The sequence below is a fragment of the Vibrio sp. V04_P4A5T148 genome (assembly GCF_963875605.1).
Taxonomy (GTDB): Bacteria; Pseudomonadota; Gammaproteobacteria; order Enterobacterales; family Vibrionaceae; genus Vibrio; species Vibrio anguillarum.
In genome coordinates this window covers 1-57671 of record NZ_CAWNMS010000047.1, presented here as the reverse complement: position 1 = coordinate 57671, position 57671 = coordinate 1, and the positions used below count along the sequence as shown (strand labels likewise).

The window sequence follows — 57671 nt, the reverse complement described above, 5'->3', positions numbered from 1 at the left end:
TTTTCCGCGTTGGCAAGGTCAATGTAGTGCTTGTGGTGCATGGAATACTATCACCGAAGTACGCTTGGCAGCATCGCCGCAGGTTGCACGTAATGAGCGACTAGGTGGTTACGCTGGGGCAGTAACGGAATCACAAGTCCAAGTACTGTCGGATATTAATCTGCAGGAAGTCCCACGGTTTTCTAGCGGCTTTAAAGAGTTGGACCGTGTATTGGGTGGTGGTGTCGTACCCGGCGCGGCGATTTTAATCGGTGGTAACCCTGGCGCTGGGAAATCGACTTTATTGCTGCAAACCATGTGTCAGCTCGCGGCGTCAATGCCTGCTTTGTATGTCACGGGTGAAGAATCGCTTCAGCAAGTCGCGATGCGAGCCTCACGTCTTGGTTTACCTAAAGATAAGCTTAAAATGCTGTCGGAAACCAATGTAGATCGCATTTGCCAAATCGCTGAAAAAGAGCAGCCCCGCATCATGGTCATAGACTCAATTCAAGTGATGCATGTGGCCGACGTCCAATCCTCTCCCGGTACGGTGGCACAAGTGCGCGAGTCTGCGACAACGCTCACACGCTACGCTAAGCAAAACAACGTTGCCGTATTTTTAGTCGGACACGTTACTAAAGACGGTTCTTTGGCTGGCCCAAAAGTGCTAGAGCATATTATTGACTGCTCGGTATTGCTCGACGGAGGGACTGATAGTCGTTTTCGTACATTGCGCAGTCACAAGAACCGATTTGGTGCGGTCAATGAACTCGGCGTTTTTGCCATGACGGGACAGGGCTTGCGTGAAGTGAGTAATCCTTCTGCCATTTTCCTTTCGCGAGGCGAAGAAGATACTTCGGGCAGTTCGGTGATGGTCGTATGGGAAGGAACGCGTCCACTACTAGTGGAGATCCAAGCACTGGTTGACTATTCACAATTAGCGAACCCAAGGCGGGTCGCCGTTGGGCTTGAGCAAAATCGCTTATCTTTATTGTTAGCAGTGCTTCACAAGCACGGTGGCTTACAAATGTCCGATCAAGATGTGTTTGTTAATGTGGTTGGTGGCGTTAAAGTGACGGAAACAAGCGCCGATTTAGCTCTTCTGATGGCACTGCTTTCAAGCTTCAGAGATAAACCACTTGCTAAAGATGTTGTGGTGTTTGGCGAAGTCGGTTTGGCCGGAGAAATTCGCCCAGTACCTAGTGGTCAAGAGCGATTAAATGAAGCATTTAAACATGGTTTTAAGAAAGCAATTATTCCGATGGCGAATATGCCTAAAGGTGGAATACCTGGCATGCAATTGCACGGTGTGAAGAAATTATCTGAAGCAATTGAAGCATTTGATGAGTTATAAATCTTAATTAAACTCGCCTCTTTTACGGTTATGACCTATATTTCACCGACAGTTCGTAACCGTACTATATTTTTTTTCAAGCAAGCGTATGCAAGGGTATCAGTCTTGACAGATTGTGATATACTCTGCGCGCACTTTATACCTTATTAACAGAGTAAGACAATGGCAGATTTATCAAAATACAGAAACATTGGTATTTTCGCGCACGTTGATGCCGGTAAAACCACTACCACTGAGCGTATTCTTAAGCTTACTGGTAAAATCCACCGTACAGGTGAAGTACACGATGGCGCTTCTACCATGGATTTCATGGATCAAGAAGCTGAACGCGGTATCACAATTCAATCAGCAGCGACGACTTGTTTCTGGAAAGATCACCGTTTTAACGTTATCGATACTCCTGGGCACGTTGACTTCACAGTTGAAGTTTACCGTTCTCTGAAAGTTCTTGATGGCGGTGTTGGTGTATTCTGTGGTTCTGGCGGTGTTGAACCTCAGTCAGAAACTAACTGGCGTTACGCGAACGATTCAGAAGTTGCTCGTCTGATCTTCGTAAACAAACTAGACCGTATGGGTGCAGACTTCTTCCGCGTTGTAGGACAAGTGAAGAAAGTTCTTGGCGCAAACCCACTTGTTATGACTCTTCCAATTGGTCGTGAAGACGAATTCGTTGGCGTTGTTGACGTATTAAACCGTCAAGCTTACGTTTGGGATGATTCAGGTCAGCCAGAAAACTACGAAATCAAAGAAATTCCAGCAGACATGGTAGAGCAAGTTGAAGAATACCGTGAAATGCTAATCGAAACTGCAGTAGAGCAAGACGACGAGCTAATGATGGCTTATATGGAAGGCGAAGAGCCAACTATTGAGCAACTAAAAGCTTGTATCCGTAAGGGTACTCGTGAATTAGCGTTCTTCCCTACATTCTGTGGTTCAGCATTCAAAAACAAAGGCATGCAACTTCTACTAGATGCCGTTGTTGATTATCTTCCAGCTCCAGCTGAAGTTGTACCTCAAGATCTGACTGATCCTGAAACAGGTGAGCCTACTGGTAAAGTTGCAACAGTTTCTGTTGACGAACCATTCCGTGCACTTGCGTTCAAGATCATGGATGACCGTTTTGGTGCCCTAACGTTTATCCGTATTTATTCTGGTAAACTGAAGAAAGGTGACACCATTCTTAACAGTGCTACTGGTAAGACTGAGCGTATTGGCCGTATGGTTGAGATGCACGCGAACGATCGTAACGAACTTGATTCCGCTCAAGCGGGTGATATCATCGCTATCGTTGGTATGAAAAACGTGAAAACTGGTCACACTCTATGTGATCCTAAACACGAATGTACTCTTGAGCCAATGATTTTCCCAACGCCTGTAATCTCTATCGCTGTTGCTCCTAAAGACAAAGGCGGTTCTGAGAAGTTAGGTATTGCGCTAGGTAAAATGGTTTCAGAAGATCCATCATTCCAAGTTGAGTCTGATGAAGAAACTGGCGAAACCATCCTAAAAGGTATGGGTGAACTTCACCTAGATATCAAAGTTGATATCCTTAAGCGTACACACGGCATTGATCTTATCGTTGGTGCTCCTCAAGTTGCTTACCGTGAAACTATCACTAAAGCAATTGAAGACAGCTATACGCATAAGAAACAGTCTGGTGGTTCTGGTCAGTTCGGTAAGATCGACTACCGTATCAAACCAGGTGAGCCAAATTCAGGTTTCACGTTCAAATCAGTAGTTGTTGGTGGTAACGTACCTAAAGAATTCTGGCCTGCGGTAGAGAAAGGCTTTAAGTCTATGATGGACCAAGGTGTTCTTGCTGGGTTCCCTGTACTAGACGTTGAAGTTGAACTGTTCGACGGTGGCTTCCACGCAGTTGACTCATCTGCAATCGCATTTGAAATCGCAGCGAAAGGTGCATTCCGTCAATCTATGCCTAAAGCTGGCGCTCAACTTCTAGAGCCAATTATGCACGTTGACGTGTTTACTCCAGAAGATCACGTTGGTGATGTTATCGGTGACCTTAACCGTCGTCGTGGCATGATTAAAGATCAAGAAGCTGGCGTAACAGGTGTACGTATTAAAGCGAACGTTCCTCTATCTGAAATGTTTGGTTATATCGGTCACCTACGTACAATGACATCTGGTCGTGGTCAGTTCTCTATGGAGTTCTCACACTACGCTGCATGTCCTGCAAACGTTGCAGAGCAAGTTATTGCTGACGTTAAAGCACGTAAAGAAGCAGATAAGAAGTAATTCTTAAAAGCTAAGCTGAACGTAAAAAGCCCCACCAGTGAAAGCTGGTGGGGCTTTTTTATGTAACAACGAAATAGAAAAGGGCATAAAAACCGATAAAAGCAGAACCGATAACAGTGGAAACTGCCGGGAGAAGGTAGTTTATGCCACTCAATTCATATCATTTAGTTAGCCCTTAAGGTTGATATAGATTTCTTCAACTTTAATACGTGCCCATTCAGTTTTACGTAAAAACTTCAAGCTTGATTTAATACTCGGATCCTTTTTAAAGCAGTTAATATTGACCATATAGCTGAGCTCTTCCCAGCCATAGTATTCAACGAGCTCCGTGAGTAGTTTTTCTAAAGTGACCCCATGCAGCGGGTTATTATCTTGTGTCATGATCCAATTATTCAATAGCGTTATTTAAGCTAAGTATAGCAGGCACAGGAGTTAAATTAGGACAAAATATTAGGCAATATAGGAGGTTGTTAGTGTGAAAACTTGGTGTATTGGCAGGTTAGAGGCTAAGTCCAACCTGCTCAATTAGAATGGATTACTCTTCCCAAACAACCAGTTGTCCTTTTGGCCAATTGTGCCCCATTTCATGATATTTCTGTTCTAATACATGCCGCTTGATTTTTAAGGTAGGAGTGAGCACGCCATTTTCGATTGACCATGGCTCCTTTATCATTAGCACGCCTTTGATTTGCTCATGCGATTCCAATTCCTCATTCATCCGCTTAATGACTTTTTGAGTAGTACGCTCATAACGAACGCGATCAAAATGAGGGAAATTATGTGGAACAACCAGCAAAATAGGGGCGGGAAGCCCTAAGCCAATCAGACACATCATCTCGACTCGAGTGTATTCGAACAGTTTATTTTCGATAGGTACGGGAGCTACAAACTTGCCTTTGGCTGTTTTAAAGGTATCCTTTTTGCGCCCTTGAATGGTGAGATAACCTTCAGCATCAATAAAACCGATATCGCCAGTATGTAGCCATCCTTCTTTATCAAATGACTCTTGAGTTGCAATGTCATTTTTATAATAGCCAGAAAATAGTCCTTGGCCACGCACCATAATCTCATGATCATTATTAGCGATTTTAAGTTCGATTCCTGGGCCTGCTCGTCCAACCGACCCCAATTTGTCGGCTCTAAACGGGTAGTTCAGGGTGCTATAAGCAAAAGATTCTGTCATGCCCCAAGCTTCGGTAATGTTCAACCCAATTTGGTGATACCACTCTAATAACGCCGGTGATACGGGAGCCGAGCCACAACCAAGCACACGTGCTTGATCAAGCCCTAAGCCATCAGCAAGTTTCTTCTTAATCAGCGTGCTTACAAAAGGGATCTTTAGCAGAAAATTGAGCTTTTTCTGCGGTAATTTGTCTTGAATGCGTTGCTGAAATAGAGTCCATAACCTTGGTACTGAGATAAAGAGTGTCGGGCGCTGCATTTTGACATCTTCAATAAAGGTGTCTAATGATTCAGGGAAAGCCGTTTGTACCCCACCCATGATGGAAGAGCCAAAAATATAAACACGTTCAGTAATATGAGCCAAAGGGAGGTAGGAAAATAAACGGTCGTTTTCTTGAATGCCAATGTGGTTTATAAGCTGCTGAGCTGACCAGCTAAATGCACCGTAGGTCAGCATAGCCCCTTTCGGCAAGCCCGACGTACCCGATGTATACACTAAAGACATCAACTTATTGTCATGATGTACTGGGCGTTCTGTGCTTGGCGGATAGTGCTCAATCAATTTTGTAAACAGGTGATCGCAAGTGGGAGCTGAATCATAGGGTAGCGCAATACTGATGATATCTGGTAAATGGCTCAATACTTGTTGGGTGGCTTGGCCGTTATCGAGTTTACCCACAATGACTATTTTTGTTTCGCTATGGGTGAGGCAGTATTCGATGGTATCGGCGCCAGCCGTTGGAAAAATGGGAACACTGACAAAGTCGCCGAGCATCATTGCGAGATCACACACAAACCATTCAGCGCAGTTTTTGGAAATGAGTGCAATTTTATCTTGGGGTTTTGCCCCTAGCGCTTGTAGCGCCGAGGCGAGCCTGAGTGCTTTGTCGGCCACTTCAGCATAGGTGTATTCAACAAATTTTCGGTTAATAATTTGTCTTAAATAAACTTGGTTGGGGCGTTCCGCTGCCCATTTCAAGATCATTTCATTCGGTGGTGGGAGAGCACAAGTTGCTTTGCTTAACTCGTTAGGCTGAATCATTCTCTAACTCCATGTTATTGGCAAAAATATTATTATTCTTATGTTAATGTTTTGTTAACTTTAGCATGGTGGAATGGTTAGGTAAAAGAAGATTGTAGCTACTAAACGTTAAAGTTGCGCGCTGGATTCACTTTCTTATTTTGACACTATTAACTCAGAGTGACGTTTATTTCTGTTCAGTTGAATCTATCCTTCGGGTCGATTTCTGGGTGAATATCAATCACATGTTTTAAGTAATCTTGATGATAGCGAAGGGCATTGACACAGTGTTTATCAAGCTTGCCGCTCACGACCATTTTTTCCAGTTCGAGAAGGGCAAAAGGAACAGACCAAGCTTGTTTGTATGGACGATGGCTTGTTAAGGCATCAAAGACGTTGGCAACAGCAATAATGCGTGCCGATATCGGGATATTGTCTTGCATTAGGCCGTAAGGATAGCCACTGCCATCCAAAAACTCATGATGATAAGCGACGATCTCTTTTAATATGGATATGCAAGGGTGATCAGGTGTACCTATGTCATCAATAATTTGATTAATGATTTCAATACCTTTTTCTATGTGGCTATACAGTTGAGCACGCTCTGGTTTATCTAATGAATTTGGGTTAAGTAATAAGCTTGTCGGTAGGGCAAGTTTGCCTATGTCGTGATAGCGCGAAAACTGGATGATGTTATCAATGGTTTCATCATCTAGTTGATAAATGTCAGCAACCTCAGTAGCGATGACTTTGGCATAACAGCTAATACGTTCTTTATGCTCTTTCGATTCCAGTTGATGCTCTGGGGAGCGCGCTTGAGTCAAATTTACAGTCTCTAAAATAGTGTGGACTAAATCGTATTCAGAGCAAACTGCAAAGCGAATCATCTCAATAAAAGGTTCTACATTCTGCCTTACCTGTTCGGTAAACAAATGGCTTTGACACGAGTTGAGGAAAATAAAGCCAATAAATGCTTGCTGGTGGTAAGTCGGAATCGCCAGTGATGAACAATAACCTTGCTCAATTAGCCAGCGAGTATGAGGATAGTCTGGCTTCAATTGGATTGGGATATTTTCAACGCTACGACTCTGGCCGTTTTGTGCACATTGCTTAAGGACTGGAAGCTCAGCAAGTGGAAACTCGTAATGTATAAGCTCGCCCCCGTGAAAGGTGCTGTCGGCGTAGGTTTTCAAATTATCATGGTGATGGTCGTATAGCGCAAAAGAGATACGGTCAATCTCTGGGACTTTGACTTGCATTCGTTGGTGTATGTTAGCCAGTTGCTTATTGAGTGGGCCAACATGTGGAAAATAGGCGTGCTCGCAACCTTTGCTATGCGTATCCATCGCGTGTTCCTCTGCGCTACAGGGTCTCCAAGGTTGAAATGGAGAGGCTCTTCTAATTGATAAGTTTAGAACAGATAAGCGATGCGTGCGTGAAATTTAACTAAAAAAGGGGTTATATAACCAAGCAATATGAGGTGGTACTGGAAAGCCGTTGGGTGACGCTGGGTCACTAGATAAATACGGCTATTTGACGTCATTTTTAGTCACAAGGCGTATGGCCAATTTCAGTTTAATCCAAGTGCAATACCACTGAGCATAAAGAATATAACCAGCCAGACAATAGGCAGTTTGAGCTGTTTTAGTAGGTAAAAACCGGTCAGAACGATCGCCATATCTAGATGATTGCTGACCGAGCTTGTAAATACAGGGTGATATAAGGCTGAGAGCAGCAAACCAACGACGGCGGCGTTAACACCGTTGATTGCTCCTGATACTGATCGATAGTTTGCTAAGGCTTGCCAATTTTTAAGCACGCCGAGCAGTAACAGAAAACCCGGCAAAAAGACGGCAATGGTCGCCAGCGTTGCGCCTAAGATTGGCGCTTGTGGTAGTAGAGCGTAACCAATGTAAGTGGCGAAGGTAAACATTGGACCAGGAACCGCTTGTGCTGCGGCATATCCTGTTAAAAACAGATCCGGGTCAAGTGCGTCGCCAACTAAATTTTGCAGCAATGGAAGCACGACATGCCCACCGCCAAACACTAAGCTACCTGCTTGATAAAAGTGGTTAAATAGAGCGATTTCAGGCATTAAGTGGGCGGCAAAAGGTAAACCGACCAGTAAGCCAATAAAGAGAGCGAAAGGGACGAAAGCGGGCACAAATGAACGTTCAGTGGCTAAATCTTGACTAGGGAGCCATTTCACTCCGATCAGCGCTGCCCCAATGATAACTCCGATTTGCGTTCCAATACTGGGTGTAACAATCAGCATCACAGCGGTGGTCACACACAACCCAACGGTTAAGCGATTCTTACAGAAGTTTTTATACATTCCCCATGTGGCATCCGCGACAACCACAACGGCTAGCAGTTTTAAGCCGTGAATCACGTTTTGAAATAAGGGGGTTTGTAGTAATTGGCTGCTGGCGATGGCAAGGGCAACCATGATCAAAACCGAAGGGAGTGTAAAACCAGCAAAAGCGGCGCATCCACCCAGTAAGCCACCACGATGGTACCCTAGTGCAAACCCAACTTGGCTTGAACCTGGCCCTGGCAAAAACTGACTTAAGGCAACGATCTGTGCGTATTCTTTATCTTCAATCCATTTTAATTTTTCAACGAATGTATTGCGGAAATAACCAATGTGAGCGGCTGGCCCACCAAAGCTTATCCACCCAAGCAGAAAAAAAGTTTTGAAAATAGTAAACATGTGCATAAGCACTCTTAAATAGACGTTGTTTCGCTACTTTAAAAGGATGTTTGAGCAGATTCAAATTTAATCATTAACCATTTGTAAACCGCAGGAAAATGATAGACAGATTGGCATGGGTTAACTGAGTTTAAACTTAGTCCAAACCTTAGATCGCCAACGCCTAAACATGATGATGCCTCTGAACCATTCATCCACCGAAATGGCCACCCATGCACCCATAACTCCCCATCCCCAATGTAGGCCAAATAAGTAAGTTAAACCTGCGCCAAAAGTCCACATGCTTAATATGCCCATCTGCACTGGAAAGCGAATGTCTCCTGCGCCTTTGAGTGCGGCAATAAAAATTAGGTTAAACGTGCGCCCGGCTTCCATTGCAATGGAGCCAGCAATTAACCCTGCGACCAAGGCCGTTATCTCAGGATCAGAAGTGAAGAGGGCGATGATGTCAGCGCGCAGTAGATAAATTGAGATCGTCAATGTGCTGGAGACGAGAAAGCCAACCACAAAATATTGTTGAACTTTAGTCAGAATCTCATCCACCCAACCTTTACCAATGTAGTAGCTAGTTTGAATTTGCCCGGCTTGCCCAAGAGCCACTGAGAATGCAAAGGCGAGACGGGCAATATTTTGCGCATAAGTAAACGCGGCCAGTGAAGCCGTGCCCATTTTTACAACGAAAAAAATCACCGTCAGTTGCATCATGTTATAGGAAAGAATCTCTCCCGCATTCATCATGCCGATCTTGATGATCTTCTGGTATAGCGGCTTCGGGATGATTTTCCACTCTTTCACCGGTAGTGATATGTGGTAGTACTTAACGGTGTAGTACAGCAAAATAGTGCTGACAATTTGGCTGAACACTGTTGATATCGCAACCCCTTGTACACCGTAGACGGGCAGTCCAAAGGGTTGAAAAATAGCAATATAGTTACCGATGATATTCAATAATCCGGCAAATAAATTAATGAACATCGGCGCTTTGGAGTAGCCGTTACTGCGCAAAATCGTCGCCAGTACAATGCCGATGGTAACGTTTACTGTAAAGCTGCCACTGATAACCAGATATTCATAGCCATATTGTGCAACCTGCGCTTCTAGGCCGTAGGCATTCATGACTGAATTAGCGCTCAAATAAGCGGCTAAACTGAGCGATGAGCCAATGATTAATCCAAGCAGTAAACTGGCCACCCCAACATGTGCCGATTCACTTTGGCGGCCAGAGCCATTGTATTGCCCAATTAGGATCCCTGTACCACTGCTGACCATCATTGAGACAATCAGCAAGAAAAAATTGATTTGAGTGATAACCCCAACCGCTGATACAGCCTTGTCTGAATAACTACTCAGCATAAACACATCACTGGTGTTAATCGCCGTCCGTAATAAAATCTCAATAAAGATCGGCCAAGTCAAAGTGACGATATTCATTCGGTTATTCAGTTCTACACGGCTTTGGGTCATGGGCTAAAACTCAGCAAGGTAAGTCGAACTAGAGAAGATGATGGTGCAAGGTGGTGGGCTGCAAAATATCTCACTAGAGCCTACCTGTGCGTATTGTATACGTAATTTAAATAAAATCAGTTAAGTGAAGGGAATTGTTTTAGAGTTTTTGTGGAAACGTTTACATTGTGGTGTTTTGATCACAGATTAAAAGCGAGTAAGGCTGTTAGACTTTTTCAAAAGCGAAAATCAACCTCTATCGGTATCCCAATAGGAGAGTATGGTGAAAGTATTAGTGACGGGCGGTCTGGGCTATATCGGAAGTCATACCTGTGTACAAATGATACAAGCGGGTATCGACCCCATTATCGTTGACAACTTATCTAACGCGAAGATTGAAGTATTAAGCCGTATCCATGCACTGACAGATAAAACGCCCGTGTTTTATCATGGTGATATCCGTGATGAGGCCTTTCTCGATAAGGTATTTGCTGAACATAATATTGATGCTGTGATTCATTTCGCAGGTTTAAAAGCCGTCGGTGAATCCGTGATAAAACCGCTCGAATATTATGACAATAACGTCAATGGTTCGTTGGTGCTAGCGCGCAGTATGCGTAAAGCTGGAGTGAAAAGTATTGTATTCAGTTCATCGGCGACAGTGTATGGCGATCCTGAAATCGTGCCGATAACTGAAGATTCTCCAACCGGTTCAACCACCAATCCTTACGGTCGTAGCAAATATATGGTTGAGCAGTGCCTGTCGGATTTAGTGGTTGCTGAGCCAGATTGGAGTGTGACCTTACTGCGTTACTTCAACCCTGTGGGAGCTCACCCTTCTGGCACTATGGGCGAAGACCCGCAAGGTGTGCCGAATAATCTGATGCCGTTTATTGCCCAAGTTGCGGTAGGTCGCCGCGAGAAGTTATCCATATTTGGTAGCGACTACCCCACACCGGATGGTACGGGTGTGCGTGATTACATTCATGTTATGGATCTAGCCGATGGCCATTTGGCCGCTTTAAATACGGTTGCGATGAAAGCGGGAAGGCATATTTACAACCTTGGATCGGGTAACGGATCGAGTGTGTTAGAGATAGTTTCAGCCTTTGCTCAAGCAAGTGGTGTTCCTATTGCTTATGAGATTTGCTCACGACGCTCGGGTGATATTGCCGAGTGTTGGGCTAGTACCACAAAAGCGGAGCGAGATCTGGCTTGGAAGGCGACGCGCAGTATCAATGAAATGGCTGCTGATACATGGCATTGGCAATCCAATAACCCGCAAGGGTACTAGTTTTTATCCGGCGTGACGCGCCGGACTATCAAATAGCATAATTGAGTAAGCAATATGTCGAATGTTGAATTTAACCCAGTGGATCATCCACATCGTCGCTACAACCCACTCACGGGGCAGTGGATTTTAGTCTCACCACATCGCGCCAAACGCCCTTGGAGCGGGGCTGATGAAAAGCCAGCGGTAGATGAACTGCCAAGTTATGATCAGAAGTGTTTTCTTTGTCCGACAAACGAGCGTATTTCTGGTGATGTCAACCCAGACTACCGAGGTACGTACGTATTCAACAACGACTTCGCAGCACTGATGGTAGATTCGCCAGATGCACCGAAGTCCGATAGCCCTCTATTCAAAACTCAAGGTGTACGTGGTTTGAGCCGAGTGATTTGTTTCTCTCCAGATCACAGCAAAACTTTGCCAGAGTTACCCGTGGGCAACATTCGCAGCGTGATTGATACGTGGAACGATCAAATCGAAGAGTTGGGTAAAGAGTACGTTTGGGTGCAAGCATTTGAGAACAAAGGCGAAACCATGGGTTGTTCCCAACCTCACCCACACGGCCAAATCTGGGCTAATAGCTTCTTACCCAATGAAATTGAACGCAAGGAGCACAACCTAAAAGCGTATTACCAACAACAGGGTAGTAACCTGCTGGTGGATTATGTGCAAACTGAGCTGAAAGATGGCTCACGCATTGTGCTGAAAACAGAGCATTGGGTGGCTGTTGTGCCTTACTGGGCTGCATGGCCATTTGAAACCATGTTGCTGCCAAAAACGCATATCCGTCGCATGAGTGAGTTGAGTGATGCGCAACGTGACGATCTCGCCGTTGCGATCAAAAAACTGACCAGCCGTTACGACAACCTGTTCCAATGTTCTTTCCCTTATTCTATGGGCTGGCATTACGCGCCTTTCTTTGAAGAGGGTACGAACATTGACCATTGGCAACTGCATGCACTGTTCTACCCACCACTGCTGCGCAGTGCCTCGATTCGTAAGTTTATGGTGGGTTATGAAATGTTGGCTGAAAGCCAACGAGATTTAACCGCAGAACAAGCGGCGCAGCGTCTGCGCGAGCTAAGTGATGTTCACTACAAAGAGCAGTAACGTCATCTGTGCAGTTGTAGCCTTGTTGCTGCGTAAACGCACCCTAAGAACATAGGTAATCTATGTTCATTGGCTGAATTTACTTATCACCTCGCTGCACCTCCAACGACTTGGGCTTAACAAAGTTTTTTTCATAGCGCTAAGTGGTTAATGAGAAATGAAAACCAGTTTATGAGTTTAGGAATGCAAATGTTTGATTTAATCCAAAATGTGAAAGCGTCTTTTGAGCAAGTGTTGGGCTACGCGCCTAGTTATATCATCCAAGCACCAGGCCGTGTAAATTTGATTGGTGAGCACACCGACTATAACGACGGTTTTGTGCTCCCCTGCGCAATTAACTATCAAACCGTGGTAGCGGCTGCCAAGCGTGAAGATAATTTAGTCCGCATCGTATCTGTTGATTATGGCAATGCACTTGATGAGTTTGACCTCACCCAAGAGATTACTTTCCAACAAGACAAAATGTGGGCGAATTACATTCGCGGCGTGGTGAAATGTTTGCTTGCGCGTGGGTACTCGTTTACCGGGGCGGATATTACTGTCAGCGGTAATGTTCCACAGGGAGCGGGGCTTAGCTCTTCGGCTGCGCTTGAGGTCGTGATCGGTCAAACTTTTAAAGAACTTTATCAACTGGATATTTCTCAAGCGGAAATTGCACTAAATGGTCAACAGGCCGAGAACGAATTTGTCGGCTGTAATTGCGGCATTATGGATCAAATGATTTCGGCGCAAGGTCGTGAAAACCACGCGCTACTTTTAGATTGCCGTAGCCTAGAAACACAAGCGGTCTCAATGCCAGAAGAGATGGCCGTCGTGATCGTCAACTCCAATAAAAAACGCGGCTTGGTGGATAGCGAATACAACACCCGCCGTCAGCAGTGTGAAGAGGCTGCGCGTATTTTTGGCGTCAAAGCGCTGCGTGATGTAAGCATTGAACAGTTTAACCAAAAAGTTTCTGAGCTTGATGAGTTGGTGGCTAAACGTGCTCGTCACATCATTACTGAAAATGACCGTACTGTTGAAGCGGCCCAAGCGCTGCGAGCCCACGACATGAAGCGCATGGGCGAGCTGATGGCTCAATCACACGCATCGATGCGTGATGATTTTGAAATTACGGTCAAAGAGATTGATACCTTGGTTGATATCATCAAAGAGGTGATTGGTGACCAAGGCGGTGTGCGTATGACTGGGGGCGGCTTTGGTGGCTGTATTGTGGCACTTGTCCCACCGACATTGGTTGATGCAGTGAAAGCGGCTGTCGATGAGAAATATGAAGTGGCGACTGGCCTCAAAGCGTCGATTTACGTCTGCCAAGCAAAAGAGGGCGCTGGTCTAGTGGAGGCTTGCTGCACATCTTCACTGGTTCACACTATGACTCAGCAAGTAGCTTATGATGGCCGCCCGGCACAACTTGTCAGTTTGACTAACCGCATTGGTAGCCGCGTAGTATTAATGGATATTGGCGCAACATGGCTCAGTTGTGAGTTGGCGTTTAAGGATGGGGAACGCAGAGAAGTTCTGCTGGGTGTTTCCACCATGAGCGACTTCCAGCAGCAACAAAGCTATATGGGCGTCACTGTGGGACGTTATGCCAACCGGATCGCTAAAGGGCAATTTGAATTAAATGATCAACGCTATCAAGTGACGACCAACCAAGCTGGAAATAGTTTGCATGGCGGTCTTGAAGGGTTAGATCAGCGTCGTTGGACTATTGCTCACAAAAGTGCTCAACAGGTGACGTTTTCAATCCATTCATCGGATGGTGACCAAGGTTTTCCCGGTAATGTTGACATTGCCGTGAGCTATGAACTGAACGATCATAATCAATTAATCCTCCGCTATTTAGCGACCACAGATAAACCAACGCCGCTTAATTTAACCAACCACGCCTATTTTAATTTGCTAGGCGCAGAGAGTGATCATACGATTTTAGATCATTCACTCTTTATAAAAGCCGATCAATTTTTACCCACAGATCCACATGGAATCCCATTGTCAGGGCCAAAATCTGTCATTGACACGGGCTTTGATTTTCGCGTTGCAAAATCAATAGGTCGTGACTTACTCAAAGATGAGCAGCAACAAGCAAGCAAAGGGTATGATCACAGTTATTTATTGCCCGACAAAACTGATTTAACCGTGTGCGCCGCGCAACTGAAATCACCAGATGCAAAGGTAACCATGAGCGTATTTACGACTAAGCCAGCCATACAACTTTATAGTGGAAACTGGTTATCGGGGACGCCCAATCGGCGCGGTGGGGTTTATCAAGGCTATGCAGGGGTCGCATTAGAAACTCAATACTTGCCGGATGCTCCCAATCATGCCGAATGGCAGCAACCCAGCTGTATTACTCTGCCAGGGCAAGAATATACTCATACCACAATTTACCAATTTGACGTTTAAGGTGGGTGCGTCGCTTAGATGTTGAGTATTGATGCCCAAAGTGGCGAGTGAAAGTGTAACCTGAGTGCGTCAGATTTTTTCTACCGAATCTCGACGCACCAAAGTCGGTGAGAAAATCATCGGTTCTTTTTCTATCGTTTCGCCACGGGCTAATTGGAGTGCCAGTTTAGCGGCTTTTTCAGCCATCATCTCGATTGGGTAGCGGATGGTGGTCAGCCTTGGGCGAATGTAGCGTGCGATCAACGCATCATCAAAGCCGATCACTGAAATTTGCTCAGGGCTTTTTACACCATTCTCCTCAAGCACATTTAACGCGCCCGCTGCCATATTGTCGTTGTAGGCGACCACGGCAGTCATGTCGATCGAACGGATCAGCAAGTGAGTCATCGCTTGCTCGCCACCTTCGCTGTGTGGTTCGGCCAACTCGATGTAATTAGGAGCGATCTCAATACCGTGATCTTTCAACGCGGCTTGATAACCAGCTACGCGATCTGTAGCGTCTTCAATCGAATGAGAAGAGCCAATACAAGCAATTTTTTTATGACCGTGGCGGATCAAAAATTCAGTCGCCAAATAAGCACCTTTGTAGTTATCCAATGAGATGCAGCGGTTAGCCAGTTGCGGGATATGACGGTTGATCAATACCATCGATTTCACTTCGGCGGCGTAGTCGATCAATTCTTGATCCGATAAACCTTTCGAGTGAATCACCAAAGCGTCACAACGGCTGTTGATCAACAGTTCAATCGCTTGGCGCTCTTCTTCAGCACGGTGATAACCATTGCCAATCAATAGATGCTTGCCATTGTCATGAGCCACATTATCGACCGCTTTCACGAGCATGCCAAAAAAAGGATCGGAAACGTCACTGACTAGCACGCCTATGGTGTCGGTACTTTGGCTGACTAAAGCTCGTGCGGCGGCGTTAGGCCGATAGCCAAGTAAACTCATTGCGGCGGTGACCGCTTCAATCGATGTTTTACTCGCTTTAGGGGATTTATTGATGACTCGTGAAACCGTTGCCACTGACACACCGGCTTCGCGAGCTACATCTTTTATGGTAGCCATATTACACCTCTTGCTATTGCTCGCTGTATTTAACAATGGTGGTGTAAATAAGGCAAACGAACAATGCAATCAATGTGATAATTACGACTTTCTATACAGGTAAATCAAGGCTTCTAATTAATGTAAACGTTTAAAATTGGAATAAAAGCTAAGGCGCTAACGGACCGTAGCAATCAGCTCATCAATGATCGCATGATGACAGGGTTCTACCCCTGCTAAATTACCGTATTTCGGCGCGAGGCGATCGTTAATCAGCGGATGTTGCCAGCCAACCGTGTGCTCAACAAAATGGCGCGCAAAGGTTTCTGAAAACTCTAAACAACCAGCCAGCACGGTATCGACATAGGTTTGTACGATAGGGCTTCGCTCGCAGGGAGGCTCTGGTGCCTCTTTGACATAAACCCAAATCGGCCATTGGAGGTTAAAAGCGTCATCACTCTCGATTTGATTGGTGTTGAGGGGGACTCGCTCATAACCACGTTCTCGACGGTCAAATTCTGCCAAAGCGGTTTCATCGATCTCCAGTAGTACACCGTTGACTTGCCCTTGTCCTTCATTCACCACCAAAGGTGACAATATGTAGCTCTCATCAATTTTTCCCCAGTAACGAACTAAACCATGCGCGACCACGGGAATAGCTCTTCCTGTTTGCCCTGTTAACTGGCGAGAAGCGGAGTTGATCAAGCTGCCATAACCAAAAATATACATCATCAGTGAATTACGACTCCTTATTGAAAAAACGTAACCGATGCAAAATCCAAAACTCTAAACCAAAAATACCAACCAGTGCGATGCAAAAGAGAGCAAAAGCAACGGGGGATTCAGTGCCGGGAATACCGCCGACATTAACCCCAAGTAAGCCAGTTAAAAAGCTGGTTGGTAGAAAGATCGCCGCAATCACCGAGAATAAATAGGTGTTTTGGTTCATCTTCTCTGCATGATATTGACGTAATTCCCCTTTGATCAGTTCGAGCTCACCAAGGTAAAAATCGAGGGTTTCATTAATGCGCGTGATGGTGTTAACGCTGTGGCGCAGACGCAAGTTTTTATCATTTGCCAGCGAGACTTTGGAATCACTGAAATCATCGATGGCGTATTGCTGAGGTTTGATAAAACGTTTGATTTTGAGCAGCGCTTTATGCGTCTGCATCAGCTCGTCACTGAGTTCAATCTCGTTATCGTATTGGGTGATTTTCGCTTCAATGCTGTTTAAGTAGTTATCGATGTTTTTGTTTAAACCATCAATGATCTGCACGAGTACATCTGAAAGGGTTTGCGGGCCTTGCCCGGCCTGCAGTAGGTCACGGATTACATTGACGGCTTTTGACGGGATTTTTCGGGTTGAAAACAGCGCGCCATTGAAATAGAGAATGCGCACGCTCAACATATCTTCTGGGTTGGCGTTGTCGTTCATGTTGACGCCACGCAAAATCAGTAAAAAGTTATCATCATCGTATTGCTCAAACAGTGGGCGAGTGTCCTCTGCTAAGAGGCTGTCGACAATTGAAATGGGGATCTGATACTGCAGCAACCACTCTTTTAAACCGTGAATATCGCGTTGGCAGTGATACCAATTCCCTGCTTCAATCAGTGAAGCGCTATTGAGTTTTTGCTGCGGAGCGGATGCAGAAAAATGCCACTGGTCGATCAAAAATTCCATGAATATCCTTATAACTTGCTCCTCAATGACTCAGCATTGAGGAGCAGTAGATTATACCAATTGAGATCAGAAGCCGCGCATTTGAATACGGCGCAGAAACTCAGTCATGATCCTATCGTAAAGAAGATCGCCTAAAAACGCATCCTCAACTTGGTGATCAATACTAGGGTTATCATTCACTTCAATTACATAAACTTGGCCATCAATCTCTTTCAAGTCAACGCCGTACAGGCCACTGCCGATAAGGTTTGACGCTTTTAAGGCAACATCAACCACGTTTTTAGGTACTTGTTTTAAATCCAAGGTTTCAAAGCCGCCAGAAGAGACTCGGCCACTGTTGTGGTGTTGATAAATTTGCCAGTGGCCGCGGCTCATCATGTATTTGCAGGCGAAGATGGCTTGGCGGTTCATTACACCGATGCGCCAGTCAAAGTCAGTTGGCATGAAGGCTTGTGCCAAAATCAGAGCACTTTTTTCAAACAGTGCGCCGGCTTCGCGTTCCAGCTCTTGCTCGTCGCGTACTTTGACCACGCCACGTGAAAATGCGCCATCTGGAATTTTTAATACCATGGGAAAGCTCAACTCCTGCATGACATTGCTTTTCCATTGCTCATCAAAACTTTGCAAAATCACGCCTTTTGGCGCAGGCACTTTGTTGCGTTGCAACAACTCAGTTAAGAACACTTTATTGGTGCATTTCATGATCGATTCAGAATCATCCATCACCACCAAGCCCATTTTCTCAGCCGTTTTTGCAAAGCGGTAAGTGTAATTACTGATGTTCGTGGTGGCGCGAATAAACAAGCCATCAAATTCACCCAAACGCGATAAGTCATCCGGTGAAATGGTTTCTAGGTTAACCCCTAAACGGTTTGCGGCGCGGCGAAAACGTTTTAATGCTGAGGGATCAGAAGGTGGCATTTTCTCTTCTTCGTCCACCAGCATGGCAATATCGTAACGGTATTTTTTCTCTTGCTTCGGTTTACGCCAAACTTTGGTTGAAAACAGCTCTAATGATTCGACGAAGAAATCTTGCTCTTGGTCGTTCAAATCTTGGAATGGGAAAGGGCCAATTTTGCTGATTTGCCACTGCCCTTGAACGCGGTTCATTTCCAACTCAATAACGGGCACCATAAACTGTTCAAACAGACGGCGAGCCAGTTTATCCAAGCCTTTTTCTGCGGTGCGGCCAAAATAAATTTTGCACTGTATAAAATCGGTTTGGGCGCACAGTTTATTGAGTTTCAATAAGCCAGAAGAGAGTAAAAAGGGTTGATTGATGTCGTTGATTGCCATCACTCGAGGGATAACGCGGTGGCCGCGTGCCTCTGCCATCAGCGAGCAGTAATAGCCGCTGCTCATGTAGCCATAATCGCGACACAGGTTGACCACTTGCAGGCTGCGATGAGTATGGGTGCCATTACTGTTGAGGTATTGGTCTACACTTACCACTTGCTCTGAGGGGAAATATTGTTGCCAGTCACTGGACTGGTCGGTCACGATCAAAAGGTTTGCCATTGCTATTCTTTTCCTTAATCAATAGGAATAATATTGAGCCGCAATCTTGCCAACCACTTAAGGACGTCGTATGGACTTTCGTCTTGCGAAAAGTGCTGATCTCACTGCTCTTAATGCGTTAGAACAACAGCTGTTTGACGGAGATAAAATCTCTCCACGTCAAATGAAGCGTTTTTTACATTCCAACCAAGCGGTGTTGTTTGTGGCCGATGCCGGCACAGAGCTGGCTGGATATGCATTGCTACTATTTCATCAAGGTACACAGCTATCAAGGTTGTATTCGATTGCCGTAAAACCTGATTTCAGAGGCCGGAGGATTGCTCAAAATTTGGTCGAGCAATGCGAGCGTGCTGCTCTTGATCAAGGTGCCACTACATTACGATTAGAAGTGCGTGAAGACAATACGGCAGCGATAAATTTATATGAAAAAATGGGCTATAAAACCCTGAAATTTCTTATCCATTATTACGATGATTTGTGTAATGGACGCCGGATGCAAAAACGCTTGTCGCCACAAGGGCCTAAGGTGCAATTACCGATGCCACTTTATGTTCAGACTACGCCATTTACTTGCGGTGCGGCATGCTTGCTGATGAGCTTTTCTTGCTTGTCTAAATCGTTTGAGCCGAGTCGCACCGCTGAGCTGCAACTGTGGCGAGAAGCGACAACGATTTTTATGGCGGCAGGGCACGGTGGGTGCAGCGGCCAAGGGTTGGCATTGGCTGCTAGTCGACGCGGTTATCATGTGGAGCTGTGGAGCCAATCCAAAAGCACGCCTTTTATTGATAGCGTGCGAGATGCCAATAAAAAACAAGTTATCGAATTGGTTCATCTTGATTTTTGTGAGCAGCTTAGTCATCAAGATGTGGCGATGATTGATGCACCACCGAGTCAAGAGCAACTAGAAGCGTGGGTGACGGAAGGGGCATGTGTGCTGCTACTCATCAGCACTTATCGTTTCGATGGTAAGAAAGAGCCGCATTGGATCGTACTCAGTGGTATGAGCGATAAATTCTTCTTCATTCACGATCCACATGCAGAAACAGAAGCGGATGCGATGGCTTCTGCCTTCATTCCGGTCGGCAAAAAAGCGCTGTCACAAATCATCGGTTTTGGTAAACAAAAACAGACGGCTTGTGTGGTGATTAGCTTGAACCGCAGTGCTATGCGTGTAACTACGGGTTAGGATAGGGTTTAAATGAATTCGTTGAGTCATAATGACTTTTTTTATTGAGTTGTTATGACTCTTTTTATGAGTGATATTTCTTATTTTATTGTTTTTATTGGGTATTTTTATTGGCTTGAATTGTGCTTGTGGTGTTGGTCGTCTGTCATGATATCCACCACCGCCGTAAGAGGTCACAGTGCTCAATATTACCGATATAAAAGTAGAACAACGCATACCCGCTTGGTTGCGCCTTGGTTTTCGTCCCTTTTTCCTACTTGGTAGCGTATATGCCGTTTTAGCGGTGACGTTATGGGTCTGGATGTTTCAAACCGGTCAGCCATCGACATTGCAAGTTCCTGCGCTGTGGTGGCATGTACATGAAATGCTGTTTGGTTTTGCTATGGCAATTTTGGTCGGTTTTCTATTGACTGCCGTACAGAACTGGACTGGCATTAATGGCACTAAACATTATCGCTTAGCCGTGTTAGTCGCCTTGTGGCTAGCGCCTCGAATCTTATTGTGGACGCCGACACCTTTGTGGGTCATCTCTTCCGTCGAAGCGCTTTTTTTGGCCGCTTCAGCCTATGAAATTGGCTGCCGAGTAGTGCAAGCGAAAGGCTGGAAAAATCTCTTTTTTGTACCGCTGTTTATTTTAGCGATCGGCGCGAACTTTGCGAGTTATGCCACCATTAAAGGAATGCCGCCCTTTAGCTCGGCGGCGGTATGGCAGGCGATGTTGTGGTGGTTCACATTGTTGCTATCGGTCATGGGAGCACGCGTGATCCCTTTCTTCAGCGCAAGGCGTTTTAACTTTGAAAAAGCACAGCCATGGGTATGGCTCGATTGGTTAGCCAATGCACCCATTGCGGCCTTGTTTATTTTGAGCTTCTTCCCGCTGACGATGGTGCAGATTGGTCAGCCTATCATGTTACTGGCTGGGTTAGCGCAGTGGGTACGTTGGATGCGTTGGAAACCATGGCTAACATTGAGTGAGCCTCTGGTTTGGTCGCTGCACGCTGCGTATGCCTGCATTCCTTTGAGCTTATTACTGCGCGGGTTAATTGATGATGTATATGTCACTCATAACCTGATCCATCTCTTTGCTATTGGAGCCATCTCAGGCTTGATTTTGTCGATGATTGCACGCGTGACCATGGGGCATACCGGCAGGGCGATTTATCAAGGGCCTAAAATGAGTATTGCGTTTGCGGCTTTGATGATGTCGGCATTGGTACGCAGCCTCGGTGTAGCGTTTTTTCCAGCACAACTCTTTTTGATGGTGAATATCAGTGCCGCACTCTGGATATTGGCTTTTACTCTGTTTGTGTGGAAATTCGGCACGATGTTACTTACGCCGAGAGTCGATGGCCACCCGGGATAACGGTTTGGCTCGTAACGTGGAAGTAGCAAAATAAAAAAGTAGAAAGTAGCCTAGCAGTAGAAAGCGCGCAAAAGAAAAAGGCTTGGCACATGGCCAAGCCTTTTTATCAGAAAAACTGGATCAGTTATGGCTGTGCAGCATGCTGTTCAGTTCAACGGCTGATTTATTGGCTAAACACTCAATTTGACCAGTGATCGAGTTGCGACGGAAAAGTAGATCCGATACACCAGCTAAATCACGTGCTTTGACGATTTCCACTTCTTGGCCTTGGTTATCGAGCATACGCACTTTAGTGCCAGCAGTTACGTACAAACCTGATTCTATTGTGCAGCGATCGCCGAGTGGGAAACCTAAGCCTGCATTTGCGCCAAGCAGTGAGTTTTCACCGATAGAGACCACGACCTTACCGCCGCCAGAAAGCGTACCCATGATAGAAGCGCCACCGCCGATGTCCGATCCATTACCAACAACTACACCAGCAGAAATACGCCCTTCAACCATGCTCACGCCTGTTGTACCAGCGTTGAAGTTGATAAAACCTTCATGCATCACAGTGGTACCTTCGCCCACGTGCGCGCCAAGGCGAACGCGCGAGGTATCCGCAATACGGATGCCCGCTGGGACAATGTAATCAACCATTTTCGGGAATTTATCGACACAATCTACCGTTAAAGCTCGGCCTGCAAGGCGAGCTTCAATTTGACGATCCGCTAGTTCAGGTAGATCGATAGGACCCTCATTGGTCCATGCGATGTTGTGCAGCAGGCCAAAAATACCATCAAGCACAGTACCGTGTGGTTTCACTAAACGGTGTGAAATCAGTTGTAGCTTCAAAAAGCCTTCAGCGACTGATTGAGGCTGTTCGTCGGAAGCTAAAATAACCAGCACCAGTGGTTGTGAGGCGTTAGCGGCTTTATCGGCAAAACTGGCATTGTTAGCCTGATCATGTCGAGCAAATATCGCGGCGAGTTGGGCGCTTTGCTCAGTTGAGATGTCGATATACTGGTTGCCTTCGCCATAACCAGAGACTTGAGCAAGCTCGCTCACTAGCGCGTCACTTGGGTTGAGAATTGGCGCTGGAAAAAACGCTTCAATAATTTTTCCATCACGGTTTTTGGTTGCCGTGCCAAAGGCAAGTGCAAAGTAAGCCATCTTGATATCTCCATGTTGTCACTATTGATGCGCTCGCCAGCGTAGGTTGAGCATCATTGCGGCGCACTCGATTTATCAAGCATCATAAAGAGTGAGGCAGGGGTAGGAAAGGGTAAAAGGGGAGAACGTCCGTAAAACGATACCTTTTGTCTTTTTAGCGATGTATTTCTTTAGACAGAAATATAAAACCGCTGACGAAGCAGCGGTCTTTTCACGTTCTATCATCTTAAGTTAAGCGTTTAATCGCCTTAAGCTGCATCTTCTTCTGGTGCTTCGTCTTTTACCGCTTTGGCTTTTTTAGGCTTAGCCGGTGCAGGCTTGCGCTTTGCGCCAAGTGCGTAAAGCACTTCTTCTTTATTTTGCGCTAAGAACATCGCCAAAGCTTCTTGCTTGGCTTCATCTTCTAGCAACTCACTTTTCCCTAACAGTTCGAAAAGCTCATCTGCCATATCGAGCATTTTGTCATAAGCGTCAGCGTCTGCTTTAGAGGTAAAAGTCATCTTTTCTTCTCCGTTGCGTTCCACCACGTACTTGACGATTACAGCCATGGTTAATCCTCTAACTTAGTCATTAATTCTACTGGCTGTTTATACAGTTTTTAAACCATGAAGTCTAGGTGAGCAGGAAAAAGTGAGAGATGGATGGCTACTCTTTGTTCCATTGATAACAAAATTCAATAAAGTGTTTGAGCAGTGGGCTTTGGTATTTTTCTTTATGCACCAATAGCCAGAAACGGCGTTTCATGTCCAGCGGAACATGGAGTCTTTTAACCCGGCCATCTTGCAATGCTGAATGCGCAGCAAGGGTGGATAAACAACCCAAACCTAACCCTGCCGAAACACTGTTGATTAAGGCTTCAGTGGTATTCAATTCAAAGGCTTCATGCCATTGCTCAAGTCGTGGTGCGATAGCCCGTAAGAAAAACTCTCGCGAGCCAGAACCCGCTTCGCGCAATACCCATTGGCTCTGTTCGAAATCATTGAGGGTGAGCTGATTTATCATTGTGAGTGGATGTTCGGGTGCGCAAATAATACACATTTCATCGTGTGAAAAAGGCGTTGAAATCAGCTCTGGGTGCAGTGTTTTTCCTTCAATCAACGCAAGATCCAGTTCGTAATCGACCAACTTTTGGCAAATCAGCGCCGAGTTGGAAATAAACAAACTTTGCGAGATGTGTTGGGTTTGCTGGCGAAATTGACTGAGTAGATAAGGCGCAACATGGTTGCCAATCGTATCACTGGTGCCAATGCGCAATTGGCCTGCGAGGGTTTGCTCACTGTCAAACAGTTGGTTAATGTTGCTCGCACGGCTTAGCAGTTCATCGGCGAGCGGCAACAGTTTTTGTCCCTCTTGATTGAGGATTAAACGGTTATTGACCCTATCGAACAGCGCATGCCCAAGCTGTTTTTCCAGTTCAGACAGTGACATGCTCACGGCCGCTTTTGACAAAAACAGCGCCTCTGCAGCTTGGGTCAAGGTTTTGTGTTGCGTAATCGAAGTGAATACTTTCAATTGCTTAAGAGAAATATTGGCAGCCATAATTTTGTTTAATTAATCTGAACGTGTGTTCTATATATTTAGATATATCAGAACAAAAGGCAAGCGTATGATAGCGACATTGAACAACTACTTTGTTAGTTCTGATGAGAGGTCAATATGATTCGAGCAGCAAAAGCGAAAGTTATGGGTGCGCCAACCCCTATGGCGGGTTTAGCTCTAGGCATCGCAAGCTTGGGTTGGAGTTGGGAAAACTTTGCACCATTACAAGGTTATGGCCAATTAAGTGGAGCCGTTATTGCCAGCGTGTTGCTGGTGGTTCTTGCGTTTAAATTTCTCTTTCATGGCCACTTATTACGCCAAGATCTCGCTCATCCGGTCGTGGGCAGTGTTGTGCCTACTTTTGCGATGGGCACAATGGTGGTTTCCAATTCATTAGGCCATTTTTACCCAATGGCTGGTGATGCGTTATGGCTATTTGCTGTGGGTTTACACATCATCTTCTTGGTCAGTTTTTTGTACCATCGTGCGCAGTCTTTTGAACTTCATCACATGGTGCCAAGTTGGTTCGTTCCACCTGTGGGTATTATTGTGGCCGACGTGGCGTTTTCTGGAAACCCAGCACTTGCACCAATCGCAAATGCAACCATGATGTTCGGTTTAGTCGCTTATGCGGTGATGCTGCCGATGATGATTTACCGTTTCATGTTCACACATGAAGTTCCAGATGCAGCAAAACCAACCATGGCTATTTTGGCGGCACCAGCGAGCCTCTCATTGGCTGGTTACTTAACTGTCACGGCTAACCCATCGCCAGTGATCATCGGCATTTTATTTGGTATTGCCGTGTTAATGACAACGATTATCTACTTAGCTTTCTTTAAATTATTACGTTTGCCTTTTAGCCCAGGCTACGCAGCGTTTACCTTCCCAATGGTGATTGGTGCAACGGCGCTATTTAAACTCACACATTGGATGGAAACCGTTGGGGTGAGTGCTGAGTATGTACAGCAAGTGCATTGGTTAGCTGGGTTAGAGTTGATTGTGGCAACTATTGTGGTGGGTTATGTTGCTATTCGTTACTTAAATTTCTATCAACCTCATCGCGTGCTACTCAGCAGCATGAATGAGCTAGAAGAGCAAGATGAACACGCATTGAACTGTGAAATGAAATAGCCTGCAGTTTAGGCAATTCAAAACATAAAATTCTCAAGTATAGAATGCACTTATGCTAATCTCAGTCCTTATTGTGACAAGAAAAGCGTGAGTGCATTTTGTTTACTGTCTACCATTCCAATAAAGTCGATACCTTAAAGATCCTGCTCGTGCATTTGATCAAAAGTGCACCGTTAGCCAACCCCTTTGAGAAAGAGCAGATCTTGGTGCAAAGCCCAGGGATGTCGCAATGGCTCAAAATGGCCTTAGCGAAAGAGCTCGGTGTGGCGGCGAACCTTGAGTTTCCTCTACCGGCGACCTTTATTTGGGACATGTTCACTAAAGTGCTACCTGATGTACCTAAGCGCAGCGCTTTTAACAAAGAAGCGATGACGTGGAAACTGATGCATCTGTTGCCAACCTTGCTTACGCTCGACCCCTTTGCCTCTTTGCAGCGTTACCTTGAACAGGATGATGACCATTCCAAGCTCTATCAGTTGGCCGAGAAAATTGCCGATATTTTTGATGGTTATTTAGTCTACCGCCCCGACTGGATTGCCAAGTGGGAGGCGGGCGATGATGTGAGCGAGATTGGCGATGAGCATCCATGGCAGCCGATATTATGGCAAGCCTTATATCAATACACGCTAGATCAAGGCCAGTCGCACTACCATCGTGCCAATCTCTATCAAAGTTTTATTGATCAGCTTGCGCGTGGCTCGGTTGATTTAACCAAACTGCCCAAACGTTTGTTTATTTTCGGTATTTCATCACTGCCGCCTCGTTATATGGATGCACTCAAAGCGTTGGGCGAGCAGATTGATGTTCACTTGATGTTTACCAACCCTTGTCAGCATTATTGGGGCGATCTTCGAGATAGAAAAACGCTCGCCAGACTGCACAGTCAGCAACGTAAAACGTTCGCCTTACAAGGTGATGAGATTCAGTTTGAAGGGCAACGCTCGCCGCTTAAAGGCGACATTGAAGCTAACCTCGTGGATGAATTGCATACCGAAGCTGCGGTTGGCAATGAGTTATTAGCCTCGATGGGGAAACTTGGGCGCGATAATCTTTTTTTACTCTCCCAAACGGAAAATGAAGAGCACGAATTTTTTATTGATCTGCCACGCGATAACTTATTGCATCAGTTGCAGGCCGACATCTTACATTTGCAAGAGCATCGAGATGATAGTCAACTGGACAGTAGCGACCACAAACAAGTGATTGCTTTGGATGATCCATCGCTCACTCTTCATGCTTGCCATAGCCCGATGCGAGAAGTGGAAGTGTTGCATGATCAATTGCTGGCAATGTTTGATGCTGACCCTGAACTGAAACCGCGCGATATTATTGTGATGGTGGCGGACATCAATGCTTACAGCCCAGCCATTGCGGCAGTATTTGGTAACGCGCCGGGTGAGCGCTTTATTCCTTACTCCATTTCAGACCGTACGGCAGATCAAGAGAGCCCGATCTTAGCGGCATTTATGCAATTAGTGCATTTACCCGATTCTCGCTGCCTAGCGTCAGAGTTATTAGAGCTGCTTGAAACTCCGGCGATGATGGCAAAATTTGAGCTTAATGAGCAAGACTTTGCGCAAGCCAAATTGTGGGTAGAAGAGTCAGGTATTCGCTGGGGGCTTAATGCTAGCACCGCGCAACAATTTGAGTTGCCGCAGACCGAGCAAAATACTTGGCAATTCGGGATTGAGCGCATGTTACTTGGTTATGCCATGCCTGCCTCAGCGGGTTTATTTACGCAAGGCGAAGTGACGCTCGCTCCTTATAATGAAGTGCAAGGCATTAACGCTGAATTTGCGGGTAAATTAGCGCACTTTATTCAGCAAGTGAGCCATTACCGCGAGCAGTTAGCGCAGACCCAAAGCGTGGACGAGTGGCGTCGCTTGCTCGGTGAGATGCTTGGCGCTTTTTTTAAGGTTGAGCTGGAAGGGGAGCTCGCACTCAAGTCGATTCGCGACACCTTGTCGCAGTTAAAAGATCAACTGGCCGAGGCCGGTTATGAGCAAGCACTTGCGCCAAGTATTATTACTCAATATTTGCAAAACAAATTGTCAGGTACGCGCATCAGCCAGCGTTTTCTGGCGGGACAAGTCAATTTCTGTACTTTAATGCCAATGCGTTCCATCCCTTTTAAAACCGTTTGTTTACTAGGAATGAACGATGGCGTTTACCCGCGCACTATGCCAGCCGAAGGGTTTGATTTGATGAACGGTCGCACCCGCGCTGGCGATCGCTCGCGGCGTGACGATGACCGCTATTTGTTCTTAGAAGCGATGCTCTCGGCGCAGCAAACCTTGTACATCAGCTACGTTGGACGCTCAATTCAAGATAATACCGAACGCGTTCCTTCGGTGTTGGTCTCTGAGCTTTTAGAGTATTGCCAACAAAATTACTGTTTGGTCGGGGATGAAGCGCTTGGCAGCGATCAATCGGCCAAAAATTTAGCCTGTGCTTTAACGACCACTCACGCCATGGTGCCTTTTAGCCCTAATGCTTTTTTGAGTAAAACTGGTAGCTATGCCAAAGAGTGGCTACCTGCCGCGAGTCGGCAAGGGCGAGCCAGTGGTGAGTTTAATCTCGCCCTGAGCGATTATTTACAAGGGGCGAGCTTTCCTGTCAGTTTAGATCTGGTTGAGCTGCAACGGTTTTGGCGTTTGCCTGTGCAATATTTCTTTAACCGTCGCCTTAAAGTGACGTTCGAGCCTCCGTTACCGGTAATGGAAGATGATGAACCTTTTGTCTTAAATGGCTTAGAGAGCTACCAGTTACGCGATGAACTGCTAGAGTTGCTGCTTGATCAACCCAATTCACCGCATGCCCTTGAGAGATTCATCGACCAGCAGCGCGCGCAAGGAAAGTTACCGATTGGTGCTTTTGGATCCTTGGAATTTGAAACTAATCGCGTGCAAGCACAAGAATTGGCGCAAAGAATCGCTTTCTTATGCCATTCGCCACTTGATGACCAAGAGATCGATCTGCGATTTGAATTGTTTGGTGAAGGCAAAAACGTACAACTGACGGGGTGGCTGACTAAGCGCTATCAATCCGGTTTAGTGCGCTACCGCAGTGGTTCGATTCGCGCGCAGGACTATTTAGCTGCGTGGATTGATCATCTCTCACTAGCGGCGATGGGCGAAAGTCAACCTACTCATTTGATGGGCTACGATCGTAAAGAAGGTGTGCAGCATTTTATTTATCCGCCCATGCCCGATACCGAACAAGCCAAAGCGTTGCTCGCAGAACTGGTGGGTTTGTTTTATCAAGGTATGACAGCGCCGCTCGCTTACTTTCCAAAAACCGCGTTAGCCTGTGTGGAAGCAGGCTTCAGCCGTGGTCAATGGGTTGATGATCGCGACAAATCGCTCAAGAAAATGGCCGATAGCTTTAATGAAAGTTACATGAGCCACGGTGAAGGAAGCAATGTTTACATCGCGCGTATTTGGCCGCAGTGGAATGAAGCCTTAGCTGAGCAGGTGCGTTTATTGGCCACGTTGGTGATGCAAGGGCCACGATTGTGGGTTCAAGTGGCGCAGGATGTTTAGCGATGGATAACTGCTTGGAAAGTAGAGTGGCCGCCAGTCAATCATTATTGTGTAGGGCGTTTTCTGTACGGCCACAGGTCAGAGGGACCATGATTTGGTTGGTTCGCATCATCGTGAGATTGACGAAACACGTGGCGCGGATAGTAAAGGCTGCCCGTTTGGCGAACCGTGAGAAAGATCTCACAACGTCTTAATTTATAAACTTATTTTGATTATTCATACCATTATTCAAGCGCGATCACATTCGCTTGCGTATTCAAAGGCTAACTGTTTATGAGTATGACCCCGGCTACGGTCACAACACCATTAAATACCCTTACGTTCCCGCTGCACGGTGCAAGGCTTATCGAAGCGTCGGCGGGCACAGGTAAAACCTTCACCATTGCAGGTTTGTATTTACGCCTGTTACTTGGGCATGGTGATGCAAAGTCACGTCATCAAGTGCCACTGACGGTCGATCAAATTCTAGTGGTTACCTTTACTGAAGCTGCCACTGCTGAGCTTCGTGACCGTATTCGGCGGCGCATTCATGAGGCGCGTATTGCTTTTTCGCGCGGTTTCAGTGATGACCCTGTTATCAAACCGCTACTTGAGCAAACCAGTCATCACAAGCAAGCGGCGCAAATATTACTGCAAGCGGAACGGCAGATGGATGAAGCGGCAGTCTATACCATTCACGGCTTTTGCCAGCGTATGCTCACCCAAAATGCGTTTGAATCGGGCAGCCGTTTTAATAACGAATTTGTGACCGATGAAAGTCATCTAAAAGCGCAAGTGGTCGCGGATTATTGGCGTCGTCAGTTCTATCCGTTGTCGATTCAGCTTGCTGCGGAAGTGCGCCGTTTATGGTCATCACCAGCAGCGCTGCTTGAAAAAATCAGTGGCTATTTAACTGGCTCGGCGCTAACGCTCTCTGTTGAAGCGATGAGTGGCGATTTAAGCGCGCTTTATCAATCGTGCTTGTCACGCATAGAGTCGCTAAAAAAGCAGTGGCTTGATTCATGCGATGATTTACCGCCATGCATTGAAGCTTCAGATTTGCATGCAGCAACGAAGAAAGCGTTGCTGAAACGGCTAGAAGGGTTAGCGTTGTGGGCAAGCAACCCGGAGCATGAATTGAACCTACCGAGCGAATTACAAGAGTTTGCACAAAGCGCGTTGGAGGCTAAGTCGAAAAAAGGTCAACCCCCGCAACATGCGCTGTTCACGACCATTGAGCTCTTTTTGCAACAACCCATCAGCTTAGAAGCGCCGCTGCTGGCGCACGCTATTACTCATTGCCGAGCCATGCTTGCCAAAGCGAAAGCACAAAAGCAGTGGTTATCGTTTGATGATTTGCTCACTCAGCTTTCTGCCGCGATAGATAATGATGAGCTGGGCATACTGACTGAGCGGATTCGCAGCCTTTACCCCGTTGCGATGATCGATGAATTCCAAGATACCGATCCGCTGCAATACAGTATTTTTAGCCGCATTTATCTGCCTAAGGCTGAATGCGGTTTGTTTATGATTGGCGACCCAAAGCAAGCGATTTACGCGTTTCGTGGTGCAGACATTTTTACCTACATCAAAGCGCGTAAACAGGTGAGCGCACACTACACCTTGGGGACCAACTGGCGTTCTAGCGCGAATATGGTCAATGCCGTCAATCAGATTTTTAGTACGCCTGATAGTGCTTTTATCTACGACCAAGACATTCCCTTTTTACCCGTTGAAGCCAGTCCAAATGCGCAGCAGCGTCAATGGTGGCTTAACGGAACCGTGCAACCAGCGCTCACCTATTGGCTGCAAGAAACGCAAGACAGCCCGTTGCCAAAAGGCGAATACCTGCAATGCATGGCCAAAGCGTGCGCCAGCCAAATTCAGAGTATTTTGAGCGCCGCGCAGCATCAACAAGCGTACTTTGATACTGCTAAAGGGCAAAAGAGCGTGCAAGCCGGTGACATCGCAGTCTTAGTACGGACGGGTAATGAAGGTCGTATGGTGAAAGAGGCGCTCGCCACGCAAGGCATTGCTAGTGTTTATCTCTCGAACCGCGATAGTGTTTTTAGCAGCGAGGTAGCACAAGATGTACAGCGTCTATTGCAAGCGGTACTGACTCCTGAACATGATCGCGCCTTGCGGGCTTGTTTGGCTTCACCACTTTTCGCGTTAGATGCTGCCAGCTTGGATGATTTAAACAACGACGAATCGGTATGGGAAAACGCGGTTAACGAATTTAAACAATATCGCCAATTGTGGCTTGAGCGCGGCGTGCTTCCTATGTTGCGCAGTGTGATGAGTAAACGTCACGTCGCTGAACGTTGGTTGGAAGAGCCGCAAGGTGAGCGCTCACTGACCGATTTTATGCACATTGGTGAGCTACTACAGCAAGCGCGACAAGAGATTGATAGCGATCACGGTTTACTGCGTTGGCTGGCACAAGCTATCAGTGACGCCGAGCATGGCTTAGGGGGCCGTGATGATCAAATTCAACGTTTGGAATCCGAACGCAACCTAGTGCAGATCGTCACTATTCACAAATCGAAAGGTTTGGAATATGACTTAGTGTTTCTGCCGTTTGTGGTCAGCTATCGAGAGGCAAGTGAAGGCAAATATCATGATGCCGTGAATGAGGAAACTGTACTGGATATTACCGCCAGTGAAGCTTCTCTCAAGCAAGCAGATAAAGAGCGGCTTGCGGAAGATCTGCGCTTGATTTATGTAGCGCTGACTCGTGCTGTGTATGGCTGTTTTATCGGCATTGCGCCGCTGCGTAATGGCCGCTCCACCAAAGAGCCAACCGGTGTGCATTTAAGTGCCATTGGCTATCTGCTGCAAAATGGTCAAGCCGCAGGCATTGCCGATCTTCACGCTGCGCTGCACGCTCAATCCAATCAATACATTCGTGTTTCTGAGCCACCAGCCGAGCAACCAGAGCCGTTTAAAGCGTTGAGCGTCGAGACGCCGGTATTGAGTGCCAAAACACTGCAAGCGCAGATTGACCGTTTTTGGCGAATGACCAGCTATTCTGGGTTGGTAAAACAAGGTGTGAAACACGCTAGCCACGACGCGAGTTTAGAAGTCTCAGGCTTTGATATCGACTCTGCTGATGAGCAAGCGGAAGCTTTACTGGTTGAGCCAGAACGTTCCATTTTTACTTTTCCACGCGGTGCAACGCCCGGTACTTTTTTGCATTCTCTCTTTGAAGAGGTTGAGTTTACTGAGCCTGCTAGCAGCGATGCTAACCAAAAAGTGATACTGGATTTACTGGTGCGAGAACAAATCGATATTGAATGGTTACCAGTATTACAAACGCTGGTCGATACCGTGTTACAGACACCTTTAGATGGCAAAACGTTGCGTTTGAACCAAAAAACCGCCACTCAGCGCTTGGTTGAAATGGAATTTCTATTACCGATAGAAGTACTGAGCGCTCCTGCATTGAACCGTGTCATTCAACGCCATGATCCACTGTCGGCTAAAGCTGGAGATCTTGGTTTTTACACTGTGCAGGGCATGCTGAAGGGCTTTATTGATTTGCTGTTTGAGCATCAAGGAAAGTATTACGTGCTGGACTGGAAGTCGAATCATTTGGGGGATGATGTGAGCGCCTATCATGGCGAGCGTTTGAAAGCGGCGATGGCAGAGCATCGCTATGATTTACAATATCAACTCTACGCATTGGCGCTGCATCGATTCCTACGCAGCCGTCTAGCAAACTATGACTACAATCGCCATTTTGGCGGAGTCTATTATCTCTTTTTGCGCGGCATGGATGGCGAGTCTGAGCATGGGATTTTCTCAACCAAACCGAGCTTTGAACTGCTTGATGAGATGGACAGATTGATTGATGGAGAAACCGTAGATACTCGCGCGACCGATGCAGGGCAAATGGAGTTAGATTTATGAGCAGTACGCTAATGACAACGCTTAAGCAGTTAGCGGAAAAAGGCGCTATGCGTCAGTTAGATTACCAATTCGCGCGTTTTATCGAACAAAAAAGCCAGCAGCAACTTGGCGCTGAACATAGCCAAGCGCTCGGATTTATTGCCGCGGTGGTCAGTGCTGAATTGGCCAAGGGGCATATCTGCTTACCTCTAGTGGACGCTTCAACGGCGCAGGGTGTCGACCTCGCAGCTAAGTTAGGCTTGTTTGGTGAGGCTGCATTGGCGGTCAATCAGCACCTATTGGCGATTGATTGGCCTTGGCTACTCAACCGTTCAGACTTAGTCGGACAACAAGGGGAAGCGGTGCCTTTAATGTTTGATGGGCGACGTTTATATCTACACCGTTACTGGCATTATGAAGTTACCTTAGCACAGCGTTTAATCAGCTTTGGGACACCCATGAGCCTAAAGCCTACTGATGTCCAAAAGCTAAAATTGCTGCTCGATACACTGTTTGCGCGTCAATACCACTTTCTGCTCCATGCGCTTCGCCAATTGCCAGAGACAGCCAATGCATCAGCACGCCAGCAACAAGTGTGTGATTTTCTGGATGTGGTCAACGCCGATGAACTTGATTGGAATGAGATTGATCAAGTCATTAGCCAAGCACGTACGGCGAAAGAACTCGAAGCATTAGAGACGCTGATCCCGCAAAGCGTTTGCATCAACTGGCAAAAAGTCGCAGCGGCAGTGGCACTGACACGCCGCTTTGCCGTGATTTCTGGCGGGCCGGGAACCGGTAAAACCACCACGGTTACCAAATTACTAGCCGCTTTGATTACCCAAGCCCAACAGCAAGGTGAGACGCCCACCATTAAATTGGTCGCACCAACGGGTAAAGCTGCGGCACGTTTAACGGAATCGATCGGTAAAGCGGTGGCTGAACTGGCGGTTGAGCCGGCGTTGAAAGCGGCGATTCCCACCGAGTCGAGCACTCTTCACCGTTTATTGGGCGTCATACCTAACAGTGTTGAGTTTCGTCACCATCAGCGTAACCCGCTGCATTTGGATATATTGGTGGTTGATGAAGCATCGATGGTCGATTTACCGATGATGGTCAAGTTAATCGAGGCATTACCCAAACACGCGCGCTTGATTTTACTGGGTGATAAAGACCAACTCGCGTCAGTCGAAGCGGGCGCTGTGCTGGGGGACATTTGTTCATTTTTAACCTTAGGCTACAGCCGAGCGCACAGCGAGTACCTAGCTAAGTTAACAGGCTATCAAACACTGATTGCTCATTCACACCCTAACGCAACCCCGATTTCAGACAGCTTATGCATGCTGCAAAAAAGCTACCGCTTTGATGTCCGATCAGGCATTGGTCAATTAGCAAAAGCGATCAATGCTGGGCAAGTGGCTATGGTGGATGAGGTATTAAAACGTAATTATGCTGATATTACGCACCACTCACTCAGTAGTGAAAGCTATAACCTAATGCTGAAAACCTTAGTCAAGGAGTATGGTCGTTATCTCACGCGCATCGAGAGCTCTGGTGCTGACGCTTCGGAAACTCAAGCCCAAAAAGCCAAAGCCGTATTGGATTGCTTTAATCAATGCCGTTTACTTTGTGCTATTCGTGAAGGGGATTTTGGGGTAAGTGGTTTGAATCAACGTATTGAACGTGCGCTGGTCGCACGTAAGTTGATCAAGACTCAAGATGAGATTTGGTATCACGGCCGACCCGTGATGGTGGCGCGTAATGATCATGGGCTGGGTTTGTATAATGGTGATATCGGCATATGCATGCTTGATACGAGCGAGCAAGAACCGCGTTTGAAAGTGTATTTTGAGCTGCCAGATGGTAGCGTGAAAGCCATTTTACCAAGCCGCGTACCAGAGCACGAAACAGCCTATGCGATGACCATCCATAAATCACAAGGCAGTGAGTTTGAGCTAACGCTGATGATTTTACCGCCTGATTTTAGCCCGATATTGACCAGAGAGCTTATCTATACTGGCATTACGCGCGCCAAGAAGCAGCTGATGCTTTTTGCTGACATGGGAACGATGAAACGAGGGCTCAAGATAAAAACGCAGCGAGCCAGCGGCTTAGTTACGAGATTAGACAAGAGACTAGCGTAAATCAGCAACTAGGATAAACGAGTTTGAGCTGTCCCCACACAGTTTGAAATTTACATTGTATGTTCAATTCATTCCGTTGTTTGGGGGAAGCTCAATTACTGATTTGGTGTGCTGCTATGCGAAAGCATGAGTAAAAGAGATGTTTCTGATTTTATAACGATCTTGCGAGCTGAGTATAAAGACTCGTAGCTTGTCGTTAACGGGAAATACGCAATGCACATGTTGGCCTTCAAGGAATTGGTTATCAGCCATATCCCAAAAGCTTTGAAGTGAGTTACAAATAACAGTTTTCATAGAATTTTTGCTCTTAAGTACGTGTCGTAGTAAAAGCAATCCGTGCAAGCCGACCTACTGGTATCTGACCAATCGGTATAAAGCCAAGTTCCTGTGTTGTTCATTAAATGTACATCATTAATGATGTCGGCGGATTCTACACATAATATTAAGTTAAATAAAGCGCTTATTTTGTATACAAAACAATGAAAACGTTTGCACTTGATCAAAGATAAACTATTCACCATAACTTAACGAATAAATACAATATCCTGACGTTAGAGCGTCAGTACTAAAATTTTTGAACGGCGTTGATAGTTGTACAAACTCTGTTTAGTTATCGGTAACGATTCCACACCGACTTCATAAAAACCTTGTTCTCTAAACCAATGCAAACTGTGCGTTGTCAAAACAAAGAGGCGATCTAAACGCATCGATTTTGCTTGTTGCTTCATGTGATTGAGTAACAATAAACCGCGGTTGCCGTCCCGATACTCCTGGTGAATAGCGACACACGCCATTTCTGCCATGCCCTCTTCTGGGTAAGGGTAAAGTGCGGCGCAACCAATCAATAAGCCATCTTTATCAATAATCGTGAATTTGTGGATCTCTTGCTCTAACTGCTCACGTGAACGCCGTACTAATATTCCTTGTTCTTCTAACGGGCGGATTAAATCGAAAATTCCGCCGATATCATCGATCTGTGCCTGACGGACTTGTTCGGCACTTGCCATGACAATCTGAGTACCGATCCCGTCAAAAGAGAACAACTCTTGGATCAAAGCACCATCTTGTTTGTAACTGACTAAGTGACTACGTGGCACACCTGCGCGGCACGCTGAAACGGCGGCTCGCAGAAAGCGTGAGGTACCTGAGCTATTATCCTGAACTTGGTCGGTATCTGCTTCAATACGCTGCATTATCCGTTCAACATCAGATGGGAACAGTTCAGCAATTGCGTTGCCTTGCTCATCGATAATGCCTTGCTCTGAGCAAAAACCGATCAGCTTATCTGCTTTTAGGCGTATTGCGACTTGTGTGGCTACTTCTTCAGAGAGCAAATTAAAACATTCGCCAGTGACGGAACTCGCAATAGGCCCCAGTAGCACGATCGAACCTTGGTCAAGCATACGGTTGATGCCTTCAATATCAATACGGCGAATGCGGCCACTGTGGCAATAATCGACACCATCATCTATACCTAATGGTTGAGAGATAACAAAATTACCACTAACGATATTGAGCTGAGTTCCTGCCATTGGCGTGTTATTTAAGCTCATTGAAAGGCGTGCTGTGATAGCGAGTTGGAGCTGCCCCGCGGCTTGCATGACTAAGCTGAGCGCTTCCTCATCAGTGACCCGAATGCCTTTGTGATAAGGAGTGGAGCAATGATGTGTCGCCAGAATTTGATTGATTTGTGGGCGAGCACCGTGCACCAAAACAATTTTGACACCAAGGCTATGCAGCAGTGCGAGATCGCTGATGATATTAGCGAAATTTTTATCGGCAATCGCTTCACCGCCGAGCATGATCACCATGGTTTTACCACGGTGAGCGTTAACATAGGGAGCAGATTGTCTAAATCCTTTAACGAGAGCTGTACTGCGAATTTTCACTCTGAGAGCACCTTGGTGTTTAAATATGTTCAAATAATGACTTTTTATTCACGTGTCGGCAAGTGGTTTTTTGAGTTTGGTGCAATTATTCAATCGCCGATTTTATCTCTGATTTAGGACACGTTAGACTGCTTGCCAATAAAGGCGAAATATGGCCAAAACCAACGAGTTGAGTCGCATGAAAATGACAAAAAACGTAGGCCTTACGGCTACGCCTCAGTTCACAAACTTGCGAAGACGTAAGTACATTGAACGAGGCTTGATGCTGGTTGTGATGATTGGCTTGTTTTCCGTAGCGTCGCTATACGGTGATCTCTTTACTCGGTTGGAAAACTATTTTTCGCCAAAAGATGAGGTGTATGGGGTTTGGGTTGAGCAGTATGTTGCCCCTTATTCAGCCAAACGAATTGAATTGGGGAAAGCAGGCGTGATCAGTAGTGGCCGAGTACTCACCACTTCATTTGAGTTTGATGGTCATTTTTTAGAATACCAGATTGGTGATACGAGCTATCGTTACAAAATGCGTGATGATAACAATACCGAAATGACACAAATGTCGTCGTCGCACTACAATCCAACCTTCCGATTGTCAGGAAAATACCAAAAAAACCTCCGTTAACAATTCGCTGATTGCGGTTTAGGCGCGAGTTTGTCATGCTTTTAGCAACTCAAATAACGGATAACTTCTGTGATTAAGCAAATTTTTCCTCTTGCGGCAGTACTGCTGCTGTTTGGTTGTGCGCAACCAACCGACCGTGCTCAGCAATATTTGGATGGTGATTTCTCTAAAGCGCTCAACAAAGTAGACACGGTGCAGTCCAATACGCCACGTGACTTTACGCAATTTTCCAAACAGAGCGAACAAGTGGTGACTCGCTCGGCGTCGATGGCAGCGATTTATCAACCTTTGTATCAACAGATCAGTGAATGGATTTTGCAAAGTGGTGATCCACAAGATTTGGCGAATTTTGGAATACAAGCGGCGCAGCTTGGTGGTGGCGATAAAAAAGGTAATGTGCTTTTCACTGGCTATTTTTCTCCGGTAATGGAGCTTCGCCATCAACCGGATGAAATATTCAAATATCCCGTATTTGGTTTGCCTGAATGTTCGGCCGATTGCCCAACGCGTGCGCAAATTTATGATGGTGCGTTAGCTGAAAAAGGGCTTGAGTTAGGTTATGCGGCGAACCTGATTGACCCTTTCATTATGGAGGTGCAAGGCAGTGGTTTTGTGCATTTTGAAGATGACGATACGCTTGAGTACTTAGCTTACGCGGGTAAGAATAACAAAGCCTACATCAGTATTGGCAAAGTCTTGATTGAACGAGGTGAAGTGACACGAGAGAAAATGTCACTCAAAGCGATCAAGGAATGGGTGCTAGCCAATGATGAACCGACGGTGAGAGAGCTGCTAGAGCAAAATCCTTCCTATGTCTTTTTTGCGCCCAAAGCGGCAGCCCCTGTCACTGGCTCTGCCGGTATTCCACTACTGCCGATGGCATCGGTGGCCGGAGATCGTTCCATCTTTCCAATGGGCACACCTATTTTAGCAGAAGTGCCGCTGCTCAATGCAGATGGTACATGGAGTGGCGCTCATCAGTTGAGAATGTTGATTGTGCTAGATACGGGCGGCGCGGTAAAAGATAACCACCTCGATCTGTACCATGGCATGGGCGAGCGCGCCGGAACGGAAGCTGGGCATTACAAACATTTTGGTCGCGTTTGGAAACTGGGGTTAGAAAACTCAGCCACACAAGCGCCTTGGGCATTGCCGCCTGAAAAGCTACAATAGTGACACAGGTTTCGACCTAGACTTTTAAATAAAGAGTGCGTATAAATCGCACTCTTTATTTTTCTATCGCTTTCAATCGGACTTTTAATTATGCGTGAACTCGATACCCCCGCTTCAGATAGCTACAACCAACGCTTCGGAGGCACTCGTCGCCTTTATGGAAATCGTGAGGTTGAAATACTGCGTGCTGCGCATGTGTGTGTGATTGGTATCGGTGGCGTTGGCTCGTGGGCAGTCGAAGCATTGGCGCGCACCGGCATTGGCGAGTTAACGCTGATTGATATGGACGATGTGTGCGTCACCAACATCAACCGTCAAATCCATGCGATGAGCGGTACGGTTGGGCAAAGTAAGATTGAAGTGATGGCCGAGCGGGTCAAGCTCATCAACCCTGAGTGTGTGGTGCACTTAATTGATGACTTTATCACGCCAGATAACCAGCACCACTATTTGAGTCAAACGTTCGATTACGTGCTTGATGCGATAGACAGTTTGAAAGCGAAAGCTTCACTACTGGCTTATTGCCGTAGCAATAAAATTAAAGTGATTACCGTCGGTGGTGCGGGTGGTCAAGTTGACCCAACTCAAATCAAGGTCGCGGATTTAACCAAAACGATTCAAGACCCATTGGCAAAAAAACTCAAAGATACGCTTCGTCATCGCCATAATTTCCCTGTAAACCCTGCGCGTAAGTTTGGTATTGATTGCGTGTTCTCGACAGAGCAGCTCAAATATCCGCAAGCCGATGGCAGTGTGTGCGCGGTGAAATCAACCGCAGAAGGGCCAAAGCGGATGGATTGCGCCAGCGGATTTGGCGCTGCGACGGTTGTTACCGCAACCTTTGGTTTTGTTGCCGTAGCGCGCATTGTTGAAAAGTTAATTCAGAAACATAAGGTGTAACGTTAATGACTCCTTTTCCTGCCTCCCCCTTTGGTCGTGAGATTAGCGCCGATGACATTGTGGCGATCATGCAAAATTTTACTGGCTGGGAAGATCGCTACCGACAAGTGATCCAGTGGGGGAAGTTATTGCCCACGATGCCTGATGCTTTGAAATCGCAGCAAGTCAGTGTTGCAGGCTGCGAGAGTCAAGTATGGTTAGTGGGGCTGGAGCACCAAGGAATATGGTCTTTCTGTGCCGATTCGGATGCGCGGATTGTGCGTGGTTTAATTGCTTTAGTCCTTGCTGCGTACAACGGCAAGACCTACGCACAAATTCAAGCGTTTGATGTGGATGCTTATTTTGAAAAAATAGGCTTGATTGCCCATTTAAGTCCTTCACGTGGTAATGGCCTTAAAGCCATTGTCGATAAGATAAAAAATATCGATCCAAGCTGAGCATCTCCCCCTTTTTATGAAAGGGGGAATTATTACAGCATATCAACTGCTTTAGTGATGGCGGCGATCAACTGTTCAACCTCTTGTTCGGTATTGTAAATACCAAACGAAATTCTCACGGTGCCAGTTAATCCGAGCGCATCCATTAATGGGTGAGCGCAGTGATGGCCAGAGCGAACCGCGATGCCTTGCTGATCGAGTAAGGTGGCTATGTCTTGATGATGAACGCCATCCATCACAAAACTGAGAATACTGGCATTCGGTTGATAGCCGATTACGCGAATATCATCGAGCTGTTGCAGGGCTTGATAAGTACGTGCTTGCAATCTATGCAGGTGAGTTTCTACGGTCGTCCGATTGCAGTTTTGTAACCATTCGATTGCTTTGGCAAGGGCTATCGCTCCTGCGACATTCGGTGTGCCTGCTTCAAATTTCCCCGGCAGTTCGGCAAATGTTGTGCCTTCAAACGAGACTTTTTCTACCATCTTGCCGCCGCCATGCCATGGAGGCATTGTTTCAAGCAGCGCTAATTTTCCGTACAGAACGCCAATGCCAGCGGGAGCGTAAAGCTTGTGCCCAGAAAAGAGATAAAAATCGGCGTCGAGTTCGCGCACGTTGACAGTTTCATGCACAATTCCTTGCGCGCCATCAATCACGACCACAGCGCCGACTTGGTGCGCTAGTTTAATTACAGTTTCAATCGGTTGGCGCGTGCCCGTCACGTTGGTGGTATGGGCTAGGGCGACAATTTTGGTTTTATTCGATAGCCGTGCTTGAAAAGCCTCAAGATCAAAGTGGCACTCTGGCGTGATGGGGACTTTGACGACGCTTGCTCCGGTTTGAGCCGCGACGATTTGCCAAGGCACTATATTGGCGTGGTGTTCCATTTCACTGACCAGAATCTCATCACCGGCTTGCAATGTATTACGTGCGTAAGTCTGCGCGATCAGGTTGATCGCTTCGGTCGCTCCGCGAGTCCAAATAATCTCTTTACGAGATGATGCGCCAATAAATTGAGCCATAGTGTCACGCGCCGCTTCAAAATCGCTGGTCGCTTTTGCTGTTAAGCGATGGCTACCACGATGTACATTGGCATTTTGCGTACTGTAGTAATGGCTAATGGCATCTATCACCACTTGCGGCTTTTGCGTGGTAGCGGCGCTGTCTAGATAAATCAGAATTTCGCCATCCACGGCTTGATTGAGCGCGGGGAATTGGTCGCGAATGGTCTGCACGTCAAACATTATTGCTCACCTAACTTGTGATAATTCAATGCTGCCAGTGTCACCATTGGCTGTGCAACTGACCATGCGTGTGCTTTACCTGAGAGTGATATGATGATCTCCATCGCGAACTCAAGTGCTGTTCCCGGCCCTTGGCTGGTGATTAATTGATGGTTTGTATCGATGGTTACGCGTTGATCTCGCCATAAATCAGTGGGGATATGATCGCGAAAAGCCGGGTGCCCTGTCATGATCGCTTGCGGGAAAAGCTGATGATGTTGCAAAACTAAGGCTGGCGTGGCACAAATAGCCGCCAACCATCGACCATGGTTATGCTGTTGCTTGAGCATTTCGATTAGCACTGGATTGTCACGAAAGATCTCAGCGCCTCCAACGCCACCGGGCAGCGCAATCACGTCAAACTCTTCATCGATCACATCCAGCAGTTTACAGTCTGCGGTTAATGTCACTCCGCGTGAGGCTTTCATCATCAATTGCCCGTCGAGATTAGCGCTGGCAACCACGACTTGATAGCCAGCTCTGACCATCATATCAATCACGGTGATCGCTTCCATCTCTTCGCAGCCTGTTGCTATCGGGACTAAAATTCGTTTACTCATTGGCTTTTCCAGCGGTGTTCTATCTGTTGAATGGCGTGATATAACTTACTATTTTCTGGTGTTGCGAGCTGATGTTGCTCTGCTTTCTTCAGTAAATAGCCCGTAATAAAGTCTATCTCAGTCTTGCGTTGATAGAAAATATCTTGATGCATTGACGAATAATTCTCTGCTGTGGCTTGAATCACCTGCTTAACCTTAGCAAGCAGTGATGATTGAGTGATCGCAAAGCCTTCAGCGCTCATGACATCGGCGACTTCTGCAACAATATTTTCCAGCGGCCGTTGGAAGCGTTCATCGGCTAACTCACCATTGCGACATTGCTCTAATGCGGTGAGCGGGTTAATCGCGCAGTTAATTGCAAGCTTATGCCATAGTGCTTCTTCAATTGTGTTATTCCACATTACGTCTGGCAATGCATGCTGAAGTACATCCACTAGAAACTGACACTGCTTGCCTTGGGCGTTGTAAGCCCCTAATTGAGTTACGCCTTTGCCAGTATGCAATACTTGATTCATTGACGGCTTGAGTGCACCGTGCGTAGTGGTTGAAAGCACAATAGGAAAGTCATTCAGTTGATCCTGCATCGAATCAAGCGCGCCCATGCCGTTGTGCATAAATAGCAAAATGGTGTCACGATTGAGTGTCTTCAGCTGTGGAGTGAGCGCTTGCTCGACTTGCCAAGCCTTAACAGTAATCAGTAAGAGATCGGCATGGCAGAGCGCGCTGTGATCATTGTAGGGCAGGGTAATAGACGCCTGTTTATCTAAAGCAATGGAAAGTGAAGATTGAGGTTGTCTGCCCCATAATGAAACGCGGTGTCCAGTAGCATGCAGCTTTGTCGCCCAAAGCAACCCAACCGCGCCCGGCCCAAGCACGACGATATTCATAACACCTCTCCATTGTTGACTTTGCGCCAAGGATAATGAGGTAGAAATGGAAAGCAATAAAAATGGCGCTCGAGAGCGCCATTTAGCTAAAAACTTAGGTTCGATTAGAACTTGTAAGTCACAGCTAGATAGTGACCAACGCCTGAAGATTCAGCTTTAGCAGATGCATTCCACGGCAGGCCTTCATTATCCGCAAAACCGTATACATCATGGTAAAGTTTTAGACCATAACCCACGGCAAAGCGATCAGAGTGCCAGTAGATACCGTTAAACATGGCACCGCCATCGCTAGATGTTGCGTATCCTTTGTCTGTTTCCATGCCAAATTGGTAATCGATGTAACCTTGGTAAGAGATAAATGAGCCGTTTTCAAAGAAGTAGAAAGGTTTGAACCAGTTGGTTGAGATTTGGAAACCATTCCAATCTTTCTTATTTGAATCGTAAGTACCGTACAGGTTTAAACCTACTTTACCTAGCCAAGGCACATTCACATCAGAGCCAAGGCCCACTTTTTGAGTGTTAACGCCAGACTTACCACCCCATTCCATTAGCGTAGAGACATACAACTCTTGCACTGGCCCGAAAGACAAATCTTTACCTGTAAGTGCATCTAGTGACATACGAGGTGCAAATTTCATAAAGATTTTTTCTTGGTTTTCCTTGTCACTGCTTGGATTGCTTAGCAGGTTAAAGATATCAACGTAACCGTACAGATCAAAAATCCCTGAGCGGCCGCCAAATTCCATTTCTAGATAATCGTGACTTGATTCAGATACGCCTTTTTCGTTTAGCGCAGCCATTAAGTTAAATTGCATCCATTTGTAATCGTTTTTATGGATGTCGCCATCTGAATAGTCAGCGGCCATAACTGGAGCAGAAGTTGCAGCCACTAGGCCTAGAGCTAGAAGTGATTTACGCATAAGGGGGACTCTCTATGTTTTGTCATAATTCAGCACACGTATATTTCTGATGTGCGTTCAATTGGCCCGAATAATAACGATAAAAATCTCAATTAAAAGTGATTGCGAATGCAAAAGTGAACAAACTTAGTGACTACGGTCACGTTAATGAATATTTGCTCGGAACTAAATTAATATTTCGTTCGCTTGCATCTTTAATGTGATTTTAATCACTTAAACGTTTGCTTTAGTATTGTTTTATGCAAATCGATAAACCAACATTTTTAGTTAGTGATCGTTTTGTAATCTTCAACGTATTTATTGACGGGCATGATGAAGAGTGATGAATGATGAAGAAATTGATGCTGTTTCCTTTAGCTTCAATCGTTTTACCAGAAGGGAAAATGAAGCTACGGATCTTTGAATCAAGGTATAAGAGGATGGTCACTCAATCCAGCCAGTCTGACTCTACATTTGGGATTTGTTTGATTGATAATAAAAAAGGCAATAAAGCAAATCAGTTATCTAAATTTGGGATGTTGGTTAAGATTGTTGATTTTGAAGCGCTCGACAATGGGATGTTAGGATTAACCGTGATGGGAATGGAGCGCTTTAAAATAGAGTCAGTAGTGAGCGAATTTGATGGCCTGCGAGTTGCTCAGGTCACGTCATTGCCCAGTTGGCCAGTAAGAGATTTAGAACCTCACGAATGGTATTTAAGCCACCAGCTACAAGCGGTTTATCAACAATTCCCTCAGCTTGGCGAGCTCTATTCGCACTGTTTTTTTGATGATGCCAGTTGGGTGGCGCAGCGATGGCTAGAACTGCTCCCTATCTCGATTCAACAATTTGATGATTTAATGAGGCAGGATGACGCGCACAGTGCGGTTGACTTTTTATTGCAGGTAATCGAAGTCTCACACTAACCTTGAAAGCGTGCAGTAAACTTAAACGAGAGGTCGCTCTGTAGTAGTGGCTTTGTATAAAAAAGAATACGACGAGTGATCGATGTATGCATTACTCACGTATAAAGGTTTATGGCTACTGTATGCCAATAACAACGGTTACTCCTAAAGGAAGAGCGCAGCATGAGCAGTGATTCTCAGCATAGTGTGTCGCTAAGCCCAAGCTACACCAAGCAAGACTGGGCTGAATGCATGGAACGTGTCAAGCAACATGATAAGCAGGCGTTTGCCTTAGTGTTTCGTTATTTCTCTCCTCGCTTACAACAGTTTGCGTTTAAGCATGTAGGCAGTGAGCAAGTGGCGTTAGAAATGGTGCAAGAAACCATGACCACGGTGTGGCAGAAATCTCACCTATTCGATAACCGAAAAAGTTCGCTTTCGACGTGGGTTTACACGATTGCACGCAATTTGTGTTTTGATCTCCTGCGTAAGCAGCGCGGACGAGAGTTACATGTTTATGCCGATGATATTTGGCCAACTGACTACTGCCCACCTGATTTGGTTGAACATTATTGTCCTGAACATGACATGTTAAAAGAGCAAATATTAAAGTTTGTGGCGTTGTTGCCTGAAGCTCAGCAAGCCATCGTGAAGGCGGTGTATCTTGAAGAACTGCCCCAGCAGCAGGTTGCGGAGATGTTCAATATTCCTCTCGGTACTGTCAAATCGCGTTTACGACTAGCCGTTGAAAAACTTAGACATTCTATTCAAGCGGAGCAATTATGAGCCACCATCCAAGCAACGAAGTACTGCAGCAGTATGCCAATGGTTCAATTGATGCGGCGCATGGCATTATGATTGCCACTCACCTTGAACTCTGTACTCAGTGTCGTCAACAGGTTCAATACTTAGAAACTCGGGCCGCCGAAGCATTGCTGAGCCAATCGTTGCCGCAACAAAGAATGGCCGTTTCTAATGATGATCATTTAAACCAGATGTTTGAAACGATCACAGTACTGGATACTCTACACCCATCGACCTTGCGTAAGCCTGAGCCGATAGAAATTAAAGTCAATGATCGCGTTGTGATGCTGCCTAGTACGCTGAGCCAACTGATTCGCTTCAAAGGCGAGTGGCGCAGCTATGGTGGTAAAGTTTTTAGTGCCCATCTAGATATTGCTGAAGACTCTCGCATGAACCTGATGTACATCAATCACAACGTGCAGATCCCTCAGCATACACACAAAGGGGTTGAGTCGACCTTGGTGCTCCATGGTGGCTTCAGTGATGAAGATGGGCATTATCAAGTGGGTGATTTCATTCAAAGAGATGCGAGTATTAAACACAGCCCTTTTACCAAAGTGGATGAAGATTGTTTATGCTTAACGGTGCTAACTGAGCCGATGCTGTTTACGCAAGGTGTTGCGAGAGTGTTTAACTTATTTGGTAAAGGTCTCTATCCGTAGTCTATAGCGGGCACATCAAATTAAAAAAGGTCGTATTGTACGACCTTTTTTTCATCTAACGCTTATCAATGCCTTGCTTGGCAATATCATCGATGTCTCTCTGCCGAGCTTTTTGCAGTAAATCAGCAAAATAATGGCGCAGTGAGTAGAGCATGATAAGGCTTGGTACTACCATCAGTGCGGTAATAATAAAGAACAGTGACCAATTATTGAGATAGTCGACCAGCTCTCCGCTAAAAGAGGCCAACGTGGTGCGGCCAAAGTTTCCTAGAGAAGCCAATAGCGCATATTGCGTTGCTGAAAATGCCTGCCCTGTTAACACAGTAAGAAACGAAACAAAGGCCACGGTGGAAAACGCAGTGGTAAAGTTATCGACAATTATGGTCGCCAAGAACAGGTGCTCATTAGGGCCAACTTGAGCGATCCACGAAAACATCAAATTACTGGCAGACATCGCGATGCCACCAATCATCAAGCCGCGAACAATACCAAATCGCACGTTAAACATACTGCCAATCAAAGTGAAGAATAGAGTTGCTCCCCAACCAATTAACTTCGAGTAGTGACCAATTTGTTCGTTGCTAAAGCCAATTTCTTTGTAAAATGGAATCGACATTCGGCCAAGAAAAGCTTCGCCAATCTTGAATAAAAAGACAAACAACAGCAGGGTTAGTGCTACTTGCGCGCCATTGCGTTTGAAGAAATCGAGAAATGGTTCGATTACGGTAACGGTGAACCACGCGACGACTTTCGAACCAACAACCTGATTGTGTCGCAGCTCCGCTTGATGTTGTAGCGCTTCGCGATGTGTTTTTGGTTCGCCCACCAAGAGCGTGAAAAGCATTAACAGCCCGACACATAGTGCCATGCCATAATAAACGGCATTCCAACCGATACTATCGGCGTTTACAAAAGCGAGATAGCCCGGCAGAGAATATCCAGTCCACCACCCCATGATGGCCATGGCGGAGGCTTGTGGCAGCTTATTGGCTTGTGATTTGGGGAAAGTATCGATACGAAAAGCATCAATCGCGATATCTTGAGTGGCAGAAGCGATCGCAATGCCCAAGGCAAGCATTGAGGTAAACATCAAATTTTGGGCTGGATTGACACCCGCAATTAGCAGCGTACAGATCAAAATGATCGATTGGCACAAAAATACCCAACTGCGGCGTTGACCTAATAATGGCGTCAAAATGGGTAATTTGACGCGATCCACCAATGGGGCCCATAGAAAATTAATCGCGTAAACTGCGAAGACACTGCCAAAATAACCAATTGCAGCGGTGGTTAAGCCTGCATCTTTTAGCCATCCTGACATATTTGAACCAATCAAAACCCACGGGAAACCGCTCGAACACCCCATCATAAATACCCACAATAGGCGTTTATCAAGATAGCTACGGATAGTTTCCATCCAAGTGAGAGAGGAGGAGGTTGATGGCATACAGCGAATCCTTGTCAGTAAAGCAGCTTAGGTCGAAAGGCGACCCAATAAAATCAAACGCCGATAAATCGGCGTTGGTATGGTTATTGTTCTAGTGTGACATTCGTAATAACGATTGGTTCGATGGGGACGTCTTGCATTCGCCCTTTCGTGCTGGTCGGCTGTTGAGCCATTTTTTGCACAACATCAAACCCTTGCGTGACTTTACCAAAGACGGCATAACCCGGTGGGCGAGCGTTGTAGTTGAGAAAATCATTATCGACCAAGTTAATAAAGAATTGGCGAGTAGCCGAGTTAGGATCATTGGTACGGGCCATTGCGATCGTCGCGGTGTCATTGGTCAACCCATTGCTCGCTTCATTTTTGATGGGAGCGTAAGTGGTGAGTTGTTTTAAATCCGCATCAAATCCGCCGCCTTGTGCCATAAACCCTGGGATAACGCGGTGGAACTGGCTGCCAACATAACTGCCATCTTCAACATATTTTACGAAGTTTGCGACAGTCGTTGGCGCTTTCTCTGTATTAAGTTCAACAGTAAATGACCCTAAGTTCGTCTCAATTAGGACGTTGGGCGCCGAAAACGCAGTGCAACTGACGAGCGCTAATGTCGTAACGAGAGAACGTAACATTAAAAGCGCTCCTGTAAATAACCATTAAGTTCGCTGTCATTGGCAATTTCTTTAAGTACCAAGTTCATGACATCGTTGAGTACCATTTCAATCTCATCATTTGAAGCGCTGAGTGTACCGGAACGTTTTGCCGTTCCGTTGAACGTTTTCACCAATTTGCCTTTTGGTGTTTCCGCGGTGATTTCAAGCGTGACACTGCCATCCATTTCATTCGACATGACGCTGTGTTTTACCGTCACTAGTGCTTCTGCAATTTCAACGGTGACATTGTTTTCGCTGTTCACTGTTAAGCGATAGCCTTGAGAGCTAAATTGCTCCGCCAACGCATTCTCAACCGCAATACGAACATTTTGTTTGGCATGAATTGGCTCAATATTAGAGCGGCCACTATCCACTAAAGCCACATATTGCGCCGATCGAACATCTTTGCTAACCAGAGTAAAGGCTTTATTGTTGACGACCGTATTTTTGCTGGTCGTTGCAGTAGGCATAAAGTTGATTTGCTGTTGCTGAGGTGCGGCACAAGCGGTGAGTAATGCGATTGAGGCTGCGAGAACCAGTTTTTTCATGGTCATTTCCTTTCTTATCCTTGCCTATTTAGTTGCTTGTAAGATAACAAATTTATGGTTGGTCGCGACAGTTTTTACCTGCCCTTGGCCAAATAATCTTGCTAGTTTTACATCGTAGCCGAGGTGGCGATTGCCGATCACTAATAATCGTCCCCCTTTTTTAAGAACATGCTTTGCATCACAGAACATCTGCCAAGCAATGTGATCCGTGATAGCTTGTTGTTGATGGAATGGTGGGTTGCACAATACTAAACAGCTACTTTCTTGTTGAAAACCATCTAAGCAGTTATTCGCAATGCATTGAATATTGCGATCTTCTCCTAAATTCTCCAGCAAATTTAGCTTTGCAGACTCGACGGCCATCAAGCTTTCATCAACGCAGGTCATTCGTACTTGAGGATTGAGTTGGCCCATCTTGATTGATAACACCCCGTTGCCGCATCCAAGGTCGATGATGTGCTGTAACTTAGGATCTTGTGGAAGATGCTGTAGAAAAAAGCGTGCGCCGAGATCCAATCCCTCACCTGAGTAGACATTCGGCAGATTTTTTAGACGGATGGATTCGCTTTCTACGGCCCATTCAGTTATGGGTTCTACCGTTTCAATCGGTGATACGTTCGGTGCTGAAAAAACGAGGCGGTGTTTTTTCCATGCAAGAGAAGTGCTTGTTGAACCTAAATACTTTTCAAATAAGTTTAAGGTTGATGTGTGGATCTCTTTCGCTTTGTTGACCGCTATCACAGGGCAATCTTGGGCAAGGGACTGACGGAGTTGGCTTAATTGCCAAACCAAGTGGCGATTGCTCTTGGGCAATTGAAAAAGCACCAGATCGACCGATTCAGGGATGGCATCCATTGTTGAGAGCAATTGCACGTTGCGGCACTGATTGCGCTGAAGATTGTTTAACGTACCTTGTTGCGAAATAAAAGAGTCGCTCATCATGGTGACGTGGTGCTTATCTGCAAACCAACACGATAGAGCGCCAAAGTGATCGTTTAAAATAAGGATGCGTTTGCCTATTGCTAAATTCAACGCTTCAATATGATTAATCACATATTCATCGCCCGCATCCCAAGCTTGTAATGTTTCGTTTGAACGATGTGGGAAACGGTGCAAGCTCAACGTTCGATCATGCAGTGCCAACTCTGTTTTCATAATTTTTTATAGGTCGTAGTGAGAATTACGGATGCATTGTCTCAAATGGCGTAGAAACAAGGAACCAAAACCTTTCGCTATTCTATAAGGCTAGTTAAACTTAAATCTCTTTACACTCGTATATGTTCTCATGCTCTCATTTGAGGAAGAAAGGCAACGGTATGATCCAACCCATAATCGAACAAAAATTGCATCAAGCATTTCACCCTGATTATTTGAAAGTCGAAAATGAAAGCTACATGCACAATGTGCCTTCAGGATCGGAAAGCCATTTTAAAGTCATTGTGGTGAGTGACAGTTTTGAAGGAATGCGTTTGATTGGCCGTCACCGACAGGTTAACCAAGTGTTGGCAGAAGAGTTAGCGAACCACATTCATGCACTCTCGATTCATACCTACACACCACAAGAGTGGCAGGCGCAAATTAGTGGCGTACCTGATAGTCCTATGTGTATGGGCGGTGGAAAATAACTCGTTCAGAACCGTCTGAATATGCCGTTCTCTTGTTCTGTTTTTGAGCGGAATGTTAACAGTATTTAAACAAATTGACGAGATGAACAAGTTGAGAGAAATTGTTTTAGGTAGTGAATAAAAATAAATACTCATAAGGGGTAAGGAATAGGTTATTTGTGCGATGCTTCAAAGTTATGACTATTCGCTAGCCTTTATGATTCAAATCCTTCCAAATAAAACGACTTATCAGAGGATTGGTCATGGCATCAGGTTCCGAAAAAATGCTAGACTATTGCACCTAATGGATCTCATACCATACTTGTGATGAGGTTATTAAAAGGATGTTGCGGTTCTGGCGTTTTAAACAAGCCAAAATCGGACACAGAAATGTCGTGTCTAAGGCTGGTTTAACTTTCATTTGGCCTCTTATCAAGAACGACCATGAAAGATATACAAGCCTTGAACTTACGCAATTAAAAGAATCTTTTTCCCGATAAAATAGTGCAAGTGCGTATGATTACAATAAAAAGGGGTTTGGACCTTCCTATTGCAGGAACTCCTTCCCAGGTGATTAATGATGGTAAGACCATCACTAAAGTCGCCTTGCTTGGCGAAGAGTACGTTGGCATGCGTCCTACCATGCATGTTCGCGTAGGCGATGAAGTAAAGAAAGCTCAAATTCTTTTTGAAGATAAAAAGAATCCGGGTGTTAAATTTACTTCACCAGCAAGCGGTAAGGTTATCGAAGTCAATCGTGGCGCCAAACGTGTCCTACAATCCGTAGTGATTGAAGTGGCAGGTGATGAGCAAATCACGTTCGATAGCTTTGAAGCTAGCCAACTAGCAAGTATTGACCGTCAAACGGTTAAAACTCAGTTAGTTGAGTCTGGTCTTTGGACTGCGTTGCGTACTCGTCCGTTTAGCAAGGTTCCAGCAATTGAGTCTTCAACTCAGGCTATTTTTGTGACAGCAATGGATACCAATCCATTAGCGGCAAAACCTGAGACGATCATTAATGAGCAATCTGAAGCATTCGTCGCTGGTCTCGATATCCTTTCAACTCTGACTGAGGGCAAGGTTTACGTCTGTAAATCTGGTACTAGCTTACCACGCTCTTCACAGCCAAACGTTGAAGAACATGTGTTTGATGGCCCACACCCTGCAGGTCTTGTAGGGACTCACATGCATTTCCTCTATCCAGTAAATGCAGTCAATGTGGCGTGGAGCATCAATTACCAAGACGTGATTGCGTTTGGTCAATTGTTCTTAACCGGTGAGCTATACACACAACGAGTGGTGTCGCTTGCAGGACCCGTAGTCAACAAACCTCGTCTTGTCCGTACTCAGATTGGTGCTAGCCTCGAAGAGTTAACGGATAACGAATTGATGCCAGGCGAAGTTCGTGTCATCTCTGGTTCTGTACTTTCTGGTGTGAAAGCGGCGGGGCCTGTAGCTTATCTTGGTCGTTACCACCTCCAAGTATCGGTTCTGCGTGAAGGTCGTGACAAAGATTTTCTTGGTTGGGCAATGCCTGGCAAGAACAAATTTTCAGTCACTCGCTCTTTCCTTGGTCATCTATTCACAGGTCAGTTGTTCAACATGACAACCACAACCAATGGTAGTGATCGTGCGATGGTACCTATTGGTAACTATGAAAAAGTGTTGCCACTAGATATGGAACCAACGCTCCTACTTCGTGACCTATGTGCAGGTGACATCGATAGCGCTCAACGTCTCGGTGCCCTTGAACTGGACGAAGAAGATCTCGCATTGTGTACCTTTGTATGTCCTGGTAAATACGAATATGGTCAGCTACTTCGTGAGTGCCTAGACAAGATTGAGAAGGAAGGGTAATTTTCATGGGCCTTAAAAAGTTTCTTGAAGACATCGAGCATCATTTTGAACCTGGCGGCAAACATGAAAAATGGTTTGCCTTGTATGAAGCAGCCGCAACGCTTTTTTATACGCCTGGTTTAGTTACAAAACGAAGCTCACACGTTCGTGATAGCGTTGACCTCAAACGCATCATGATCATGGTTTGGCTAGCGGTATTCCCAGCGATGTTCTGGGGTATGTATAACGTTGGTCACCAATCGATTACTGCACTTAACCATCTGTATTCTGGCGCTGAATTGGCGACAGTCATCAGTGGTAACTGGCACTATTGGCTAACTGAAATGCTTGGCGGTACATTAAGTACGCAAGCCGGTTGGGCAAGTATGATGCTGCTTGGTGCGACTTACTTCCTACCTATCTACGCCACGGTATTCTTGGTCGGTGGTTTTTGGGAAGTGCTGTTTTGTATGGTGCGTAAGCATGAAGTTAACGAAGGTTTCTTTGTAACTTCAATTTTGTTTGCTCTGATTGTTCCACCCACACTGCCTTTATGGCAAGCCGCTTTAGGGATTACCTTTGGCGTGGTTGTTGCCAAAGAAATCTTTGGTGGTACCGGGCGTAACTTCCTAAACCCAGCATTAGCCGGTCGTGCTTTTCTATTCTTCGCCTACCCAGCACAGATCTCTGGTGACGTTGTTTGGACAGCTGCAGATGGTTTTTCTGGTGCAACGGCGCTAAGCCAATGGGCTCAAGGTGGTAACGGTGCTCTGATCAATAAGGTCACTGGCGAAGCCATTACTTGGATGGACGCATTTGTTGGTAACATTCCTGGCTCTATCGGTGAAGTATCGACGTTAGCACTGGCGATTGGCGCGGCATTTATTGTCTACATGGGCATTGCTTCATGGCGCATTATTGCGGGTGTTATGGTAGGTATGATTGCCATATCAACGCTGTTCAATGTTATTGGTTCAGACACAAATGCAATGTTTAATATGCCTTGGCATTGGCACCTAGTACTTGGTGGCTTTGCGTTTGGTATGTTCTTCATGGCAACCGACCCAGTATCGGCTTCATTTACTAACAAAGGTAAATGGGCATACGGTATTTTGATTGGTGCAATGTGTGTGATGATTCGTGTGGTTAACCCAGCTTACCCAGAAGGTATGATGCTGGCGATCTTATTTGCGAACCTATTTGCACCTTTGTTTGACCATATTGTGATTGAGAAGAACATCAAGCGGAGACTAGCACGCTATGGCAAGTAATAACGATAGCATTAAAAAAACGCTGTTTGTTGTTATCGCATTGAGCTTAGTGTGCTCAATCATCGTATCGACAGCAGCGGTTGGCCTGCGTGACAAGCAAAAAGTTAACGCAGTACTTGATAAGCAAAGCAAGATTGTTGAAGTTGCAGGCATTAACGAGTCTGGTAGCGTGCCAGAGCTTTTTGCTAAATACATTGAACCTCGTTTGATTGATTTTAAAACCGGGAACTTTGTTGATGGCGATGCAACGGCCTATGATCAACGCAAAGCTTCTAAAGACCCAGCTCAATCTATCAAGCTAACAGCGGAACAAGATAAAGCGAAGATTATTCGTCGTGCCAATACTGGGGTTGTTTACCTAGTGAAAAGTGGCGACGAGATTTCTAAAGTGATTGTTCCCGTTCACGGTAATGGTTTGTGGTCAATGATGTACGCATTTGTGGCTGTAGAAACCGATGGTAATACCGTTTCCGGCATTACTTACTACGAACAAGGTGAAACTCCGGGATTGGGTGGTGAAGTTGAAAACCCATCATGGCGAGCTCAATTTGTTGGCAAGAAATTGTTTGATGACAACCACCAACCTGCAATTAAAGTTGTGAAAGGTGGCGCTCCTGCCGGATCTGAGCATGGCGTTGATGGACTTTCTGGCGCAACACTAACCAGTAACGGTGTTCAACACACTTTCGACTTCTGGTTAGGTGATATGGGCTTTGGTCCATTCCTAGCAAAAGTTCGTGACGGAGGTTTGAACTAATGTCTAGCGCAAAAGAGATTAAAAAGAGCATTCTAGCGCCAGTGTTGGATAACAACCCAATCGCACTTCAAGTGCTTGGTGTCTGTTCTGCCCTTGCGGTAACCACTAAGTTGGAAACGGCGTTTGTTATGACGCTAGCCGTTATGTTTGTAACGGCTTTCTCTAACTTATTCGTTTCGTTAATTCGTCACCACATACCTAACAGTGTGCGTATCATCGTTCAGATGGCGATCATTGCTTCATTGGTTATTGTTGTTGACCAGATCCTACGTGCTTACTTATACGATATCTCGAAACAGCTATCGGTGTTCGTAGGGTTGATCATTACTAACTGTATCGTAATGGGCCGTGCTGAAGCATTTGCAATGAAGTCGGCACCGATTCCTTCCTTTATCGATGGTATCGGTAATGGTCTGGGTTATGGTTTTGTATTGATCACTGTTGGTTTCTTCCGCGAACTTCTTGGTTCAGGCAAGCTATTTGGAATGGAAGTTCTACCTCTTGTGAAAGATGGTGGCTGGTATCAACCTAACGGTTTGATGCTGCTAGCACCTTCGGCATTCTTCCTAATTGGCTTCATGATTTGGGCGATTCGCACGTTCAAACCTGAACAACTAGAAGCGAAGGAGTAAGGGCGTTATGGAACATTATATCAGTTTGCTTGTTCGATCGATTTTTATCGAAAACATGGCACTCTCTTTCTTCTTGGGTATGTGTACATTTCTTGCTGTATCTAAGAAAGTAAAGACATCGTTTGGTTTAGGGATTGCGGTTACTGTTGTTCTGACCATTTCAGTACCAGTGAATAACTTGGTTTATAACTTGTTACTTAAACCGGGTGCATTGGGTGAAAATATTGATCTTACATTTCTAAATTTCATTACCTTTATCGGTGTTATTGCCGCATTGGTACAGATCTTAGAGATGATATTGGATCGTTTTTTCCCACCTTTGTATAACGCGCTGGGCATTTTCTTACCTTTAATCACAGTGAACTGCGCCATTTTTGGTGGTGTATCTTTCATGGTTCAGCGTGATTATAACTTTGCTGAATCCGTCGTTTACGGTTTCGGTTCGGGTGTGGGTTGGATGTTAGCGATTGTCGCTCTTGCCGGTATCCGTGAGAAAATGAAATATTCAGATGTACCTCCGGGTTTACGTGGTTTAGGGATTACCTTCATCACGGCGGGTCTAATGGCGTTAGGCTTTATGTCTTTCTCTGGTGTTCAACTGTAAGTCGGGTAAACCGCAACAATTAAGGAATAGTCAATGGACATTATTCTTGGTGTAGTGATGTTTACCCTGATTGTTCTAGCACTCGTTTTGGTAATTCTATTTGCTAAATCTAAGCTAGTTCCAACAGGCGACATTACAATTTCAATTAACGGTGATGCAGATAAGTCTATTGTGACTAATCCAGGTGGTAAGCTACTGAGCGTACTTGCAGGTTCTGGTGTCTTTGTATCATCGGCGTGTGGTGGTGGCGGCTCTTGTGGTCAATGCCGTGTAAAAGTGAAATCTGGCGGTGGTGATATTCTTCCTACTGAACTTGATCACATTACTAAAGGTGAAGCTCGTGAGGGTGAACGTTTAGCGTGTCAAGTGGCTGTGAAAACAGACATGGATATTGAACTTCCTGAAGAAATTTTTGGTGTTAAAAAGTGGGAATGTACCGTTATCTCTAACGACAACAAAGCCACCTTCATTAAAGAGCTTAAACTTCAGATCCCTGATGGCGAGTCAGTACCTTTCCGTGCTGGTGGTTACATTCAGATCGAAGCGCCAGCACACCACATCAAATATTCAGATTTTGACGTGCCAGAAGAGTATCGTGGCGATTGGGACAAATTTAACCTGTTCCGCTACGAGTCAAAAGTTGATGAAGACATTATTCGTGCTTACTCAATGGCGAATTACCCTGAAGAGTTCGGTATTATTATGCTAAACGTGCGTATTGCTACGCCGCCGCCTAATAATCCCAATGTGCCACCGGGTCAGATGTCTTCTTACATTTGGTCACTGAAAGAAGGTGATAAATGTACTATTTCTGGTCCATTTGGTGAGTTCTTTGCCAAAGATACGGATGCAGAAATGGTCTTTATCGGTGGTGGTGCGGGCATGGCTCCAATGCGCTCACACATCTTCGATCAGCTTAAGCGTTTAAAATCTACCCGTAAGATGTCTTATTGGTATGGTGCGCGCTCTAAGCGTGAGATGTTCTACGTTGAAGATTTTGACGGCCTTGCAGCTGAAAACTCGAATTTCGTATGGCACTGTGCGCTTTCTGATCCAATGCCTGAAGATAACTGGGATGGATACACAGGTTTCATCCACAATGTATTGTATGAAAACTATCTGAAAGACCATGAAGCGCCTGAAGATTGTGAATACTACATGTGTGGTCCACCGATGATGAATGCGGCTGTGATTGGCATGCTGAAAAACCTTGGTGTAGAAGATGAGAACATCCTTCTTGATGACTTCGGTGGTTAATTCACTGAAGTAAGTAAAACCCATGGCTGGCTCTGATGAGTCAGCCATTGTTTTTTTAGTTTTAGTTTTAGTTTTAGTTTTGCCTTGTGGCTTTGAATTCCAACTCAGTTAACATAGAAAATAGGTGTAGGAATTTCTTTTCTATAACCACTTCTTTTCTATATTCACTTTCATTTTTAGGAGTAAACAAGTGAAAAAATGGCTTGTTGCGTTAGCTTCTCTATTCATCTTGGCGGGTTGTGAAAAATCGGTTGAGCAAGTTCATCTCAGTGGCCCTACTATGGGCACGACTTACAATATTAAGTACCTGAAAGCTGAAGGTATCCCTAGCTCGGAGGCTCTCCAAAAGGAAGTTGATCGGTTATTGGAAGAAGTGAACGATCAAATGTCGACCTATCGTAAAGATTCTGAGCTCAGCCGTTTTAATCAATATCAAGGAACGGAACCTTTTACGGTTTCTTCTCAAACCGCAACCGTGGTGAAAGAAGCGCTGCGTCTTAACGGTCTTACTTTAGGTGCATTGGATGTCACTGTTGGTCCTTTGGTTAACCTATGGGGTTTTGGCCCTGAAGCTCGTCCTGATGTGGTGCCAAGCGATGCTGAATTGGCTGAGCGTAAAACCAACATAGGCATTGAGCATCTTAGCGCAACCGATACTACGTTAAGTAAAGATCTTCCTAATCTCTATGTGGACCTTTCAACTATTGCGAAAGGATGGGGAGTCGACGTGGTTGCTGACTACATTCAATCACAAGGCATTGCCAATTACATGGTTGAAGTCGGTGGTGAGATGCGCTTAAAAGGCGTAAATCGAGAAGGCGTAGCTTGGCGAATCGCCATAGAAAAACCGACAGTTGATGAACGTACCGCTCAAGAGATCATTGAACCTGGAGATCTGGCAATTGCCACTTCAGGTGATTACCGCAATTATTTTGAGCAAGATGGTGTGCGTTATTCTCACATTATCAATCCAATCACTGGAAAACCCATCCATAATAAAGTGGTATCAGTTACCGTTTTGGATGCATCTTCAATGACGGCTGATGGCCTAGCGACTGGATTAATGGTACTAGGAGAGACGAAAGGTATTGAGGTTGCAGAGCAATACAATATTCC

At 45.7% G+C, this 57671-nt stretch carries 48 protein-coding genes and 1 pseudogene (1 of these 49 running past the window's edge); 27 read left to right on the top strand and 22 right to left on the bottom strand.

The window, feature by feature from the left end; genetic code table 11:
• Together radA and fusA are read left to right on the top strand one after the other, a co-directional pair.
• A protein-coding gene (gene radA, locus AACT18_RS10070; protein ID WP_013856131.1) for a DNA repair protein RadA crosses the window boundary here: on the top strand, positions 1–1333 show its 3' portion. 47 nt of this gene lie to the left of the window's left edge; only the last 1333 of its 1380 coding nucleotides appear in the window; the start codon falls outside the window, past its left edge; its stop codon occupies positions 1331–1333.
• A gap of 162 nt (positions 1334–1495) precedes the next feature.
• Positions 1496–3589, top strand: coding sequence for an elongation factor G (gene fusA / locus AACT18_RS10065; protein ID WP_017043055.1), 2094 nt, complete (start codon positions 1496–1498; stop codon positions 3587–3589).
• A gap of 168 nt (positions 3590–3757) precedes the next feature.
• Here the strand turns inward: fusA and AACT18_RS10060 are convergent, their stop codons facing one another.
• From AACT18_RS10060 to AACT18_RS10040, 5 genes are all read right to left on the bottom strand, one after another.
• The gene (locus AACT18_RS10060; protein ID WP_017046551.1) at positions 3758–3970 is read right to left on the bottom strand and encodes a VF530 family protein; all 213 of its coding nucleotides are present in this window, start codon (positions 3968–3970) and stop codon (positions 3758–3760) included.
• A 154-nt stretch (positions 3971–4124) separates the two neighbouring features.
• Entirely contained in the window at positions 4125–5813 is a 1689-nt protein-coding gene (locus AACT18_RS10055) for an AMP-binding protein (protein WP_013856134.1), read from the bottom strand.
• Between the two features lie 176 nt (positions 5814–5989).
• Positions 5990–7138: an HD-GYP domain-containing protein gene (locus AACT18_RS10050; protein WP_017047485.1), complete on the bottom strand. Its 1149-nt coding sequence runs from the start codon at positions 7136–7138 to the stop codon at positions 5990–5992.
• A gap of 224 nt (positions 7139–7362) precedes the next feature.
• Positions 7363–8511 (bottom strand): chromate efflux transporter, encoded by a 1149-nt coding sequence (gene chrA, locus AACT18_RS10045; protein WP_094124798.1) that lies wholly within the window; start codon positions 8509–8511, stop codon positions 7363–7365.
• Positions 8512–8625: 114 nt separating this feature from the next.
• Positions 8626–9936 carry an MATE family efflux transporter gene (locus AACT18_RS10040; RefSeq protein WP_017046555.1) on the bottom strand — a complete coding sequence of 437 codons (1311 nt, stop codon included), beginning with the start codon at positions 9934–9936 and terminating at the stop codon, positions 8626–8628.
• Between the two features lie 292 nt (positions 9937–10228).
• On the opposite strand from AACT18_RS10040, the gene galE reads away from it, so the two are divergent.
• The 4 genes and pseudogenes from galE to galM all read left to right on the top strand — a co-directional run bounded on the left by galE (position 10229) and on the right by galM (position 14755).
• Positions 10229–11242 carry a UDP-glucose 4-epimerase GalE gene (galE, locus tag AACT18_RS10035; RefSeq protein ID WP_094124797.1) on the top strand — a complete coding sequence of 338 codons (1014 nt, stop codon included), beginning with the start codon at positions 10229–10231 and terminating at the stop codon, positions 11240–11242.
• 54 nt (positions 11243–11296) lie between these two features.
• Positions 11297–12349 (top strand): UDP-glucose--hexose-1-phosphate uridylyltransferase, encoded by a 1053-nt coding sequence (locus AACT18_RS10030; RefSeq protein WP_094124796.1) that lies wholly within the window; start codon positions 11297–11299, stop codon positions 12347–12349.
• A gap of 189 nt (positions 12350–12538) precedes the next feature.
• Positions 12539–13690 (top strand): annotated as a pseudogene (galK, locus tag AACT18_RS10025) (galactokinase); the annotation flags it as partial.
• A 30-nt stretch (positions 13691–13720) separates the two neighbouring features.
• Positions 13721–14755 (top strand): galactose-1-epimerase, encoded by a 1035-nt coding sequence (gene galM / locus AACT18_RS10020; protein ID WP_237666704.1) that lies wholly within the window; start codon positions 13721–13723, stop codon positions 14753–14755.
• 69 nt (positions 14756–14824) lie between these two features.
• Here galM and AACT18_RS10015 read toward each other — a convergent pair whose 3' ends face one another.
• From AACT18_RS10015 to AACT18_RS10000, 4 genes are all read right to left on the bottom strand, one after another.
• Positions 14825–15823, bottom strand: a complete 999-nt coding sequence (locus AACT18_RS10015; protein WP_026027964.1) for a substrate-binding domain-containing protein — start codon at positions 15821–15823, stop codon at positions 14825–14827.
• Positions 15824–15979: 156 nt separating this feature from the next.
• Positions 15980–16531 carry a gamma-glutamylcyclotransferase family protein gene (locus AACT18_RS10010; RefSeq protein WP_176428306.1) on the bottom strand — a complete coding sequence of 184 codons (552 nt, stop codon included), beginning with the start codon at positions 16529–16531 and terminating at the stop codon, positions 15980–15982.
• Positions 16532–16541: 10 nt separating this feature from the next.
• On the bottom strand, positions 16542–17483 hold the full coding sequence (locus AACT18_RS10005; RefSeq protein WP_094124794.1) for a zinc transporter ZntB: 942 nt from the start codon (positions 17481–17483) through the stop codon (positions 16542–16544).
• A 66-nt stretch (positions 17484–17549) separates the two neighbouring features.
• Positions 17550–19001, bottom strand: coding sequence for a RimK family protein (locus AACT18_RS10000; protein ID WP_017046561.1), 1452 nt, complete (start codon positions 18999–19001; stop codon positions 17550–17552).
• 70 nt (positions 19002–19071) lie between these two features.
• Between AACT18_RS10000 and AACT18_RS09995 the strand changes: the two genes are divergently transcribed.
• Positions 19072–20187 (top strand): GNAT family N-acetyltransferase/peptidase C39 family protein, encoded by a 1116-nt coding sequence (locus tag AACT18_RS09995; protein ID WP_094124793.1) that lies wholly within the window; start codon positions 19072–19074, stop codon positions 20185–20187.
• A 178-nt stretch (positions 20188–20365) separates the two neighbouring features.
• Entirely contained in the window at positions 20366–21550 is a 1185-nt protein-coding gene (locus tag AACT18_RS09990) for an NnrS family protein (protein WP_094124792.1), read from the top strand.
• Between the two features lie 120 nt (positions 21551–21670).
• Here AACT18_RS09990 and dapD read toward each other — a convergent pair whose 3' ends face one another.
• The 3 genes from dapD to AACT18_RS09975 all read right to left on the bottom strand — a co-directional run bounded on the left by dapD (position 21671) and on the right by AACT18_RS09975 (position 24241).
• The gene (dapD, locus tag AACT18_RS09985) at positions 21671–22702 is read right to left on the bottom strand and encodes a 2,3,4,5-tetrahydropyridine-2,6-dicarboxylate N-succinyltransferase (protein WP_094124791.1); all 1032 of its coding nucleotides are present in this window, start codon (positions 22700–22702) and stop codon (positions 21671–21673) included.
• Positions 22703–22950: 248 nt separating this feature from the next.
• Positions 22951–23250 (bottom strand): YebG family protein, encoded by a 300-nt coding sequence (locus AACT18_RS09980; RefSeq protein ID WP_010318120.1) that lies wholly within the window; start codon positions 23248–23250, stop codon positions 22951–22953.
• A gap of 97 nt (positions 23251–23347) precedes the next feature.
• Positions 23348–24241: a LysR family transcriptional regulator gene (locus AACT18_RS09975; RefSeq protein WP_094124799.1), complete on the bottom strand. Its 894-nt coding sequence runs from the start codon at positions 24239–24241 to the stop codon at positions 23348–23350.
• Between the two features lie 117 nt (positions 24242–24358).
• Here AACT18_RS09975 and AACT18_RS09970 point away from each other — a divergent pair, with 117 nt between their 5' ends.
• The 4 genes from AACT18_RS09970 to recD all read left to right on the top strand — a co-directional run bounded on the left by AACT18_RS09970 (position 24359) and on the right by recD (position 34931).
• The gene (locus AACT18_RS09970) at positions 24359–25375 is read left to right on the top strand and encodes a TDT family transporter (RefSeq protein ID WP_013856149.1); all 1017 of its coding nucleotides are present in this window, start codon (positions 24359–24361) and stop codon (positions 25373–25375) included.
• A 98-nt stretch (positions 25376–25473) separates the two neighbouring features.
• Entirely contained in the window at positions 25474–28917 is a 3444-nt protein-coding gene (gene recC / locus AACT18_RS09965) for an exodeoxyribonuclease V subunit gamma (RefSeq protein WP_094124766.1), read from the top strand.
• 273 nt (positions 28918–29190) lie between these two features.
• A complete protein-coding gene (gene recB, locus AACT18_RS09960) occupies positions 29191–32808 on the top strand; it encodes an exodeoxyribonuclease V subunit beta (RefSeq protein WP_094124767.1) in 3618 nt (1205 codons plus the stop codon).
• Entirely contained in the window at positions 32805–34931 is a 2127-nt protein-coding gene (gene recD, locus AACT18_RS09955) for an exodeoxyribonuclease V subunit alpha (RefSeq protein ID WP_094124768.1), read from the top strand. Before recB ends, recD begins: the two co-directional genes overlap by 4 nt.
• Positions 34932–35045: 114 nt before the next feature.
• Here the strand turns inward: recD and AACT18_RS09950 are convergent, their stop codons facing one another.
• Both AACT18_RS09950 and argA read right to left on the bottom strand, forming a co-directional pair.
• Positions 35046–35225, bottom strand: coding sequence for a hypothetical protein (locus tag AACT18_RS09950; protein ID WP_013856153.1), 180 nt, complete (start codon positions 35223–35225; stop codon positions 35046–35048).
• A 257-nt stretch (positions 35226–35482) separates the two neighbouring features.
• Entirely contained in the window at positions 35483–36820 is a 1338-nt protein-coding gene (gene argA / locus AACT18_RS09945) for an amino-acid N-acetyltransferase (protein ID WP_026027647.1), read from the bottom strand.
• Positions 36821–36971: 151 nt separating this feature from the next.
• Between argA and AACT18_RS09940 the strand changes: the two genes are divergently transcribed.
• The 4 genes from AACT18_RS09940 to csdE all read left to right on the top strand — a co-directional run bounded on the left by AACT18_RS09940 (position 36972) and on the right by csdE (position 39949).
• A complete protein-coding gene (locus AACT18_RS09940) occupies positions 36972–37439 on the top strand; it encodes a DUF2850 domain-containing protein (RefSeq protein ID WP_064625834.1) in 468 nt (155 codons plus the stop codon).
• A gap of 69 nt (positions 37440–37508) precedes the next feature.
• On the top strand, positions 37509–38612 hold the full coding sequence (gene mltA / locus AACT18_RS09935; protein ID WP_094125150.1) for a murein transglycosylase A: 1104 nt from the start codon (positions 37509–37511) through the stop codon (positions 38610–38612).
• 90 nt (positions 38613–38702) lie between these two features.
• Complete coding sequence (gene tcdA / locus AACT18_RS09930) at positions 38703–39512, top strand: tRNA cyclic N6-threonylcarbamoyladenosine(37) synthase TcdA (protein ID WP_013856157.1); 810 nt, start codon at positions 38703–38705, stop codon at positions 39510–39512.
• Between the two features lie 5 nt (positions 39513–39517).
• Entirely contained in the window at positions 39518–39949 is a 432-nt protein-coding gene (gene csdE / locus AACT18_RS09925) for a cysteine desulfurase sulfur acceptor subunit CsdE (protein WP_081245443.1), read from the top strand.
• Between the two features lie 32 nt (positions 39950–39981).
• On the opposite strand, the gene csdA is transcribed toward csdE, so the two are convergent.
• The 4 genes from csdA to AACT18_RS09905 form a co-directional block, all read right to left on the bottom strand.
• Positions 39982–41193 (bottom strand): cysteine desulfurase CsdA, encoded by a 1212-nt coding sequence (csdA, locus tag AACT18_RS09920; RefSeq protein WP_081245442.1) that lies wholly within the window; start codon positions 41191–41193, stop codon positions 39982–39984.
• Positions 41193–41792 carry a DJ-1 family glyoxalase III gene (locus tag AACT18_RS09915; protein ID WP_064625831.1) on the bottom strand — a complete coding sequence of 200 codons (600 nt, stop codon included), beginning with the start codon at positions 41790–41792 and terminating at the stop codon, positions 41193–41195. Before AACT18_RS09915 ends, csdA begins: the two co-directional genes overlap by 1 nt.
• Positions 41789–42679, bottom strand: a complete 891-nt coding sequence (panE, locus tag AACT18_RS09910; RefSeq protein WP_094125151.1) for a 2-dehydropantoate 2-reductase — start codon at positions 42677–42679, stop codon at positions 41789–41791. Before panE ends, AACT18_RS09915 begins: the two co-directional genes overlap by 4 nt.
• 104 nt (positions 42680–42783) lie before the next feature.
• Positions 42784–43599: a nucleoside-specific channel-forming Tsx family protein gene (locus AACT18_RS09905; RefSeq protein WP_094124538.1), complete on the bottom strand. Its 816-nt coding sequence runs from the start codon at positions 43597–43599 to the stop codon at positions 42784–42786.
• 329 nt (positions 43600–43928) lie between these two features.
• Between AACT18_RS09905 and AACT18_RS09900 the strand changes: the two genes are divergently transcribed.
• The 3 genes from AACT18_RS09900 to AACT18_RS09890 all read left to right on the top strand — a co-directional run bounded on the left by AACT18_RS09900 (position 43929) and on the right by AACT18_RS09890 (position 45949).
• On the top strand, positions 43929–44504 hold the full coding sequence (locus tag AACT18_RS09900; RefSeq protein ID WP_026029151.1) for an LON peptidase substrate-binding domain-containing protein: 576 nt from the start codon (positions 43929–43931) through the stop codon (positions 44502–44504).
• A 162-nt stretch (positions 44505–44666) separates the two neighbouring features.
• Positions 44667–45269 (top strand): RNA polymerase sigma factor, encoded by a 603-nt coding sequence (locus tag AACT18_RS09895; RefSeq protein ID WP_094125781.1) that lies wholly within the window; start codon positions 44667–44669, stop codon positions 45267–45269.
• Positions 45266–45949: a ChrR family anti-sigma-E factor gene (locus AACT18_RS09890; RefSeq protein ID WP_094125780.1), complete on the top strand. Its 684-nt coding sequence runs from the start codon at positions 45266–45268 to the stop codon at positions 45947–45949. The genes AACT18_RS09895 and AACT18_RS09890 overlap by 4 nt, the downstream gene beginning before the upstream one ends.
• 55 nt (positions 45950–46004) lie before the next feature.
• On the opposite strand, the gene AACT18_RS09885 is transcribed toward AACT18_RS09890, so the two are convergent.
• The 4 genes from AACT18_RS09885 to AACT18_RS09870 all read right to left on the bottom strand — a co-directional run bounded on the left by AACT18_RS09885 (position 46005) and on the right by AACT18_RS09870 (position 49749).
• On the bottom strand, positions 46005–47396 hold the full coding sequence (locus AACT18_RS09885) for an AmpG family muropeptide MFS transporter (RefSeq protein WP_026029152.1): 1392 nt from the start codon (positions 47394–47396) through the stop codon (positions 46005–46007).
• A gap of 83 nt (positions 47397–47479) precedes the next feature.
• Entirely contained in the window at positions 47480–48025 is a 546-nt protein-coding gene (locus tag AACT18_RS09880) for a peptidylprolyl isomerase (RefSeq protein ID WP_013856167.1), read from the bottom strand.
• Complete coding sequence (locus tag AACT18_RS09875; RefSeq protein WP_026027920.1) at positions 48025–48594, bottom strand: YajG family lipoprotein; 570 nt, start codon at positions 48592–48594, stop codon at positions 48025–48027. Before AACT18_RS09875 ends, AACT18_RS09880 begins: the two co-directional genes overlap by 1 nt.
• A 24-nt stretch (positions 48595–48618) precedes the next feature.
• Positions 48619–49749 (bottom strand): methyltransferase, encoded by a 1131-nt coding sequence (locus AACT18_RS09870; RefSeq protein WP_088729113.1) that lies wholly within the window; start codon positions 49747–49749, stop codon positions 48619–48621.
• A 161-nt stretch (positions 49750–49910) separates the two neighbouring features.
• Between AACT18_RS09870 and AACT18_RS09865 the strand changes: the two genes are divergently transcribed.
• The 8 genes from AACT18_RS09865 to AACT18_RS09830 all read left to right on the top strand — a co-directional run.
• A complete protein-coding gene (locus AACT18_RS09865) occupies positions 49911–50219 on the top strand; it encodes a BolA family protein (protein WP_026027643.1) in 309 nt (102 codons plus the stop codon).
• A 495-nt stretch (positions 50220–50714) separates the two neighbouring features.
• The gene (locus AACT18_RS09860) at positions 50715–52055 is read left to right on the top strand and encodes a Na(+)-translocating NADH-quinone reductase subunit A (protein WP_026027642.1); all 1341 of its coding nucleotides are present in this window, start codon (positions 50715–50717) and stop codon (positions 52053–52055) included.
• Between the two features lie 5 nt (positions 52056–52060).
• The gene (locus AACT18_RS09855; RefSeq protein ID WP_013856172.1) at positions 52061–53305 is read left to right on the top strand and encodes an NADH:ubiquinone reductase (Na(+)-transporting) subunit B; all 1245 of its coding nucleotides are present in this window, start codon (positions 52061–52063) and stop codon (positions 53303–53305) included.
• Positions 53295–54062: a Na(+)-translocating NADH-quinone reductase subunit C gene (locus AACT18_RS09850; RefSeq protein WP_013856173.1), complete on the top strand. Its 768-nt coding sequence runs from the start codon at positions 53295–53297 to the stop codon at positions 54060–54062. Before AACT18_RS09855 ends, AACT18_RS09850 begins: the two co-directional genes overlap by 11 nt.
• The gene (locus AACT18_RS09845) at positions 54062–54694 is read left to right on the top strand and encodes an NADH:ubiquinone reductase (Na(+)-transporting) subunit D (protein WP_013856174.1); all 633 of its coding nucleotides are present in this window, start codon (positions 54062–54064) and stop codon (positions 54692–54694) included. Before AACT18_RS09850 ends, AACT18_RS09845 begins: the two co-directional genes overlap by 1 nt.
• A gap of 7 nt (positions 54695–54701) precedes the next feature.
• Entirely contained in the window at positions 54702–55298 is a 597-nt protein-coding gene (gene nqrE / locus AACT18_RS09840; protein WP_013856175.1) for an NADH:ubiquinone reductase (Na(+)-transporting) subunit E, read from the top strand.
• A gap of 33 nt (positions 55299–55331) precedes the next feature.
• Positions 55332–56555, top strand: coding sequence for an NADH:ubiquinone reductase (Na(+)-transporting) subunit F (nqrF, locus tag AACT18_RS09835; protein WP_013856176.1), 1224 nt, complete (start codon positions 55332–55334; stop codon positions 56553–56555).
• 190 nt (positions 56556–56745) lie between these two features.
• Positions 56746–57671: FAD:protein FMN transferase (locus AACT18_RS09830; protein ID WP_094146656.1), on the top strand; the 926-nt coding region annotated here is incomplete at its 3' end.

Excerpts from the sequence above, each read along its gene's own strand:
- fusA (WP_017043055.1), top strand. The coding sequence starts at position 1,496 with ATGGCAGATTTATCAAAATACAGAAACATTGGTATTTTCGCGCACGTT.
- AACT18_RS10060 (WP_017046551.1), bottom strand. The coding sequence starts at position 3,970 with ATGACACAAGATAATAACCCGCTGCATGGGGTCACTTTAGAAAAACTA.
- AACT18_RS10055 (WP_013856134.1), bottom strand. The coding sequence starts at position 5,813 with ATGATTCAGCCTAACGAGTTAAGCAAAGCAACTTGTGCTCTCCCACCA.
- AACT18_RS10050 (WP_017047485.1), bottom strand. The coding sequence starts at position 7,138 with ATGGATACGCATAGCAAAGGTTGCGAGCACGCCTATTTTCCACATGTT.
- chrA (WP_094124798.1), bottom strand. The coding sequence starts at position 8,511 with ATGCACATGTTTACTATTTTCAAAACTTTTTTTCTGCTTGGGTGGATA.
- AACT18_RS10040 (WP_017046555.1), bottom strand. The coding sequence starts at position 9,936 with ATGAATATCGTCACTTTGACTTGGCCGATCTTTATTGAGATTTTATTA.
- galE (WP_094124797.1), top strand. The coding sequence starts at position 10,229 with ATGGTGAAAGTATTAGTGACGGGCGGTCTGGGCTATATCGGAAGTCAT.
- AACT18_RS10030 (WP_094124796.1), top strand. The coding sequence starts at position 11,297 with ATGTCGAATGTTGAATTTAACCCAGTGGATCATCCACATCGTCGCTAC.
- galM (WP_237666704.1), top strand. The coding sequence starts at position 13,721 with ATGACTCAGCAAGTAGCTTATGATGGCCGCCCGGCACAACTTGTCAGT.
- AACT18_RS10015 (WP_026027964.1), bottom strand. The coding sequence starts at position 15,823 with ATGGCTACCATAAAAGATGTAGCTCGCGAAGCCGGTGTGTCAGTGGCA.
- AACT18_RS10010 (WP_176428306.1), bottom strand. The coding sequence starts at position 16,531 with ATGTATATTTTTGGTTATGGCAGCTTGATCAACTCCGCTTCTCGCCAG.
- AACT18_RS10005 (WP_094124794.1), bottom strand. The coding sequence starts at position 17,483 with ATGGAATTTTTGATCGACCAGTGGCATTTTTCTGCATCCGCTCCGCAG.
- AACT18_RS10000 (WP_017046561.1), bottom strand. The coding sequence starts at position 19,001 with ATGGCAAACCTTTTGATCGTGACCGACCAGTCCAGTGACTGGCAACAA.
- AACT18_RS09995 (WP_094124793.1), top strand. The coding sequence starts at position 19,072 with ATGGACTTTCGTCTTGCGAAAAGTGCTGATCTCACTGCTCTTAATGCG.
- dapD (WP_094124791.1), bottom strand. The coding sequence starts at position 22,702 with ATGGCTTACTTTGCACTTGCCTTTGGCACGGCAACCAAAAACCGTGAT.
- AACT18_RS09980 (WP_010318120.1), bottom strand. The coding sequence starts at position 23,250 with ATGGCTGTAATCGTCAAGTACGTGGTGGAACGCAACGGAGAAGAAAAG.
- AACT18_RS09975 (WP_094124799.1), bottom strand. The coding sequence starts at position 24,241 with ATGGCTGCCAATATTTCTCTTAAGCAATTGAAAGTATTCACTTCGATT.
- AACT18_RS09970 (WP_013856149.1), top strand. The coding sequence starts at position 24,359 with ATGATTCGAGCAGCAAAAGCGAAAGTTATGGGTGCGCCAACCCCTATG.
- recB (WP_094124767.1), top strand. The coding sequence starts at position 29,191 with ATGAGTATGACCCCGGCTACGGTCACAACACCATTAAATACCCTTACG.
- recD (WP_094124768.1), top strand. The coding sequence starts at position 32,805 with ATGAGCAGTACGCTAATGACAACGCTTAAGCAGTTAGCGGAAAAAGGC.
- AACT18_RS09950 (WP_013856153.1), bottom strand. The coding sequence starts at position 35,225 with ATGAAAACTGTTATTTGTAACTCACTTCAAAGCTTTTGGGATATGGCT.
- AACT18_RS09940 (WP_064625834.1), top strand. The coding sequence starts at position 36,972 with ATGGCCAAAACCAACGAGTTGAGTCGCATGAAAATGACAAAAAACGTA.
- tcdA (WP_013856157.1), top strand. The coding sequence starts at position 38,703 with ATGCGTGAACTCGATACCCCCGCTTCAGATAGCTACAACCAACGCTTC.
- csdE (WP_081245443.1), top strand. The coding sequence starts at position 39,518 with ATGACTCCTTTTCCTGCCTCCCCCTTTGGTCGTGAGATTAGCGCCGAT.
- csdA (WP_081245442.1), bottom strand. The coding sequence starts at position 41,193 with ATGTTTGACGTGCAGACCATTCGCGACCAATTCCCCGCGCTCAATCAA.
- AACT18_RS09915 (WP_064625831.1), bottom strand. The coding sequence starts at position 41,792 with ATGAGTAAACGAATTTTAGTCCCGATAGCAACAGGCTGCGAAGAGATG.
- panE (WP_094125151.1), bottom strand. The coding sequence starts at position 42,679 with ATGAATATCGTCGTGCTTGGGCCGGGCGCGGTTGGGTTGCTTTGGGCG.
- AACT18_RS09905 (WP_094124538.1), bottom strand. The coding sequence starts at position 43,599 with ATGCGTAAATCACTTCTAGCTCTAGGCCTAGTGGCTGCAACTTCTGCT.
- AACT18_RS09900 (WP_026029151.1), top strand. The coding sequence starts at position 43,929 with ATGAAGAAATTGATGCTGTTTCCTTTAGCTTCAATCGTTTTACCAGAA.
- AACT18_RS09895 (WP_094125781.1), top strand. The coding sequence starts at position 44,667 with ATGAGCAGTGATTCTCAGCATAGTGTGTCGCTAAGCCCAAGCTACACC.
- AACT18_RS09890 (WP_094125780.1), top strand. The coding sequence starts at position 45,266 with ATGAGCCACCATCCAAGCAACGAAGTACTGCAGCAGTATGCCAATGGT.
- AACT18_RS09885 (WP_026029152.1), bottom strand. The coding sequence starts at position 47,396 with ATGCCATCAACCTCCTCCTCTCTCACTTGGATGGAAACTATCCGTAGC.
- AACT18_RS09880 (WP_013856167.1), bottom strand. The coding sequence starts at position 48,025 with ATGTTACGTTCTCTCGTTACGACATTAGCGCTCGTCAGTTGCACTGCG.
- AACT18_RS09875 (WP_026027920.1), bottom strand. The coding sequence starts at position 48,594 with ATGAAAAAACTGGTTCTCGCAGCCTCAATCGCATTACTCACCGCTTGT.
- AACT18_RS09870 (WP_088729113.1), bottom strand. The coding sequence starts at position 49,749 with ATGAAAACAGAGTTGGCACTGCATGATCGAACGTTGAGCTTGCACCGT.
- AACT18_RS09865 (WP_026027643.1), top strand. The coding sequence starts at position 49,911 with ATGATCCAACCCATAATCGAACAAAAATTGCATCAAGCATTTCACCCT.
- AACT18_RS09860 (WP_026027642.1), top strand. The coding sequence starts at position 50,715 with ATGATTACAATAAAAAGGGGTTTGGACCTTCCTATTGCAGGAACTCCT.
- AACT18_RS09855 (WP_013856172.1), top strand. The coding sequence starts at position 52,061 with ATGGGCCTTAAAAAGTTTCTTGAAGACATCGAGCATCATTTTGAACCT.
- AACT18_RS09850 (WP_013856173.1), top strand. The coding sequence starts at position 53,295 with ATGGCAAGTAATAACGATAGCATTAAAAAAACGCTGTTTGTTGTTATC.
- AACT18_RS09845 (WP_013856174.1), top strand. The coding sequence starts at position 54,062 with ATGTCTAGCGCAAAAGAGATTAAAAAGAGCATTCTAGCGCCAGTGTTG.
- nqrE (WP_013856175.1), top strand. The coding sequence starts at position 54,702 with ATGGAACATTATATCAGTTTGCTTGTTCGATCGATTTTTATCGAAAAC.
- nqrF (WP_013856176.1), top strand. The coding sequence starts at position 55,332 with ATGGACATTATTCTTGGTGTAGTGATGTTTACCCTGATTGTTCTAGCA.